Below are 57,671 nucleotides of genomic sequence, written 5' to 3'. Positions count from 1 at the left end.
TTTTTTTACCGTTAAACTGAAGTGCGTCAAAGTCGTATACTGTTTTCATCTGGTTTTGGTTTGATTGGTCACATAACAGGTTGAGGTCTCGACTTCTCGAATTCCCTAATGATATTTTCAATGGCAAAGTCTTCTTTTGGGTCATAAGTTGACTTTAGGTTGTGACCGAATATTTTCGCGACTCCCTGATAGAAAAAAGCGGAAATCCCACCCTTCATTTCCTTTACCATTTCATAACCGGTATGTCCCGTATAACGATCGATCAATTTAATGAGTATTTTGCCTTGTGAAATAGTCATATTTTTGATTTCTCGGTCAAACATCTGTTTTACGTCACTTTCACATTTTTCAACCAATGCTTTATGTTCCTTTTTGTCCGAAGTTAGCGCGAGATCTCTGTCTAGCTGATCATATCTTTTTTGCGCATATATAGCATAAGGAAGAACCTTTAGGACATTTCTTCTAAAGCGGAGATATTCTCTTCGTGCTTCTTCACTTGACCAGGTTCTTTTGGCTACAACAGTGACCTCTGGAATCGGAAACCAAGGTAGCACCTCTCCGCTTGTCAAGGTTGTTGTCATATAGCTGTTTACGATCTCCTGCGCCCCCTCTCCATACAAAGGAAGAGTGAGTGATTGAGACTGTGCCCATACGGACAAAGTCCTTGTGAGGAAAAGCAAACAAAATAATATTGTCTTCATTTGGGCAATTATATAACGCTTTTTAATTTGTCAATGCTATAATATTTTGGTAGATTTATTACAAAATAAGTTAGCTTGAAAATAGTATTCAAGAATACATTAACTAAATTACACAAATTTACTCAAAAAACATCATTTACCTGCAACGTTTATGAAAGATTATGTGATTGATATTGAAGCAGAAAACAAAGAGATAAGGAAACGTTACCGTGCATTGTTGCGCGCTTGTAAGCCAACTTTACAGCGTGGAGACAAGCAGGAGATCCGAAAGGCATTTGATTTAGCATTGGATAGTCATAAAGAGATGCGACGCAAATCAGGAGAGCCTTATATTTATCACCCAATAGCTGTTGCCCAGATTGCTGCTGAAGAGATTGGCTTAGGAACAACATCTATAGTATGCGCCTTGCTCCATGATGTAGTTGAAGATACCAATGTTACATTGGATGAAATTGAAGAAATGTTTGGTAAGAAAGTTCGCCGAATTATCGATGGGCTTACCAAAATTTCAGGGATTTTTGATCCAAACAGTTCCATGCAAGCGGAGAATTTCAGAAAAATGTTGCTCACACTGGCTGACGATGTTCGTGTAATTCTCATTAAATTGGCAGATAGGCTGCACAATATGCGTACTATGGAATTTATGGCCAGGGATAAGCAGCTGAAGATTGCTTCGGAGACAAGTTACCTTTATGCACCATTAGCACATCGTCTTGGGCTGTATGCGATAAAATCCGAATTGGAAGATCTCTCGATGAAATTTACCGATCCGGACACCTATAAATTTATAGCTCGAAAACTGAATGAGAAGAAAGCCGAGCGCGAAAAATTTATAGGCGATTTTATTGGTCCCATCAAAGAGATATTGGAGGAACAGGGTATTAAGGCGTCCGTATTTGGGCGACCTAAATCAATCCATTCTATTTGGAATAAGATGCGAAAAAAATCGATTCCTTTTGAGGAGGTTTATGATTTGTTTGCTATACGTATTGTAATAGATGCTGTGGATGAAAAAGAAAAAACCGAATGTTGGAAAGTCTATTCTATTGTCACAGATTTGTATCGCCCTAACCCCGACCGTCTTCGGGATTGGATTTCCTCTCCGAAAGGAAATGGTTATGAGTCTTTACATACTACGGTAATGGGACCTAAAGGGCAGTGGGTAGAAGTTCAGATTCGAACCAAACGGATGAATGAAATTGCCGAAAAAGGGTTTGCAGCGCATTGGAAGTATAAAGAATCAAATTCAGATTCTGGCTTGGATCAATGGATCAAAAAGGTACGCGATGTCTTAAGTAGTCCGGATCAAAATGCGATGGATTTTGTGGATGATTTTAAGATGAATCTTTTCTCCGATGAGATTTTTATATTCACCCCCAAAGGAACACTGATTCAACTACCCAACAATGCCACTGCTTTAGATTTTGCCTTTGAGATCCACTCTGATATTGGGGCAAGTTGTATTGGCGCCAAAGTAAATCACAAACTTGTTCCTTTGAGTCATATTTTGCAAAATGGGGATCAGGTAGAGATTATTACATCGAGCAAGCAGTCGCCTAAGGAGGATTGGTTGAATTTTGTTGTGACTGCAAAAGCCAAATCCAAAATCAGATCTTCTTTAAAAGAGGAAAAGAGAAGAGTTGCGGAGGATGGGAAAGAGATTTTGGAACGTAAGTTGAAATCGCTAAAAGTTACCTATAATACGGATAATATTAATAAAATTGCCAACTTTTTAAAATATCCTAGTTCGCAGGATCTTTTCTACAATGTTGCTAAGGGCATTGTTGATATTCGGCAACTGAGAGAATATGTCGCGCATGAAAAAGCAGTTGAAATTAATGTAAGTTCTTCATCAGGAAATCAATTTAATACCCATATAGGTGGACTAGTTGAAAAGATAAATAAGAAGGAATTCGACACGATCTTAATTGGTGACGACATGCAGAAAGTCGATTACACGTTAGCACCCTGTTGTAACCCTATCCCTGGTGACGATGTCTTTGGCTTTTTGACAGTTAATGATGGTATAAAAATTCACCGTACGAGCTGTCCAAATGCCTCCAAGCTGATGGCAAATTATGGCTATAGAATTTTAAAAGCACGCTGGGCTTCTACAAAAGATTCTGCATTTTTGACAGGTTTACATATAGTTGGCATAGATGATGTTGGATTAGTAAATAAGCTTACAACTGTTATTTCGCAAGAATTTGCTGTTAATATTCGGTCCTTGTCAATTTCAAGTAACGAAGGTATTTTTGATGGTAATATTATGGTCTATGTGAATGATACTGCTCAGCTTGAAAGTTTGATGAGAAATTTAAAGCAAGTCAGAGGGATAACAGGTGTCAATCGATATGAATCGGAAAATTAATAGCCAAGAGTTGGATTGAAAATTACGCTAAGGCGACTACTATTAAGCACTATTTTTAATAGAGGAAATATCAATCTTAATTGGTAAATTTGTACAAGAATATTTTTACTATGAATCAAGCTGAAAATTTTGCAACTGTAAAAAAAATCTTTGAAGCCTACTTAGAAAATAAAAATCTAAGAAAAACACCAGAGCGCTATGCGATTTTGGAAGAGATTTATTCACGTACTGATCACTTTGATGTAGAGTCTTTGTATATCCATATGAAGAACAAGAAATATCGTGTCAGTCGTGCTACAGTTTATAATACCCTAGAACTTTTGGTCTCTTGTGACTTGGTTACAAAACACCAGTTTGGAAGGAACATGGCGCAATTTGAGAAGTCTTATGGGTTCAAACAACACGATCACGTGATCTGTATTGAATGTAATAAGGTCGTTGAATTCTGTGATCCACGTATCAATCAAATTCAGAGTCTCATGGGGGATCTTTTAAAATTTGACATTAAGCACCACTCTCTCAATTTGTATGGTGTATGTCAAGACTGTCAACTTAAGAACAAAAAAGAAGAGACCGTCGCTCACGAAGCTATTTCAAATTAATCTTATATTTTCTTAAATATAATAGTACATTTGTTCAGGAATGTTCAGGGGGAAAATTCCTGAACATTTTATTTTTGAATAGAGTCTATTTTTATTAATAACATTTTAATTACTATACTTTAAAAGCTATGCAAGTTGATGTGCTTTTGGGCTTACAATGGGGTGACGAGGGTAAAGGTAAAATCGTAGACGTATTTTGTCCAAAATACGATTTAATCGCTCGTTTCCAAGGCGGCCCTAACGCCGGACACACGTTGGAATTCGATAACAAGAAATTCGTACTCAACACAATTCCATCTGGTATCTTCAATGAAGGTACACTAAATCTTATTGGTAATGGCGTCGTTATCGATCCGATTATCTTAAAAAGAGAGTTAGACAACCTGAAGACAGCTGGTTTTGATCCGGTGGGTAAAGGCAATTTGGTTTTAGCGCGTAAAGCACACCTTATTCTGCCGACGCACCAATTATTGGATGCTGCCTCAGAATCAAAAATGGGTGCAGGAAAAATCGGATCCACGCTGAAAGGTATCGGTCCAACTTACATGGATAAAACCGGTAGAAATGGTTTACGTGTCGGTGATACAACGCTTCCAGATTTTCAAGAGCGTTACCAAAAGTTGAAAGAAAAACATCTAAGTATTCTTTCGCATTACGGTGAAATACCTGATTTCAGTGAAAAAGAGAAAGCATTTTTAGATGCAATCGAATTCATTAAATCTATCCCACATGTGGATTCAGAGCATTTGGTGAATCAATATTTGAAAGAAGGCAAACGTGTGTTAGCTGAGGGTGCTCAAGGTACGCTTTTGGATGTTGATTTTGGTTCTTATCCATTTGTTACTTCATCTAATACCACAACGGCCGGAGCTTGTACAGGCTTAGGTATCGCACCAAATAAAATCGGCAAGGTATATGGTATCTTTAAAGCATATGCGACTCGCGTAGGTGGCGGTCCCTTCCCTACTGAACTTCACGATGAAACTGGCGAAAAATTACGTCAATTAGGTCATGAATTTGGAGCGACTACAGGCCGTGCTCGTCGTACGGGATGGATCGATATTCCAGCTTTGAAATATGCCATTATGTTGAATGGCGTGACAGACTTGATTATGATGAAGGCTGACGTTTTGGATACCTTCGACAAAATCTACGCATGTACACATTATAAGTATAATGGTGAAGTGATTGATTATATGCCTTATGAAATCATCACGCATCAAGCAGAACCTATCTTAGAAGAAATTGATGGGTGGAAACAAGATTTGACCGGTATAACGTCTGAACAAGAAATACCTGAAGCATTAAAAAATTATATTTCTTATTTAGAGAAAGCTCTTGAAGTACCTATCACGATCCTATCGGTAGGTCCTGATCGTAAACAAACATTAGCTTTATCAAAATAAACTATGCGGATCGAAAGTTTTGATCTTCTCGATTCTAAAGATAAATTTCATCAAAAAGCCCTGCACTGGTCGGGGCAATTTGATGAAATTTCTTTCTTTAATAGTAATGGGATGTCCGATCAATGGGGCAAATTTGAACAGATCTTGGCTGTCAAGGCATTATTCTCTTTCCGTGCAAATGAAAATGTATTTGACCAGCTCGACGCTTTTTTGAGATTACATCAATCTCAGTTTATCCCCGGATTTCTATCCTACGACCTTAAGAATGAGATAGAAGAATTACAGACAACAGGAAAGGATCAGCTCGAATTTCCAGAAGCTTATTTCTTTGTGCCGGCAATTACACTTCGATGGATGGCGGGTCAAGTGCATATAGAAGCCGAGGATCCTGTTAAAATCTATCAGGCTATTTCCGATACTCAGATTCCTGCGATAACCCCAATTTCTGTGCAGGTGCAGTCGCGTTGGACAAAGGGTGAATATGTCAAAGCTTTTGAAAATGTACAGGCACATATTCAGCGTGGAGACATCTATGAAGTGAACCTTTGCCAGGAATTTTTTGCTGATGATGCTGATATCTCTCCTATGGAAGTTTATCATCGGTTGAATACCATATCACCTACGCCCTTTAGTTCATTTTTCAAGGTAGGTTATCATTTTATCATGAGTGCTTCTCCGGAGCGATTTTTAGCGAAAAGACAAGGAAAGTTGATTTCTCAGCCGATTAAAGGAACGGCCAAAAGGGGGGCAAATCCAACAGAGGACCAACAGATTATAGCTGATATGTTGAGGTCAAAAAAAGAGATCGCCGAAAATGTGATGATCGTTGATTTGGTTCGTAATGATTTGACACGAAGTGCTCTTCCCGGAACGGTTGAGGCCACCCGCCTTTTTGAGATTCAATCCTTCGAACAAGTGCATCAAATGATTTCGACTATTACCTGCATGCAAGATCCAGAAGTCGCCAATGTGGATGTATTTAGAAATACCTTTCCGGCAGGTTCGATGACAGGTGCTCCCAAAATTGCAGCTATGCAAATTTGCGATCAGCTTGAAGCTCGAAAGCGAGGTATCTATGCTGGATCTATCGGTTACTTTGACACTGTGCATGATGAATTTGATTTTAACGTCGTTATCCGTTCATTGCTTTACAATAAACAAAAAAGGTACCTTTCCTTTCATACTGGTGGAGCAGTTACCAATCAGGCAGCTGCCGATCAGGAGTATCAAGAATGTCTTTTGAAGGCTTCTGGTATTCTTGAAGCTTTAGATGCTAGCTTGGGAGAATAAAACTATACTAATTTTGTAGAGAATATTTTTTGCTTCAAGTATTTTTTCGACCTTTGTCTCGTTGGCTACACAGATTCCCTATATCGATCTACATACGCATCGGAATTATCCGGTCAAAGAACGTGTTACTCTTTCTATTAAGAATATCACGTTGAACCATTCGGAGACAATTTCTGAAGCGGATTGTTCAGTAGGTTTACACCCATGGTATATCAATGAGAATACTGAACACGATTTGGAACTCCTGGTAGACGCATTAGCTCGGAGTCAAGTTTTAGCCATAGGTGAATGTGGTATAGACAAAAATATCGCCACTTCCCTCTCCGACCAACAGCCTGTGTTTGATCAACAGGTTCGCTTGGCTAAAACGTATAGGAAGCCCTTGATAATTCATTGTGTTCGAGCTTTTCAGGAGATTGTTGATTGTCTAAAAAAAGTGAATTTTAACGAAGCTGTTGTTTTTCATGGATATCGTAAGAACTGGACCTTGGCTCAACAGTTAATCGATCAAGGGTATTATCTTTCCATAGGAAAACATTGTTTAAACGGAAGTCAAGACGAACTTTTACAAAATATTTCACTCTGCCATTTGTTTTTAGAAACAGATACAGATACGACTGTAGAAATTGCTACACTTTATCGCTACGTAGCTCGGCTCAGATCGATCGAACTGGAAGAGTTAAAACGGGCTTTATTCCAAAATTATAAGAAAGTATTTAATAAATGAACCCATCATAATTTGATTATTCACGTTGAATGATAGATTTTGGGAATTCATCATAATATAAAAACAAATTTAAATAGATGAAAGATTTAAGCTGGCTGTCACGTACCGAAGCATTGATCGGTAGAACGGCGGTTGAAAAATTAGCTAATTCGCATGTGATGGTTTTGGGATTAGGTGGTGTTGGTTCATTTGCTGCAGAATTTATATGCCGGGCAGGTGTTGGGAAAATGACCATTATCGATGGAGACACAGTGGACCCGTCCAACCGTAATAGACAATTGCCTGCCTTGGCAACCAATCATGGTGAAGCAAAAGCTGAAATTATGCGGGAAAGATTGTTAGCTATTAATCCTGAGTTGGATTTAACCGTAATACAAGACTTTATCATTCCAGAAAAAATACCAGCTTTATTAGATTTAGCTCCGGATTATTGTGTTGAAGCCATTGATAGTATTACACCGAAACTATTTTTCATTCGGAGGGCATTGGAAGCCAATATACCATTTGTGAGTTCAATGGGTGCTGGTGGGAAAGTGGACCCCACGAAAATAAAAATTGACGATATCGGTAAATCTTATAATTGTAAATTAGCGCATCATATCCGTAAAAAATTGCGCAAACATGGTATTCGAGATGGGGTAAAAGTGGCATTTTCAACTGAACTTCCAAACAAGGATTCATTATTATATACTGATGGGAGTAACTTTAAAAAGTCTGCCTACGGTACCATGTCATATCTACCAGCAGCCTTTGGTGGGGCAATAGCTTCTGTTGCTATACGAGATTTAATAGAAAATGCTTAACTTAGGCATTAAATAAACATATGAACAAATGAAAGAAGCTACCCGTCAATCGATGGATAGCTTCTTTTCTTTGTTTAACGACTGGTGACACCTTTCATATCAATGCCTTTGGGCTTGATATGCTCTAATCTTTTCTTTAGTGTATCGATTTTTGATTTTTCAAGATTACCTGTCGCAATTATAATTCCTTCCTTCACCTGGGCCGTAATGGTTGGAAAATCTTCCAGGACAAGATTGACATCTCTCGTTAAGGTAGAATCTATCGCGCCGCCCATAATTTCATGATATTTTTCACGGGCATCTTCTGGTTCAGGAAGATTTACAATGATATTGTTGTGAATGGATTTGATATCCTCTCCCCCTGCTAATTTTGTTTTGTTTTCTATATCCTGCTTGAGCGAATCCGAACCTATCTGTCCATCCAACGTTACATTCCCTTCCTCGACATCTACTTCGATGCCTGCAGTAGTTTCCAATGCTGCCTCGATTTTTGATCTTAGTTTTTCGTCGGATTCGGGCGATCTACAAGAGTGAATAAACAGTAAAGCACCAAGTAAGAAGATTAAAAGTAAATTATTCAATTTCATGTCATTCTTCGTTTCTGTACTAAATAAGAACAGATGCATCGGCATATTGTTTAATTTTTCGGTATTTTCATCACTTAGTAGATTGCAATAACTTTTTGATTAACGTTGTTAAAAACAAAACTATCACCTATTTTTTTTCCGATAAGTAGTTGTCCAATTGGAGATGCAGGCGAAATGACGAAGATATTATTAGCCCCTATTTTTACGGCTCCAATACTTGTGGCGATCAAATATAGTCCAACATTGGTTTGAACAAGCGTTCCTAGTCTGGCGACATCCATTACATCATTTTGTAATGATTCTATACTGATCAGTTGCTGTAGATCTTTATTGGCTTCCAGGAGTTGCTTTTGGTAGCGATTGATGTCCTGTTGAATCATTTCACGTGAAGTTTCATATTTGTCCCCAGCACTACTTTTGGTATCGTCATTACTTGAATCTCTGGCTGTTTCTAAAGCAGATTCTATCATTGTGATACGTTCCTGAGTACGTTTTAGTGCTATGTCGAGGATCTCCCCTTTTATGTCGAAATAATTATTTGTCATTCCGAAAAATAAGAAATAAGTTTTATTCATTAAAAAATAAAAACAATACACTTAGTCTCAATAGAATATAACAAATCTGATGGCAAATAACACGAATAAGGTTGCAATAAATTAAAAAATTGCTACATTTGTGCACTGAAACACGGAAAGGTGTCAGAGTGGTCGAATGAGCAGTCCTGGAAAGACTGTATACGGGATGACTGTATCGAGGGTTCGAATCCCTCCCTTTCCGCAAAACAAACCGTTTTTAACACTGTTAAGAACGGTTTTTCTGTTTTAGGTGATGTACCAGCACCAAAACCAAACCAAAGGAGGAAACGTTTTACGAGAACTTCGTCTTTCAAAATTCCACGCATTATTGGAGCCAAATCCGGTGACTGGAGAGTTGTTTATTAATACGAGAGCCCAGGCCAAATTGGTAAGTTCAAAAAGTTCTATGTTCGAGATGGAATAAACTATATTCATTATCTTCAGGAAAGGAAATAGTTGCCCGAGTGAAAAGTAACTCTCTAAACTTTGTTAGTTGTCTAAATTTTACCTTCAGCCCCTGAGATATTCAAATCGGTATATAACTTTAACAATCAACTGTATAATTCTTTTGTATACTTTCTTGATAAAAAGAATATACAGCGCCTGTTAATTTTATAATGGATTTTGTTGCCAATTTAAAGTCGGTCTATCAAATTTCTCACGCATTTTGTGTTAATATTTTTTTATATTATATTAATATATGTTTATATTTAATTGATCGTACAAGCTAATGTTAATTAATTTTTAAATGAAAAGGATAATTCAAGAAGAACAACTTGTCAAAACTGGAAAGATGAAAAAAGATCCATTCACTATGTCTGCGGATGAAAAGATACAATGGAGGCAAGAATTGCAAAAGAGCATTCGCTCCTATTTGTTTTCTCGTGAACAGCCATTGGTTTATAGCAAGGATGGGCAAATGGTTGAAGAGCATAGCGATGGGACAATTCAAAATATCTGATCATGGCGACAATATATGTGATAACTGGCCCTCCTCATATTGGGAAAAGTACTTGTGGACAGTATTTCATTCCCGAGGGGATCAAGATACTTGACCCTAATCTCTTTGTTCAAAGCTATGCTGCACTAGGTTTAAAAGATGGATATAGGAGATTTGAGGAACAGCTATTGATGCTGCTAAGTAATGACGAAGATTTTGCTGTGGAGGTCAATATGGTTAATAAGACGCATCTTCAAATGCTACACGATATTAAAGCGTTGTACCCTGAAAATAAGATTGAAATGATCTTTTTTTACACCGATAATATGTATATATGCCATGCGAGGTCTAAAGCTAAGAAAAATAGTGATTGCGACTCTAGCACTGACAAAATAACCCATTTATATATTCATACCATGCCGCTTGTGAAAAGGCATCTAAATCTCTTTTCTTCTGTTAAGGGGGTCGATATAAGCGAAAACCACATGGTACCTGAAACTGTGTTTAAATATCAGGATAATGTTTCAGGAATCGAGGTATCTACCTATCTCCCCATATGGGCTCAATGAAGCAACATCACATCGGCTTAAATTCTACCTTTGTTTGAGCACTGTTCGGCTTTTCCTCAAGTTGTCGTCGGGTTGACTTCGATGAAGACTAAAGGAAAAGTATTTATTACTATATTTGGGAATAAACCGAACATAAAAAAGCATGGATGACCTCAACTTTCAATTTACTCTTAGACCGACAGTATACGCGGATTTAGAAACACATTATCAGTTTCAGCTTGATGAAGAAGCAAATTATCTCGCAGCTTTTACCTCAAGTACTTCTTCAGATCAGACAGCTTACCTTGAGAAATATGCTAAATTTCACAATGAGCCAAGCATAAACAATCAAACGATTCTGATTGATGGGATAATTGTAGGAAGTATTGCGAAGTTTATTATTGAAGGTGATGCTGAGATCACTTATTGGATTGACCGGAAATTCTGGGGACGTGGAATTGCAACAAAAGCACTTAAAGCGTTTCTTTCAATTGAAACAAACCGTCCTATTTATGGGCGCGTCGCTTTCGATAATCTCGGTTCCCAAAAAGTATTGGAAAATTGTGACTTTGTTAAGGTTGGTACTGATCGAGGTTTTGCTAATGCACGCCAAATCGAAATTGAGGAATTTATATATAGATTAGATTAATGAGCGATTTTTTGATCAGTCTTTCCCCCTCAATCGGTTTCACACTTAGGTTTCGCGGCCCTAACAAGAATATCCCAGTATTAATATAGCTTATCGGATATACTAATACGCGGGCTATTTACGATCACGTTTATCTGAAAAGATTGCCTGTAATTTTTCTACTAAATCTTTTCCTCTGAGGTTGCGGTGTATAATTTTTCCTGCGGGATCCAACAAGAAGCTTGCCGGTATGGAATTGATGCCATAACGTTTTGCTGCTTGGCTATCCCAACCTTTTAAATCAGATACTTGTGGCCAGCTCAGCTTATCATCTGCAATTGCTTTGACCCATTGTTCGCGTTGAGCTACTTTATCCAGCGATATTCCTAAGATTTCGAATCCCGAATCTTTGTATTTATTGTAAAGCGCTACTAGATTTGGATTTTCTTCGCGGCACGGCCCACACCAACTAGCCCAAAAGTCTACCAATAGATACTTTCCCCGGAATTCAGATAGTTTTAGACGCTTACCCATTTGAGTTTGAAGTTCGAGATCGGGGGCAACCTGTCCAACTTTTGTCCTGATTGACGATTCTAACTGCATGGGTACCTCTTTGGCCAAAGGATAGCCTTTGAGCTTCTCAGTTAAATCGGCATATATCCTTTTAACCTCTTCCATAAATTTCTCCTGTCCAGCAACAAAGGATAAACTGATTAAGCTAAGGTAGGACGATGGATGCTGACGAGCAAATGCTAAATGAACACGATATAGGTCATCCATTAATCCTTTTTCCCGATCAATAAAAGCTTCCCGCACTTTAGGATCGCTTTGTTGATTAGCTGAAAGTGCATAAAATTCTTTATTAAGTGCTGTAAATTTATCATCTACGGAGCTACGCATCTTTTTAAAAGCATCTTGGTCGAGATTAATTTGAGATCCACTGATCGTTATATTTTTCAAGGAGTCGCTTGCTTGCATTTGCATAGTGACAGGCTCAAGATAAAAACGAAAAAAATCCATTTGCTCATTGCGAGAGGGTCTATTTACATAAGGATTTTTATTGAGATATAGCGACGATGAAACAGGATAGTCTACCGTCCCCGAAAATGAAAAATTTCCACCTCTTGAAAAAGTGGAATCAACAACAGACTTACCTTCTATTTCGTAGATCAAAAATACTTTGGAACCCTCCTTCAATTGAGGTATTGCCCCATTAATCTGATAGCGATTTTGCCCACAAACGAGGAAAGGAAGTATAAAAACCGCTATTAATAGCAATCCTGCCCATATTTTCATAATATAGTCTATTTTCTGGTAATTTACTATCATAAATATACGCAATTTCTCTGTTCTGAGCCTGTTACTATCTTCTTTAAACCATGGCATATCCCCTAATAAAACAACTTGATACCTGTTTTCTGCCTCAAAAAAGTAGTGGACAAGTTATTAATTTGTGTGTTTTACCAAACTTTTGCATCTTTGTGTATTAACACCAATATTTAACAAAATCACCTTTATATTAACTTAAAGCTGTAAAATGCAAGACGAGATCATTAAGCACACGAAGAAAATTTATAAAACCGCAAAAGAGCCAAAGCATAGCCTCTCTGAAAAACTGAAAGAAATATCCATTGAGATCTTCATTATCGTTTTTGCAGTATCACTTTCTATATGGCTTCACGGCTGGAGCGAGCATCGGCATGAACAACAAGAAGTAAAAGAATTTTTGGAAGATCTAAAAGTCGACCTCCAAAAAGATGTCCACGACTTAGAAAAGCAAAATTCCTACTTGACAAATACAGCTGAAGGTTGTAAATTTTACGGAGAACTGAACCAGCAAAAAATTGATAGCTTGGTGAAAGTCAACCCGAATGACCGTATTAAGATGAACCTTAATCCGATCTTTAAGATTAGAAATACCGGAAATTATGAAGGATTCCGATCTAGTGGGAAAATTGGTCTCATCAAGGATCGAAAATTAAAAACAGGAATTTTGGAATATTATCAAACCGTAGTGCCATCAAAAGACGATTGGCAAACCTACTACAACGCATTGGTTTTTAAGCTCGCCGATGAACTAGTATCCATTCCTAATGCAAATATAAATCCCGATATGATGTATAAAGCAGTTAATGCATCGCCAAAAGTAAAAGGAATCCTTATCAATGCAGCATCTCAAGCAAATATGATTATTCAGCTGAATAATCAGGTCATCAAATCTGCCAAAGAAATCATTGCCGAAATTGAGCATAATAATGAATAAATCGGTTTCGAATGAGTGCATAACGTCAAAAAAAAGACAGCTTTTAAATTTTTAAAAGCTGTCTTTTTTTTAATTTGTTATAGAAATTATCCCAATGAATTTTCATTATTATCAGTCATCGATTTCCATACGCATTTCCAGAAGATTTGGTCTAAATCCTGCCTTTGCATAGGCTTTTTTTGCACTCGTATTTTCTTCATAAACCTGAAGTCTTATTTCTGAAATATTTCTTTCTTTTGCCCAGTTGATCAATCGATGTAAAATCATTTTGTTGATACCCTGCCCTCGATATTCGGGTTTAACAAACATAAATCCGAGGTAAGCATACTTTTCATATTTTTGATAAGGTTTTGCATCCAATAATCTCGCATATCCCGATCCGACAACTTGATCGTCAACAATTGCAACAAGAACTTCAGCCTCCCTGGACCTGATCAGTTCTAGGAGATCATAATAATGAATTTCGCCTAACTTCAATGTATTATCAAAAGGTCGTTCAGCTTCAACAATTCCTTGTTCAAACTCGATTAATACATTGATTTCGCTTTCTTTTGCTTGTCTGATGATTATTTCCATAATTAAGAATCTACGTCTATTATTTTGCCTTTTGTTGGCTATATCCAATATTTGCAAATTACAAAACGAATAGCAACTATAGTATTATTTTCATATTTTAAGTTCTTGTAGAAAGGAACTTAAGAACCTTTTTGCCTTTTCAAATACAAGTTACATATTTTATCAGTTATAACAGACTACCTACTTATCAAGAACATGAAACTCTCGTTTTTCCAATAATCCATTTTTGTATAGTTCAGTATAAATCAATGGTCCCATTTTTCTTGTGCTGATTATTGGTTCACCTGTTTCTTCATTATATTCTTGCAATAATTTATAACAGTTCCATTTGCCATCAGGAAGACCTCCTTTATACCTTGCTTCCAAGTACGTATACGAATCTGTAAATGATGGGTATTCTTGTAAATCCACATACCGATTTGCTTTAAATTCTATCCAATTTCCTTCTTTGTGGTGATTTTTTATTGAGCCCTCTTCTTCATCAGTTTTATATAAACCATTCTGATCATAGTATCTGACAAATGTTCCGTTACGTAAAAGCTGAAATTGATAAACAGGTTTTTGTCTAAAGGGATTTTCATTAAATTCATAATCCCGCAATGAGATTATAAAGTTTTTATCTATATAAAATAATGTATAGTCCGTGAATCCCATTTCTCCCTCATGATGAAGATATATTCTTTTTATATCAACTGGCTTCCCATTCTTTACTGAAATTAGATATATTTTTTCTACGAATGGCTCGCTATAGCGGGCGGCATTATATACAGCCAGAAAATGCAGCGAATAACCTCTATAACTGAGAAAATTAGAGGCAATTTTAATATGACTATATTCTTTGCCGATACCTTGCTCAAATGGAAAAGAAACGTCATATGCTTCGGGTAGCATCACAAGATCGTTTTTGAGTAATTGCTCAAATTTGAGCGCATAAAGATTTTCTAAGCCACGATGATCTTGTATAGCAGACACTATGGAGTCGACAGGCAGTTGTTTTGAGATATTTGAATAGCCAAATGGAAGCGCTATGCAGTTTTTTTTATCCGCGTTAAAAAAGGTAGATCCTTTAACAGATACAGGTATATTTAAGCTCTTATTTTCCGTTTGTGCTTTGCAGTAGTTGGAAAGAAGCATAAACAAAAGAAGGATAAAAGTATCGTTAACTTTATTAAGCATAAACTTTTTATTGTTCACATTGATCATAACATTGCTCCACAAGTTTTAGGACAAACTGAGTCGTAATCTCCTACTTAATCTACAAAGCTACCTCCTTAGCTTTTTCTAATGTTTCTTCGATATTTTCACATAAAATCTTGGGAATAAAATCCTCTCTTGGTATTCCGTTGATATGATACAATCTCTCAGTCGGGAATTGGAATCCAATTTTTGTTTCTGTGAGACGAAAATTTGAAATTGCGCCTAATAGTCCCGCCATAGGTGTGCCAATAACTGTCGCTCTGTTTAGTGCATCAAACCCTATAGCTATCCCTTCTCCCATACTTCCTGTCCAGTGTCCCACGAGGACATACACATTACCCTTGTAGATTTTCTTACGTGGACTTACATACTCCACCCAATGTCGTTTTGTGTCATAATCCTTCTCATCAAATTCGTGAATCTGATAAGGTAGAAGTTTATTAACAAACCGCCCCATAATGGCTCTCCCAACAGTTGAATTTCCGCCGCTAGGAGTTTCAGTCAAATCCAAAATAAGGTTTTTATGGAAAATCAAACTGTCAAGAGCTTTATCAAATTCACCAATCAAGTTGTTATTTCCCAATGAATTATTGATTTTGACATACCCCGTGTTTTCATTTATAACTTTATAATACAACAATTCATTCCTATTGCCATAGCTCACTGGTTCAAATGTTTTGCGTTCTCCGTTTTCAACTACGGTAATCACCCGCTTTTTATCGTGAGTTCCTGCAAAAAGCATATCTAAAGCATACTGATACATCTTTGGACTGTGATAATCTGTAAATCGAGGTAAGAAACTTTTTAACTGTTCATCTATTGATACTCCGTTGAAAAGAGTTACTTGCATACCAATTTTTAACCCCGCTAATTCTGCACCAAAACCTTTTCTTAAGTCTTTTATTAAATATTTGTTCTGATCTTTTTCGATACGTATGTCGGACCACGATGGAATTAGCCTGTTTGATGTATTAAGATTCATGCTTAATGAGGAATGTCCATTGTACAACTCATTCAACGTATTTTCAAGTAACTGAATAAACTCGTTGTCGTTTGTAACTTCTTCTGCTTGTGCTGAATAAATCTCTTTGACTTTATTCCAGTCGATATTTTGCCTTTCTAAATAGGCATAATGTTTATTGATATCAGACCAAAACTCATAAAAATCCTTTTGGTATTTGGTTTGAGCGAAAATGTTATTCTCTGTCAAAAATAAGAGTACTATAGTAAAAATAGCTTTAGTCAATAGGCTTAATTTCATCGTTGTGTTCTTGAATTGGTATTTTATTGGTTCAGTCCGTAACAAAAATAATAAAACCATCGTTAAAATAATGCTGACACTTCGGAAGGTACATTACTTTTTCATAATTTCTTTGCATAGATTTATAACTTGGAAAACACTAGTTTTGTGATTCAGCAACTAAACTACTAACATCCCATAGGAGTTTTGATAATTATAAATTTGGTAACTTCTTTACCGTTGTCTTTACGACGACATGTGATCCGTAAGAAATAGCGGCTTATACTGACTGATGATGGGTATTCAGTTGGCGATTTTACTTTAGCCAAAAGTTTAAACCATTCTTCACCACAGTGCTCTTTTACTTTTTGCCTCAACTCGTCCATAGACACGCTGGGAAAGGATCGATAGTCCTGATCGGTATATTCTTCACTAAAAAATAGTCCATTCCTATTTTGTTTTAAAGACTTCCAGTCTGAGTTAAAATGTTTCCAATCAGTAAGATCACAATGAGGCCCTTCGTTCATAATAGTTACGCTGGTTTCATAGCGTTGTTCCACCTTCAAATCACTAATCTGATCATTTAAAATAGAAATATAACTTCCCTCGATACTTTCTCCGACTTCTGCATCGATCTCTACAGTGTCCCTTTGTAGCTGATCCATCTTTTCTGGATCAAAAATGGCCATGCCTTGAATCGAAACGACAAATTCATTGAACCTTATTGCTGTTGTAGTCTTCACGTTATTCGCAGTATGTGAGTTAGGTGCAGTATCTATCTGCTGCTGGGAGATTGCTACTTCTCCGTCAATAGGATGTTCTGATTGCTTCACAACCTGTTTTTGTTGGGGGATGCTAGGGTTGTTACAAGAGCAAATTGCAGCAGTTAAAATGATGATATTATGTCGTGTTTTCATAAAGTTTTTAAGAGGTAAAGTAGATACTACTTTACCTTATTAAATAAATTGATCCGTTATTACTCAAGTGATCAGCAAGTCACTATACCTTACTTGTTGTTTTCTTGTCTTAATCGGGCAATGTAGTAGGCAAACTGCTTGCTGTTTTCATTGTCAATTTTCTTAAGCGTATAAGCTTTTATGATAATTGTCGTATTATTGACCCATCTGATATCTTCCACTGCCCAATTATCCGTTTCAAAACTGTTGTATTCGGAAAGTTTGATCCGGAAAGGAGCTTTTCCTTTGCGGACAGCAAGGATCCCAATAAAGCAACTATTTGAAGTATATACCTGATTGTAATAGTAAGTGAGAAAATATCCGTTTGGAGAAGGAATTGGTATTTCAACTGCACCATCGCCAATTGAAGCAATTGTATGTTGACTACCATTGGTGCTATCGAGTAAAACCAGATCGCTAAAACCTAATGATTCGGAAACATGATTGCTTACGAGAATATGCATTTTCAGTTGGGGAAGATAGCCTTTATACTCCCAGCCCCTAAATCCATCGCCCTGATCTGCTGAAAAACTATATTTCTTGAACTCTAGCTTGCCTTTGCCTGTTGGGATCACAAGATTTTTCCTTTCAACAGCAGGAGTTTTATTGACAATGTGATTGGAGCTAAATGCTTTACGATAGTCTTCTAATGTAGCCGTATTGAATACTAATTTAGGTAAGCTATCATACCTGTCTCCATAACCTACTGTTAAATTTGGTATAGATTGACCGTAAACAAGGCTTATCGAAAAAAGAAATATCAACATCAATTTCATATTTATTTCTTGATTTTAGTAAGAGAAGGATCCTATCTGAGATGAACTTCCTTGCATCGCATGATAAAATAGATCAATTCATTTAAAAATGAAATTTTGAACTGATTATCTTATAAAGATAGGCCACAAGCCACAAGAGTTAAAGACCATTTTATATTTGCATGCGGCGATTTATTATTCGCTATATTTTTTTAAAAGAAGAAGATTTGATGCTGCTGTATCGTCATGCAACTTTCCTGTTTTATTTCAACATTTGATCCGCTTGAAAACAAGGACTTCTACTTAGCGTCATCCTCCCAATAGAATGGGAAAAACATACAATAATAGCGGGTTTTCCCAAACAATTGCGAATTAAAATATGGTTTACAATGATGTCTTTATTTATTGGATTTGCAGATTGATCAATTTCGCTTAAAGACTGTCTTCCCTTCTTTGATGGTTTCAACTACTTTGATATCCCGTAATTTTTTGGGGTCAATTGTTAACGGATTCTGATCCAAAATAACCAAATCAGCTAGTTTTCCTTTTTTAAGAGAGCCTTTATCTTTTTCTTCCTGATACTGATAGGCAGCATTGATCGTAATTGCTTTGAGCGCGTCCCTTACATCAATTCGTTCATCTGGACCCAATAACATACCCGAACGTGTCGTCCGGTTGACCGCAGCATACACCCCAGTCATTAGATCGGGAGGTGTTACAGGACTATCATGATGGATGGTAAACAATATTCCTGCTTTTTTTGCTGATTGAGCTGGACTAATAAACGCCGCACGTTTGGGGCCAAAAACACTTTGATAGTGCCAATCCCCCCATAAATAAACATGGGACGAAAAATATGAAGGAATAACACCGATCTCTTTTATCTTGGCGATGTGATCAGGTCGGCTGTTCTGCACATGTATCAAGGTTGCCCTAAGCTCAGGCTTATAAATTCCTTCGGTTTTCAATTTGCCGATCACACGAAGCGCTTGATCAATAGCCGCATCGCCGTTAACATGTAATTGCGCTGTAATATCATTTGAAAACACTGTTTTTAAATCATTGTAGAGGGTCTCGTCTGAAAAAATTGGAAAGCCTTTGTAGTCGGCCGATTGGCCTTCTGGTGGAACGAGGTATGGTTCTGTCAACCAGGCTGTCTTTCCTTGAGGTGAACCATCGTCCGAAAATTTAAATCCACCAAATTTCAAGTGCTTTTCGTATTTCATGTAATTGGGTTTAAAGGACTTCCATTCGGCTTTGTTTGCTTCAAAATCCGGAAAATAAACCACGTCAGCCTTTAAAAGATTTTTCGAAGCAGCTTCCTTTAACAAGCCAACACTCACTCCCATCGAACGTCCATCACAGATTGTTGTCTGACCATAACTAAGCCATTCGTCCTGCGCTTTGACAAAATCTTTTAGGGATTGGGATAGTTCATCTTTTGCCTGTTTGGGCTTGGGAATCATATCCGTTAACTTCACCAACGCGGCGAAAGAGGCATTTTCTTCCAGCTTACCGTTTAGTTGATTATCAGGGCTTCGGCCATAATGCCCTCCCTCGGGGTCTTTCACATTTTCGGCAATACCTAACAACTTCAACATCGCACTATTGACAACGCTTGCATGACCAGAAGCATGAATGACAATAATTGGATTTGTCGTACTGACTGCATCCAATTCCTGACGAGACGGATGACGATGCTCACGCATGATGGCGTCATCATAGCCATTTCCTAATACAGGAACAGCTCCCCCTAGTTTTGTTTGCTTAATAACTGTTAATAAAGCCTTTTGAAGATCGGGTATTGAATTAACGGTACCGTATGGACTTGGAGATAAATCTATTGCCTGTTCCATTCCTGCTCTTGAAGTGATATGGCCATGGGCGTCAATAAAGCCAGGCAATAAAGTTTTTCCTTTTAAATCGATCTGTTTAGTATTTTCTCCTATATAGGGATCTGCTTCTTTCCGGTTACCAACGAAAAGAATCTTCCCGTCTTTTAATACTAAAGCATCTACTTGAGGTAAATCATCTTCCATCGTTACAATATTTCCACCAAAATAGAAAGCATCCCCTTTTTGCTGATTGCTCTTACAGCTTAAAATAAAAAGAGGTAAAAAGAAAAATAGATATTTCGTAATTATTGCCATGTGAGAGGTTAACTGTACTAATGAATAACAAAGGAAAACAGTTAATTGTTTAGCAGCTCCTTGCAGGGGAATAGTCAGTTAATGCTTTGTGTTCGGTGATAAACAGATCGTCGACCTAACCGCGAGGATCATTTTGATGAATGCACTGAACCGACTGCAGATCGGTATGGAGGATAAAGATTAAAAATAGTGGGCATTGAAATGTTACTAAAAATGCGCATCTAGATGCGCATTTTCGATTAAAGCAGAATCGGTAGCAGTTGATCCAGACTTTCTACCTGAAGAAAATTGATTGGTTTAACCTCATCACTAGCTTGCTCATGTGTCCACGTCACATGGTAAGGGACATGTATTGCCTGCCCTCCCAATTCCAATACTGGCAGAACATCGGAGTTGATTGAATTTCCGATCATGATAAAATTTTCGGCGGGGCATTCAATTTTGTTCAATAATTTTATGTAATCCTCATTTTTCTCGTTGCTCATAATCTCCACATGATGGAAATACTTTTGGAGCCCCGAATTTTTTAGCTTTTTTTCTTGATCCAAAAGATCCCCTTTTGTGGCTACAATTAATTTATAATGTGCACTAAGCCTTACCAGCGTATCTTCGACACCTTCCAATAATTCAATCGGCATCCTTAGTAAATCCTGTCCAATCGCTATGATTTTGTTTATTGTCTTCAGCGATAGCTGTCCAGCAGAAATACGACTGGCTGTCTCTATCATACAAAGAATAAAGCCTTTCACACCATACCCATAGAGGGACAGGTTATTCATTTCTGTTTCAAATAACTCTTTTGATACTGCATGTTGTGGAAGATAATTTTCCAATAGTGCGCAAAAATCATGTTCTGCTTTTTGAAAATATGGCTCGTTTATCCATAATGTATCATCTGCATCGAATGCAATGACTTTAATGGCATTTTTATTGATAATCATTCTAATTTTAATTCAATTTACGAAGTTTACTTGATCTTGGTACCATCATATTGTTCCCATAGCCCCGTCAAGTTTAGGTCTGAATCATATACGGCATTAAAAGCAAACAGTTTTCCCTTAGCCACATAATCATAGATATAAAGATCAGTTAAAGGGGTCGGAATAGATTCCAGTTCGTCTGCAGAGATCCATTCGAGGTCACCCTCATTACAATAGGGGGCCTCTACATATTCGATATCGGATACATATACATAGCTGATCCAATTGTAATTGACCGGTGATGTTTCGGTTAACATGCCACAAAATTGTTTTGAAGTGATATGGATTCCTGTTTCTTCCATGACTTCACGAACCACTGCATCATCCGGGTTTTCAAATGGGTCTAATTTTCCACCAACGGGAACATACATATCTTTATTGGGTTCTTTAAGGCGTTTTAGCAATAGAAACTTATCTTTATTTCTTAATATACATAGTGTGGCTACGCGCTTCAAACCTGTCACTTCATTGCTCATCTCTTTTCTGTTTGTAACAAAAATAGAAAATGTTGTGAGAGTCTTCAAGCATTTTTAGCGAATTCATTCAGTTTATATCTCCTAAGTGACGACTTGCGTATCTATCTCATCGGCATAAATCGCGTTGGTGACAGCTTTACCACGAGGCGAGCTAATAATCTCTACGCACTCATCTTTCATTTTGAATAGCTCTTTAAGAGGATAATATGGTTTCAATATTTTCATGGATCTAGGCTTATAACATCGTATAAATGGAAAGCCCATTATCCGATGAACTATCGGCATAATGGGCTATATCAGTAAAATAGATATGAATTATACGGGTCTTAAATGATAGGCTTTAGGCTGAACAAATGCCCGAATACCTTGAGCCGACAAGGTTGAACCTAAACCAGAATTTCTCCGTCCGGACCAAGGTACATTAGGGCTTACCCTATCGCAGCAGTTCCAATATACTGTTCCTGTATCCATTTTGCCAAGGATATCCATTGCTCTGTCCTGATCGGAAGAAAACACTGCTGCAGTAAGGCCATACGTCGTATCTTGCATCAGCGTTATTGCCTCCTCGTCTGAAAATACCTTTTGTATACCTATCAGCGGACCAAAAGTCTCTTCACGCATAAGTGCCATATTGTGATTACAATGTTCGAATACAGTTGGGGCATAATAATATCCCTCACCTTCTAATGCGTGTCCGCCCAACCGCAGTATTGCTCCCTTTTTAAGGGCATCTTTCACATGCTCTTCAAGAACGTCCAGTTGAGCAGCTCTGGTTAAAGGGCCAATAAATGTATCTTCAGCGAATGGATCGCCCACCCGATAGGACGCTACCTCCTCAATAAATGCCTCGATAAACTGATCGTATATCTGTTCTGAAACATAGATGCGTTCAACAGCACAACAGCTCTGCCCATTGTTGTAGAAAGCGCCCTCAGCTGCCGACACTGCCGCCTGTTTTATATCTTTGACATCTTCAGTGACATATAGCGGATCCTTCCCGCCTAACTCAAGCTGGACTGGAACTAATTTATGTGCTACGGTCTTGGCAATATGCACTCCTGTCTTATAGGATCCAGTAAAAAAATAGCCGTCCAATGGCAATGATAAGATATGCTGGCCAATCCGCCCATCTCCTACAACACAATGAAATACATTATCAGGTACGCCTGCCTGATAAAGATATTTTGCAAACTGCAAGCCTGTCAACGTGGCAAATTCAGAAGGTTTATAGAGAACAGCATTGCCCGCAACCAAGGCATAGAGAAAAACATTGAAGCCGACATTATAAGGGAAATTCCATGCAGAAATATTGGCAATTACACCAAGTGGTTCATATCGAATATGTTCTAGCGTTGCGCCATCACGCACAATAACTTCTTCTGAAAGCCATCTTTCAGCATTTTTTCGGAGATGTTCAATGCGGTTCTGTGCTCCGTTAATTTCATTAAGCGATTGTGTTATGGGTTTGCCCGTTTCTTTGGTAAGGATCTCTGCAAGCTCCTGTTTATTTGCCAAGATCAGCTGCCCAAATTGTATGATGCACGCTAAACGATCCTTTAAAGGAACTTTTGCCCATGTGTGCTGTCCTTGCTTTAGTAAGGATAGTGTATTTTCCAACTCAACTGTTGTGGTTGAAGGCAACGTTGCCGCTACAGCGCCAGTTGCAGGATTTCTAATTTCTATGTTGTCTTGCATGTTCAATAAAAACATTAAAAATCAAATTTTCATCTAAAAGTATTCCCTTCTGTGTTTGGGAAAATTCGGGATGCCATTGGACACCCATAACTTTCCCGGTCGCTTCTTTGGTATAACCAAATGCCTCGATAAATCCATCTTCCGAGCGCGCATAGACTTCGAGATCACGGCCAAGATCTTTAACAGCCTGATGATGTACCGTGTTGACCAATGGATTGGCAACATGGCCATATAGTCTGTCGAAAAGTGTTCCTGGTTCTATATGCACCGGATGATTGATTGTATCATATAAACTTGCTGAACGATGTACAGCCGAATGAGGAAGCTGACTAACGATATCCTGATACATTGTACCTCCAAAATACACGTTCATCAACTGAAATCCCCGACAGATACCTAAGACAGGCTTATGATTTCTGATGGCATAATCCAATATCTTTAGCTCATATTGATCCCGATAAGGGTCTCCTTTCCAGGGGCCGATAGGTTCTTCTCCATAGTGTTGAGGAGCTATATCGCTTCCACCTTGAAGAACTATGCCATCCATCTGTTGTAAGATGTCCGCTAATAATGATTCTTCAAGATCCGGCAATAATATAGGAAGCACACCTTTTTTACTAATCCATCGAGCCATATCATTTTCCATATAACTCAGTGATTTGTGACCAAAGACCGTCCTGTCGGGGTCAGGATAAAAAAAACAGGCACTAATACCGATTTTTAACATATCATTTTCCTTCGTATGCGGTTTCATAAATTGCAAGAAAATCGGCTTTACTAACGGGCTTGGGGTTCGATGGGTGACAGAAATCTGCAAGCGCAAGTTCTGATAAAGGTTGCAAATGTTCCTTTTGTACGCCAATTGCGGATAACTGTGTAGGTAGTCCCAAACGTACATTGAGGTCAAACAGATAGTCAACAACCTTGTCTCCAGCATTGTTGCCAAGCCCCAAAGCCATGGCCATCTTATCGAAACGATCTTCAAAACCGACATAATTAAACTGCATGCCATAAGGAAGATTCACCGCGTTGGCCAGTCCATGATGAGTATCGAGGAGCGAAGAAAGCGGATGCGCTAAACTATGAACGACTCCTAATCCCTTCTGAAATGCAACAGCTCCCATCAATGATGCCAAAAGCATTTTAGAGCGCGATGGCAAGTCAGATTCTTTTGTAGCGCACTCAATCGAAGTAGCCACCATGGCCATTCCTTCAAGCGCAATACCATCACACATTGGATGGTACCCTTTGGCCAGATAGGCTTCCATATTGTGCGTAAGTGCGTCCATTCCCGTTGCCGCCGTAATAAACGGTGGCAGGTCCATTGTAAGTAAAGGATCGGCAAATACAATTTTTGCCATCAATCTCGGACTAAACAGAATTCGTTTTTTCTTGGTTTCATCTTCTGAAATAATAGCACTACGGCCTACCTCACTCCCGGTGCCGGCGGTCGTAGGTACAGTAATCAATGGTGGTATCTCGTTGGTCACATAGATATCGCCGCCGATCAGATCGTCGTAATCAAATAAATCAAGATGGTGATTTGCGCGCAAGGCAATCGCCCGAGCTACGTCGAGTGCTGCTCCACCGCCAACGCCAATAATTGAATCTCTATTTTGCCCTCTAAAGACATCTCCTCCCAAGAGAACATCAGATTTTACAGGATTTTTGTGCAACTCATGAAAGACAATAACGTCGATCCCTTTGTTCGTCAGCCTTTGTTGAACTTCCTTAAAAAATGGCAGTTCGGCAATAGTCGGATCCGTTACCAATAAAGGGCGGCTAAGTCCATTGGCCAATAAATAGCCTGGGAGCTCGTCGATCACTCCAGCACCAAAACGGATCGGTGTAGGAAAATTAAAACCATAAATTTTTGCTGTATCCATCGTTCAGTTATATAATTTCAAAATATCTTTTTGTTTCCCAATCTGTTACTTGCTCTGAAAATTGTCGCCATTCCCATAACCTTGATTTACAAAAATGATCGACAAACTTTTGGCCAAACAACTCGGATGCTATTTGCGATTGCGCCATTCGAGTGGTCGCATCGTAGAGATTTCTTGGTAATACGCCGTGTTGCAGATCTTCATAACCATTACCAATAGTATGACGATTGTCCAATGGCAATTTATGTTTGATGCCATACAACCCGCTAGCCAAACATGCTGCTATGGCCAAGTAAGGGTTCACATCTGAACCGACAACACGGTGTTCAATGCGCGTGGCTTTAGGGCCACCTTCAATGACGCGGAGTGCTGTGGTACGATTATCTATGCCCCAGGTCAGGGTTGTAGGTGCCCATGCTCCTTCAGTCAGCCTTTTATAACTATTAACAGTAGGTGCCAATAACGGTAGAATATCAGGTAAACAATACAATTGCCCAGCAAGAAAATGCTTCATCAACTGGCTCATTCCGAGTTCATCTTCTTTATCATAAAAGAGGTTGCTCTGTTTGTTGAGATCCCAAAGACTTTGATGCACATGGCCGCTGCAGCCTGGTAAGTCCTTTGTTTGTTTAGCCATAAAACTCGCGGTAATATTATGTTTTTTCCCAATTTCTTTGACGGCAGATTTAAAGAGAGTAGCCCTATCTGCAGCTTCAAGAGCATCACTACATTGGATAGCAGCTTCCAGTACACCCGGCCCAGTCTCCGTATGCAGCCCCTCAAGAGGTACGCCGAATCTTTCGAGCATAGCTAAAAGATCCTGAAAAAAACCATAATTGTCGGACATCCGTAAGATGGAATAGCCAAACATACCAGATGTGATTGGTGTCATGTCTCTAAAACTATTTTGGGAAGAGGTATCATTGGTTTTCACGAAATTAAACCATTCAAATTCCTGTGAAAAAACTGGTTTAAATCCAGCAGTCTCCGACTGTGAAATTATGTTTTTAAGGAGAGCTCTTGGACACACATTTTGGTCCTGAGAAAGTGGAGATTCAAAATCAGCTAGAAAAAAGGGAATATCCTCCTGCCAGGGAATCTGTCGAAATGTATTTCCATCAATACGTGCCGGGAAATCGCCGTATCCTGTATGCCAGCCTGTAATTTCCACATTGTCATAAACCTGATCATTAACATCCCATCCAAACACCACCGAACAAAATCCAAATTCATTGTCCAGTGCAGAGATAAACTTATCGCGATGCATGAATTTTCCACGTAAGACCCCGTCTATATCTGCAACGGCAACTTTAACGTGAGTACTTGTGCAAGCTTTTAGTTTGGAAATTATTTCATTTTTAGTTATCATAATTTGATGGTTTTGTCCTTGTCAAGGAAGATTAGGAAATAGAGGTATGATAAGATGACAAGCCCAAAGAATAATAGAGCTGTCAATGGGTTATAATATATCATTGCAATGAGACACACGACAGCGATAATCAACGCAATCGCTGGAAACAGCGGATACAACGGAACTTTGAATGGGCGTTCCAGATCAGGTTCCTTTGTTCGCAAGGCAAAAAATGACCACATGGATATAATGTAAAGACAGATTGCCCCAAAACATGCGATGGTAATAATGCCTGCGGTCTTCCCGGTCAATAATGCTATGATGCCAATAGCCATATTGATTAAGAGTGCATTGGCCGGAGTCTTAAATCGTTGATGTACTTTTCCAAGAATCGACGGTGCATAACCCACTCTCCCAAACTCGAAGGTAGCTCTGCCACCAGCGAGAATGATACCATGAAATGAGGCTATAAGACCCAATAGGCCAACACCTATAAGTAATTTATAAAGAATATGGCGATTATCAATGACATGTGCAATAGCAAGTGGCAACGGCGAATCTGACGGATCAGTACTTCCGACAGGATACACAACAGCCTCCCAACCGCCGACACCCACCGCCGATAAAAATGTAATGATACAAAGCACAACTAAAGTCACTATGGCCGATCCAAAGCCGATTAATACATTTTTCTGTGGATTGATAGTTTCCTCAGCGACATTGGCCACACCTTCAATAGCGAGAAAAAACCAGATGGCAAACGGAATAGCAGCAAAAATACCCGAGAACCCATTGGGCAATGCGTTGTGCTCAAGGTTGGAAAATTCGAAAGCTGGAAATGTAACCCCTGCAAATATAAGTAATTCAATAACCGCAAGAACAGTTACAACCAATTCAAATGATGCGGCGAGCTTAACCCCCAATATATTCATTGAAGTGAAAATCACATAGGCCCCAATCGCAAAAATAAGATAGTCAACCGAAGGATGTAGTAAATGTAGATAAGCACCTATAGCAGCGGCAATGGCAGGCGGTGCAAAAACAAACTCGATATTTTGTGCAATACCGGCGACAAATCCCAAATGCTTGCCCAGCCCTCGATTGGCATATTCAAAGGCTCCGCCAGCCCTAGGGATCGCACAAGCCAGCTCTGTATAGCTGAAGGTGAATGTAAGGTACATGATAATAACGAATACTGTAGCAATGGCCAATCCCAATGTGCCGCCTTCCGCCAAACCGAGATTCCATCCAAAATACATTCCCGAGATAACATAGCCTACACCTAATCCCCATAACATAACTGGACCAAGGACTTTTTTTAATTGAGGCTCACTCATAATTTTATTTAGGTTGGTAAATTGATAGTAATTAACTAATCTAAATTTACTACATATAGTTTAAATGATAGTGTTATATATCTGTAATTATAGCTATTTTAGTAAAACAATATGGTTAGATGTCATTTGCTAGTGTATACGATCTAACTATAATCTTAGATATACTTTTTTTAGATTTAATTTACTACGATCATGAAATTGGATGAGAAAGACCTCATGCTTCTGGACCTGTTGCAACAGGATGCTAATATAAGTAACAAGGAAATATCTGACCGTGTTAATTTATCGATGACTCCCGTATACGAACGTATTAAGAAATTAATAGCAACCTCTGTTCTTAAGCAGAAAGTCTTTCTGCTGGACAGAAGAAAACTTGATCTTAATCTAATGGTGCTTGTATCCATCAGTATGGAAAAACATTCCAATGAAAGTGCCTTGTTATTTATGGAAGAGATAAAAAAAATTCCAGAAGTAGTCGAGTGTTTTCACGTAACGGGCGCATTTGACTATCAAATAAAGGTCATGGTTAGGGATGTTGATCACTATCATGAATTCAATTTTAATAAACTGGCAACAATCAAGGGAATCAGACATATGGAAAGTTATTTTGTGATGAAAGAAATCGTGAATACAACTCGTCTCCCAATCTTTCTCTGATAATTTAGTCTAGCGTATTTTGGCTTTCAAATGATTCAGCTTTCCGATTCTGTACCAATGACTATCTTAATTTAGCCTCCCGAAATTATGGATTTCATTGGTATAGCAATTATACTTAGACAATGGTTCATACCTGCAGAACCATGCCGTCTGTATGTGCAGTGTTGTTTATAGGAGAACAATATCCTCAAGCGATACGCCCACTCCCTTAAGAGCTGCGTAGGTTAATTTGTCCATTGATGCTCCGTCAAAATCAATAGTTTTAATACTCTTATAGTATTTATTGGTAAGCGCAAACGTTGGCCGAAAGGAAACATTTCTAAGAATCACCCCGCTAAATGAACTGTTTGCAAGGTCTGCATTATCGAATTTTACATCGACAAAAACTTGCCCATCGAAGTTTATACCTCTCATATCACAAGACTTAAAGCTAACACCATTAAATTCACAGTATTCAAAAATGGTTTTTCTGAGATCCGACGCTGTAAATTTTACATCAGCCAACTTTATACCAATACCTCCAATTGTAATTAGGCTACTTATCGTTGTATTCTAACAATTTCGCGTTGTTACTCTTAAAATATAGCCCTATGCAGCTTTTTAAAGAAGATTTTAAGTAAAAACTCTTAAAAGACGAAGCTTTGTTTATAGTGACGCCATCCAATATTTTAAATCTTGGGGTAAAGTCAAAGATAAATTTCGCCTAATTTAGGAACATTTACCATAGGAATCTAAGTTAAAACATGTTCTCTTCAATTGTCCAGTTGGTAGATGACTTTCTTGTAGCAATTCGTAGGCAACCATGAATACCGCCAAGCTAGTTTAAATATTTCTAGAAATTTGATCTATATTTATGTACCTAAAATTTACATATGTTGGAGAATTTTGAGTTTTACCTTTTTTTAGTCCTACTAATCACTATGTTGATAATGCTGGCGAAGAAAATTCAGGTTGCATACCCTGTTTTACTTGTATTAGCGGGACTTGTAATAAGTTTTATCCCGGAAGTTCCTCCTATAAAGATAGAACCCGAATTGATATTCATTATTTTTTTACCGCCACTCCTCTACGAGGCAGCTTGGTCAACTTCCTGGAAAGAACTCTGGCGATGGCGTCGGATTATCTTCAGCTTTGCCTTTGTTGTCGTCTTTTTTACAGCATTATCCGTTGCCGTTTTTGCCAACTATTTTATTCCAGGATTCTCCTTAGCTCTCGGTTTTCTATTGGGTGGAATAGTTTCCCCTCCTGATGCGGTTAGTGCCGGTGCAATTTTAAAATTCGTGAAGGTACCCAAAAGGCTGGCGTCCATACTGGAAGGCGAAAGTTTGTTGAATGATGCTTCCTCATTAATAATTTTTCGCTTTGCAATGATTGCTGCTGCTACTGGCCAATATGTATGGTACCAAGCCGCCGGAAGCTTTATTTGGATGTGTGTTGGTGGAGTGGGAATCGGACTTACAATTGCCTATGTTTTTCTGAAAATGCACAAACTTTTACCAACCGATTCCAATACAGATATATTGCTAACTTTTATTGCACCTTTCTCGATGTATTTGGTAGCGGAACAGCTCCACGCTTCTGGGGTTCTTGCGGTTGTCAGTGGCGGCTTATTTCTTTCTTATCGTAGTCACGATTTTTTGAGCAGTGCATCCCGGATCCGGACAGTAACCGTATGGGAAAGCTTCTGCTTTCTGTTGAATGGCATCGTCTTTATGCTTATCGGCTTAGATTTACCGGAAATTGTTTCTGGATTGGGTGATACTAATATCTCTACTGCTATTGGCTATGGCGTAGCCGTTACAATAGTCCTTATTCTTGTACGAGTTTTTGCAGGGTATGCTGCGGTAATAACCACCTTGATCATGAGAAATTTTATAACGGTTGCAGATGCTCAATCGCCCGGTTGGCAAACGCCAATGATTATCGGCTGGACGGGAATGCGTGGCGTCGTTTCTTTGGCAGCAGCACTATCCATCCCATTAACTTTAGCCGATGGATCTCCTTTCCCTCAACGAAACCTCATTCTTTTCATCACATTTGTCGTGATTCTGTTAACCTTACTTGTTCAAGGCTTGACGCTCCCCTTTATATTAAGAAAAATCAAATTAATAGATAGAGATTTTGTAAGAAGTGAAAAGGAGATCGATTATGAAATTCAGAACAGACTGGCTCAAGTCGCCGTTGACAAGATTCGTAATGATTACGCGGACAAAGTTGAAAGTTTTCCTACCTTGAAGGATCAACTACAGAAGTACGAAAATCAATTGCGGAGCTCCGAGATCATCATTAATTACACCGAATACCGTAAAATCTATATCGATATCCTCGAAACCCAACGCATTTGGCTGATCAATAAAAACCGCGAGGAACTTTTATTGGACGAAGAGATCATCCGAAAACACCTTCGTTTATTAGATCTTCAGGAAGAAAGATTGAATATGAGAAGTTAGTTTACCCCTAGATCAGCCTACTGCTGTATATTTATGATCGACAATACCGTTTGAATTGTCGATCATAAATAGCTAATTTACTTAATCTTCATCCAAATAAATGTCGTGGACAACAAAACGAATATTTTTGCTAAACACCAACATATCCTCTACATCTTCAGAATCTATGGCATAGAGTGTTTCTACCCCGCCTTCATCCAACAGTTCGGAATCTGGTATAAGTTCAAAAAAAGTGATTCCTTCAACAATGGATAATTCTTCTACTTTAATATATGATACATCCTGGCTTTTCCAAAGTGAGAGAATTTCCTTGGAAAACAATCGATAATTATTAGCTTGATTTGACATGGTCGCAAATTAGCAAAAAAAAAGCTCATTATATTTGTGTCATAACGTTTCTAAAATCTTACTGACTTTTTCATTTTTAGGATTAATTTCTAAAACTTTTCGATAATTCTCCTTAGCGCTATCTATTTGTCCTGATTTCAGGTAGGCTTCCGCTAAACTATCATAAACATTTTCACTTTTAGTATGTAGCATCGTATTCACCTTAAATATATCAATAGCTTGATTTATTTTATGCTGATTGAGCAGTTCATAACCTGCGCCATTCAGGAAACCTTCTGAAAGCAAATCATCTGCACTATCCTGTTCTTTTGCTTTTTGATAAGCTTTTAATCCATCCTCGAAATTTCCTTCTAAAATAAGCTCTAGCGGAGTCCAGTCATTTGCATTGACTTTCGGATTTTTGGAATAAATCTTTTTATCGCGCAAAATCTGTACAAGCTCATATTGACCGCTTTCGGTATCCTTTGAAAATATTACGTTTACGTTTCGATCTCGCATAGCAAATGTATTTGCAGAAACTTTAACCAATTCTACAGGCTTGTCTAGATTTTGCGCTGACATTAGCTTGCCATTTTGATTATAGACCCTTATAACACCATATTTTCCAGATCTATAACGTCCACTATTGTCATGCAGTTCTTGAGGACTTAGTGGCAAAATTTTATTTATTGGGGCTAGATAATTGGGCCATTGATAAGTTAATGCGACCGCTCGGACAAGTTCGTTGATAAATTCAGGTTTGTTTGTGTTCGTAAGAATAACTACTCCATCACCGCTTGTTTTATTTCCAATAAAATAGGAGCTAAAGCCTTCGTTCCATCCACCATGGCAAAAATAAGATGAGCCGTTATAATCTTCTAGGAATACACCTAATCCTATAATGGGTTCAATATAGGAACTTGTGAATTCTTCTGCCATCTTCTTAGAGATAACAAGACTACTTTTGCCATTTAAAGTCCGTTGAATATCGATTACGAATCTAGCGTAATCTTCTGCAGTTGACCATAGGCCCGCAGCCGCCTGTTCTGGGTAGACATGATATCTTCCTTCGACCTTCTTGCCATCCATCGTATAAGCCGTCGCCGCAAATTGTCTTTTCGATTCAGGAAGAGGCTGGGCAAAAGTGCTATTTTTCATACCTAAAGGTGAAAGTACCTTTTCTTCCATAATACTGCCATAATCTTTTCCTTCAATGTCAACGAGCATCTGTTGAAGTACCGTATACCCACCGCCTGAATATCGAAAATTTGAGCCAGGAAGTTTATCAACATAAACCATAGGTGTATTAGCGGGCTTTAGACCACTCAGTACTTCAACCGCTGTAGGAATTGGGTCTGTTATCCGATACCCCGGGAATCCACTTACAGTAAGTCCCGCAGTATGGCTAATGATATTTTTGAGTGTAACCTTTTTCACTTTGGTCCAATTATTTTCTGGTATTTTCCAAGATTTCAGGTACAAATTCACATCGGCATTGGATTCCAACTTGCCAAGCTCCACTTCCTTCAGTGCGGCATATGCACTTACAGGCTTGCTCATGGAGGCTACCTGAAATAAGGTATTTGACCTGACAGGCGTTTTCGAATCGAGATCCGCAAAACCATAAGTTTTGCTCCATAATACTTCAGAGTTTTTTATCACAGCGATGCTTACCCCTGGAACCTGATAGAATTCCATACGCGATATAATATTCCATGTCGGCTCACCCTCAAAACGAACAGGGGGTATTAGACTGGATTCGACATGAGAAATCTCATTTATTTTTTGATGGGCCGTTTGAGCAAATGCGGTTGACACTAGTATCGCAAAAATTCCAGTAATTGGTAAAGCTTTCATTTTATTTATGATCATTTAAATGTTAATACAAAGCGTCTCTCCTATCAATCTTTAGCTTTGTAATTCTTCATTGAAATCTAATGTCAATTTTATTGCCAAAAAGATAAGTAGCTATAAGACAATTTAATATAGCAATACTTTAATATAAATTGATCGTATTCGGACTTTTAATGTCCGAATACGATCAATTTAATTAGCTAAGTGGTACCTCGATTTTCTAACATCATCACCTGTCTGCCTTATCGCATGTTCGCATGCAGCAGCCATCTTCATTGTCGTAGTAGGATCGTAAATAAAAGTTTCCTTTTGGTTGTATTACAGAAAAATATGAGCGGGGCATACTAGCTCCCGCCACATCGTTTGATTAATTGATCCCTAATGATTGGGGTTACCATAATAGTTTTGATAATTCTGAATAGTAGCGCTAAACCATGCTCCACAGCTGCTATAATACATATCATTGGTACCATAGCTGTTGTATGTGAGAACCTGAGTTTCGATCAACTGACCGCTTGTATTATAGATACTCATCGTCAATCTACATAGCGTGCGAGACTTTCCGACCTTGATCTCTTTGACTTCGCTCACGATATTTAAATGAGTTTTTTCAGTTTGTGATTTGTAAATCTTTGATTTTTCAACAACACTGTTGTCGACCACTTTTGGACCTGTTTTTGCAAAAGTAGCAGATGACAATAAAGCCAAGGCTACGACGCTCATCATTAATTTTTTCATGTTTCTAAGTTTTAGATAAATACATTGGAGGACCGTCCTCTCTGTTAATTAACCTAAAACTGCCAATAAATTTAATACAGTAAACTCTGTAATAAATATCTGATGTGGTCGTAACAATATTCGGTTAATTTGATAAAATTTTTGAAAATAAATAAGAATTCAAAAAATTCTACTACCTTTGCAATCATCAGATGATATGACTATATGAAGACTGAAGCTATCGTACGAAGATCCTTGGCGGAGGAAGTTGCCGCAGCAATAGAAGAAAAAATCAAATTGGGCGAATTTCCTGTAGAGTCTAAACTTCCTACGGAACCAGAATTGATGAAACAATTTGCTGTGGGCAGATCCAGCATTCGTGAAGCTGTCAAATATTTAAGTCAATCAGGCTATCTAAATGTGCAACAGGGGCTTGGTACTTTTGTCAAAAGTAGTACGGGGCATCATGCCCTTGATTCAAAAATTGAGAAAGCAAATTTTAACGATATTTTTGAAGTTAGACACGTATTAGAGTTGCGAATTATTGAAAAAGCAGCCTTAAATCGTACTTCGAAAGGCCTCAAAGATATGGCGCAAGCACTTAAAAATAGAGCTAAATATGCCGAAATGGGAAATTTGACAGCATGCGTGAATGCTGATATATCCTTTCACAGTGCAATTGCTGAATCATGTGGAAACAGTATTTTGACCGCGTTATATACAACCTTATCTGAGCATGTCAATAAGTTCTTCATGACTATTTATAAGGATACAGTCCCCTTCTTAGCTTCACAACAGCAACACGAGGAACTGATGTTGGCAATCAAAGATAAAGAAGTGAAAAAAGCTGTTGATATTGCCAACCGAATTATCCAACAACTGTAATTTTCCTGTAGCATATGCAAATTATCAATATCAATATATTCTATTTTTATCAATTAAAACATCAGATGACCTGATGAATATTTCCTTTATGAAAACACAATCACTAAACCCGAGTGGATCTTGGAAAAGTTCCGAAACCGTCTATCCGATTTTATTTGCGATTAGTCTTTCACACTTGCTCAATGACCTGATTCAATCTATCATCCCAGCAGTGTATCCCATGTTAAAGTCAAATTATGCCCTTAGTTTTACCCAAATTGGTATTATAACGTTGGTTTTTCAGCTTACCGCTTCTATTTTGCAGCCCTTCGTTGGTTTGTATACAGATAAAAACCCTACACCTCGGTCACTTGCCGTGGGGATGTTTTTCTCTTTAGCCGGTTTGATATGCATTTCATTTGCGTCAAACTTTATCTACATTCTCCTTTCTGTAAGCCTTATTGGGATGGGTTCGTCTATATTTCATCCAGAAGCATCTCGAGTTGCCCATTTAGCTTCCGGAGGCAAAAAGGGGCTCGCACAGTCTATCTTTCAAGTCGGCGGTAATGCTGGTGGTGCAATAGGTCCCCTTCTTGTAGCGCTTATTGTGATCCCTTTGGGGCAACAATACATCGGTGTGTTTGGCGTATTGGCCATTGTAGCCGTTATGATTCTTACTTATGTCGGTAATTGGTATCAAATACACCTCAAGCCTAAGACACAAACAACTTCTGTTAGTGCTTTAAAAGCTGACCTGCCAAAATCAAAAGTGATATTTGCACTTGTGATTTTATTGGTACTCATTTTTTCCAAGTATTTTTACATGGCTTCGATGACCAGCTACTTCACCTTCTATTTGATCAATAAATTCCATGTTTCGGTCCAGGAATCTCAGATTTACTTATTTATATTTCTTGCTTCTGTTGCCGCCGGAACCATATTGGGTGGTCCCTTGGGAGACCGATATGGTCGTAAGCTAATTATTTGGGTGTCTATTCTTGGAGCAGCACCTTTCACTTTGTTATTACCTCATGTAGGTCTTGGACTAACCATTGTCCTTGCTATTATAATCGGTTTGATCATCTCCTCGGCATTTTCAGCTATCTTGGTTTATGCAACGGAGCTTATCCCCGGAAAGGTTGGGATGATTGCAGGCTTATTTTTTGGTTTTGCTTTTGGCATGGGGGGCATTGGATCAGCTGTGTTGGGCTGGCTCGCAGATCGTACTTCAATTGAATATGTATTCAACATCTGTGCTTATCTTCCACTAATTGGAATAGTTACAGGCTTATTGCCTAATATTACTCAAAGGAAAAATTAATCCTTTAAAAAGCCCTTCTTACTATTAAAGAAGGGCTTTTCAGTATTAATAACCTGGATTTTGAATTAGTTTAGTATTTCGGTTTATCTCATCTCTGTTTATAGAGGTAAAATACATCTTGTCGTCCCAACTTCTATTTTCAATTCCTGGATCTATATTTGAAACAGCATAGGTATAAGTGTAATTCTCTGGATTATATTGGTAAAGAGTCACATTTTTACCAGCCTTAAGGGTTCCCGTGATATTTATAATATTTGCCTTACGACCTATAGTTTCTGCAGCTATCATCCAACGTCTAGCGTCAAAGAAGCGGTGCTCTTCGTAGGCCAATTCGATACGGCGCTCGTTTCTATAGCGTGCTTTTAATGCTGTACCCGTTTCGCTTGTGGATATTGCAGGCATTCCTGCTCTGAATCGGATTTTATTTAACCATATTTTCGCTTCATTCTCTTCCCCTAATTCAATACATGCTTCTACATAGTTCAATATCGCTTCCGTATAGCGAAACATTGGCCAAGGAATACGTTGTCGTGTATTTTGATCTTCCATTGTAGGATCTGGATCTGTAAATTTACGAATATAATACCCCGTCCTCGAACCATTCCAGTCTTCAATTGGACTCTTTCTTGTATCGAGACCAAATTGAATAACCTTCTGTCCTTTCGCATTAATTACTTCGTATTGTCCAGTTTGAATTTGATTTGCCTTATCTCTTTCAGCAACATCTGCTGTCCTAGGCTTCCAATCTGCACCATCATATAAAATCGTTGCCTTTAAACGTGGGTCGCGGTTTTGATAAGGGCTTGCGGCCATAGAAGGATTGGACCAATCAAACTTTTGGCCATTACTAGTCTCATAGTCGTCTACCAATAGCTGAATCGGTGTATTTCCTGCCCAGTTGTGATAACCATTTGGCCCATTGTCACGTCCTACCCAACCACCTCGCTCATCTTTTTCATCAATAAAGAATCGACCTAAAATTATATCTTTTCCAGCTGTAAAATCAACGGTCTTACTACCCCCTCCTAATGATACAGCCATATAGTTGGCCGTTCCCTCACTAGGTGACGCTGGTTGAGTCAAGTCTAACTTATAGGCGAATTCTGTATGATCCAATACGGCTTTTGCTGCAGTTTTTGCTTTAGTCCAGCGTTCCATTTGACTACCATTGGTATACATTAAATACTCTGGATTTTTATATCCTGCTAATAAGGTAGATTTTGCTTTTGCTTTACTTCCATCATGGAGGTCACTGGCAGCATATAATAGCACTCTTGACTTTAAGGCCAATACAGCGGTTTCATTTGCACGTCCCTTTGCCGATGAAATACCCTTTAGCAAAAGAGCTGCACTATCGAGATCCTTCACGATCGCATTGACACACTCCTCATAGCTGTTTCTTGGCACCATATAGTCTTTATCATTCAATGTATAGATCTTATTATCAATTGGTATACCTCCATAAAAACGTAACAGCTGTTGATAATAATACCCACGTAGGAAATAAGCCTCGCCTAAAAGCTTGTCAGCCTTTGCTTTGTCAAACTTGGGTGAGCTTAAATTAGCAATGGCGATATTTGTTGCCCGTATACGCGTATACATACGTCCATATTCATAAGTATCCATTATATAGCCTTGATCAGCTGGATTTGATCGAGATTCGGTGACAGTATTTATTCCGCGGTTAGGGTGTGTAAATAAAGCCTCGTCTGTCATGGATGCCATTTCCTGTTCATAAAAGCCTCCTACTCCAAAACCGTTATAGATTTCTGTCACGAAAGCCTCAGACAACCCAGCATCCGACCAAACGATCTCCTGTGGCACTTCACTGAGTGGCTTTGTGCTTACAAAATCGTCATTACAAGCTTGTAATGAAGCAGAAAGTACAAGTAGTATAAGGGATATATTCTTAATTTTTTTCATTTTTTTTCTTAGTTAAGTTCTTGCGATAACAGCTGGTTAGAACGATAATAATGCACCGACATTAATCAATCTCGCCTGCGGATAATATTGGCCCAACGCATTCACAGCTTCTGGATCGTACATTTTTATCTTACTCCAAGTAATGAGGTTCATCCCATTTGCATAGAGACGTAATGAACCAATACCAATTTTGCTACAAATACTTGAGGCTAAATTATACCCCAATTCTACGTTTTTCAACCTTAGATAATCTGTACTGCGCATCCAATAGGTGTTGTTATAGGAATAATATTGATTACCACGATCTGTCAAACGGGGGTATACACTGCTCGGGTTACTAATGCTCCAACGTTTATCGTAGAACTCTTCTACAAAATTTCCGATAGAACCCGATTCATCCGTGCCTACACGTATCTCTCCACCTGTAGCTCCCTGAAATAGTACCGATAGATCAAAGTCTTTATAGGTTAAGCTAAAATTGAACCCGCCCTGGAACGTAGGATCACTATTTTTGTCGCGTCTAACTTTATCATCTGGTGTTATTTTTCCATCACCATTGAAATCTTGATACTTCATATCTCCTGGACGTAGAGTTTTTGTAATGGCACTGTAATCCAACTTATTGTTGGCAATGTCTTCCATGTCGCGAAATACGCCATCATAAACATAATAAATATCCGTTTTGATAGGTTTACCTGTGCTTTGTTGCCATGCTGGCGCGCCAGGAGCTTCATCCCAGAAGATAATTTTGTTTTTCGCATAACCACCATTGACACCTACAGTATAGCCCAAATCTCCCACTTTACCACGGTAACCTAAATTAAACTCCCAGCCCTTATTATCCACTTTACCAATATTTTCTGCTGGCAATGTCATCCCTGTACTTTGCGGTATGGAAGCATTTTTCCGCCATAGAATAGAATTACGACGATTTTTAAAGATGTCAAACTCGAAATTTAACTTTCCTTGCAAAAACTGAAAGTCAAATCCAAGATTATAATTATTGGCGACCTCCCAAGTAATCATTTCGTTAGGAACGCGACTTTCATAAAGAGTCTTGGCTAGTTTATCGTTGACGATATAGGTTCCAAAAGAATAGGTTGAAAAATATTGATATTCTTGTAACTTGTCATCATAATAGATGTTGTCATTCCCCATCTGGCCATAGGAGGCACGTATCTTGAAATAATTAATTACAGGTACATTTTCCTTCCAGAAATTTTCTTCCGATACGACCCAGCCCGCCATAGCACCTGGGAAAAATCCAAATCTTTCACTTTCAGGGAACATATACGAGCCGTCATAACGCCACAGAAATTCCGCGATGTATTTACTTTTGTAATTATAGCCGAATCGACCAAAGTAATTTAACCTTGCTCTTTTCCATGCAGATCCGTCATTATTTTTTTCCTGTTCTCCACCCGCGAAAAGATAATCGATGGCATTTGAAAGAAAATAGCGACGATATGCACTAAATTTATCATTATCGATTGTTTCTCTGTTAATACCAGCAATAGCATTCACTTGATGGTCACCAAATTTTCGGTCAAAGCTCAAGATCCCTCCGAGTAAGATATTTAACTGATCTTCATTACTTTGATTCAAATTTGGATCGGCAGGCCCGCGTCTTCCCGGAACCAGTTGTGGTGTACTACCATCCGCTTCATAAGCCCCTTGCCAAGAATATAATGTCCAGGGTGTAACCCATGTTTTTTGATTTTTTACATATTTGTCAACAGAGGCATTCAATGTTAATTTAAGGCCATCTATCCATGGATTTGTAATCTCAACCTGCCCATTTGTTTGAAAATAGTAGCGTTTATCGTGATCGTAGCCTGTCGCATTAGTGGTGATTACCATCGGATTTTCGCCATTTTCGATATCTGGTCCTGGCATTCCATTAGGCCATATTGCTGGTTGTGTCGGATTTCCCCGCATCAACATCCTAAAGACAGTACCAGCACTCTTAGTAGGGAAATTCCGATTTTCCTGTCTTCCTAAAACACCAAATTGTGTTTTGATATACTGGCTGATATTAGCATCTAGATTAATCCTTAAATCATATTGTTTATATCCTGTAGCCGAATTTTTATAGTAGGCATCTTGATTTTGATACCCCAAAGACATGAGATACTTTACATCCTCGGTACCCCCATTAATTTGCAAGTTATGCCGTTGTTGAGGGGACCAGTCTTTTAAAGTTGCCTTATACCAGTCCGTATTCGGATGTCCCCAAGGATCTGATCCATCCTTGAACTTTTGGATATCTTCCGGTTTAAATGGCGCATCTAATACTCCGCCACCTTGCTTATTGTAACTACCTTTATCACTGATAGCGGTGTAAGCCGCAGACCATTCTTCAACAGGAAGATTATAGATCTCAAGTTCATTACGGATCTCAGCAAATTGAGCTGCATTGGTCAATTTAGGTATTACAGTCGGCTGAGAATACCCTTGATTAAAAGTATAAGAAAACTGAGGCTTTCCTGTCTTCCCTCTTCTTGTCGTCACAAGAATAACCCCATTTGCTGCCCGGGCACCATAAATGGCAGCAGAAGCATCCTTTAAAACCGAGATATTTTCTATATCGCGGGGATTGATCCGGTCGATTCCGCCTTCCCGTGCAGGAACCCCATCAATAACGACTAAAGGACTGCTATTTCCTAATGTATTCGTACCCCGTATTTTGATATTGGAACCATCGTATCCAGGCTCAGCACTCCCATTGGTCGCTGTAACTCCCGGTACCCGTCCTGTTAATGCATTGGAAACGTTCAACGCGGGAGATTGAGCAAGGTCACTTCCCTTGACAGTAGCTACAGCACCTGTAACAGTCTCTTTACGTTGCTTCCCGTAACCAACAACAACGACTTCTTCGAGATTGGATTCCGAATTCAAAAGCGTGACATCTATCGCATGCCGTCCTTTTACAGATTCATCCATCGACTGTTTACCCACCATACGAAAATTAATGATCGCATTCATAGGGACCTTATCCAATTTGTACTTACCTTGATTGTCGGTTTTTGTTACTAGGCTCGTTCCATTTACAGATACTGTTACTCCAGGAATTGGCATTCCTGTTTCATCATGTACCGTTCCAGAAACACTTAGCTCCTGTTGAAAGAGAATTCCATGGCTTGCGAGGGTTGCAGCATCAACGATTTGAGGACTCAGGGCCACTAAAGAGCACAATGATCCAGTCCAAAACGCTCTCTTCCATTGATTTGAGAAATAATGGCAGTTAATCATAAAAACTGTTTAATTGTTTAAATTTTGTGTTTAATTAGTTATTTTTTTACCTCTTAAAGACATGTCGGTTTAGGCGTCTTATCAGAAGTGGTTTATAATTGTTTATCTAACATGAAAATACGAAAATAAATATACAAAGCAAGTGTTAATTTTACACTATTTAACATTTTAACATTAATCAATTGAAAGTAAGCGGTTTGATAAAGCAAACTGGTTAGCCTTATTTTTCGAACAGATATAATCCAGCCTTATGAGGATGATACATGGTACAAAAATCGCTAACAGCTCGTCTTTAAACGAAATTTTTGCAAGAAAAGTAAACTCTAGTATATCGAAAGTATATTATCAATTTTTAAAATAATAATATGCATCTTTATCCTTTATAATTAGATCTATAATTGATTTTTTAAAAACAATTATGTATGTACAAACAATGGAGCCAAATACGGCTTTATTAATAGCAACGAAATACTTATATCTACAAACAAAACTATGAACATTAAAATTAGGCAAGAAAAATCAAGTGACCCAACTATTGTATTCGAACTGATCCGACTCGCTTTTGAAAACGAACAGTTTAGTGATCATCAAGAGCACATTTTAGTAGAAAAACTGAGAAAGACAGCAGAATTTATACCACAACTCTCTATGGTGGCAGAAGTTGAAGGAGAAATAGCAGGCTACATCCTCCTGACAAAGATTCAGATTATTGATAAAGAGAATCAAAAAGCATTCGATTCTCTTGCCTTGGCTCCCGTCGCTGTGCTACCTCAGTTTCAAGGAAAGGGAATTGGCGGTAAATTAATTCTTGGCGCCCATCAGATAGCAATAGAATTAGGTTTTGGATCGGTAGTTGTGCTCGGACATGCAGACTATTATCCTAAATTTGGATATGTACCTGCATCAGTCTATGGTATAAAATTTCCATTTGATGTTCCTGATGAAAATTGTATGATAAAAGAACTAACAGACAATTCCTTAAAAGGTATACAGGGCACTGTCCATTATCCAGAAGAGTTTGGTGTTATTTCATAAACCAAACTCTTCATTATGATTTGATGCTAATTAACAATCCTATTTAATATTTAATCGGATAGTCTTGCATAAATTCAAACTGATAACCATCTTTTTTCAATGCATCTATTAAAGAAGACAACTCCTGCTGTCCCTTTTGCGTTTGAAACATATCATCATGCATCAAGAAAACAACATTATTAGGCACCATTGAGCTTTTATTGTTCATGTAATTCCGAATGTGTGACAAAGTAGACTCCTGGCTTTGTATAGGTGCACCAGTGATGCTATTAAGCCGCCACTCGACATCCCAACCATAAATTGTATATCCGTTTTTATGTAATAGATCGGCGGTGCTAGATCCATTTTTAAGGTCGATCTTACGAACATTATCATATATCCAAATATTCCTGCCCGGAAGTCGAACGATCTTATGTTTTAGATTGAGATCTTTTTCATTCTTTTCAAAATCAGCAAAAGCATTTTGGGGATTATTATAAAATCGAGAATACTGATTGTTTGCGTGCGTATAGCTATGATTATAGCAGGCTATAAGCGGATTGGATTCATAACGGGCAAGATCACGTTTCCTCCCTTTGCTCATATTAGCGTGCTTACCAATCAAGAATACACTCACTTTAATGTTTTTTTCTTTCGCAATAGAATCAATAAAGGCACTACCAATCAATGGTCCGTCATCGAAAGTCAGGTAGATATGTTTTGGATACGTGTTAAATGCTTTCCGCAGCGAATCCTTAAGTTCACGTTTTTGTTGTTTGATCGGAACAGGATGCAAACTATCTACTGTAAATTGAATCTGATTTTTCTGAAGCGAATCCCACCTATTCAACAAATGTGGTATTTTTTCCTTGACAACCAATTTCTCCGTAAGTGTGTCCTTCAGCTCGCCTTTCCCCAAGACTTTGTTTGAAAAATCCTTACATGCGGTTACACTAAACATTGTACTACAAATGAAAAGTACCACAAACAACCTACTACACTTCATATCAATCGCTATAACTTTAATGAATTTCTTTTTTCAAAATTACTACAAAAACCTATTTATTAACCATAAAATCTTACAAATCCCTATTTTCAGGGATAAGGTTAGTAACCTTCAACAATCCCGTACACCTCTTTTTATGGCTTCAGTTTTTATTATAAATCCGATATAAGAAACAATCGTGCCACTTTTTTCGACAGTTGGTCTCTATTTCTTTTTAAAAAATAGTGCTTTGTTATATTCAAAATTCATGCGCGCTATATTCAAAACTGATATACCTTGTGGGCACTCCACCTCGCAGGCTTCTGTATTCGTACAGTGACCAAATGACTCCAAATCCATTTGCTTCACCATATTTAAAACGCGTTCACTGCGCTCTTCTTTTCCCTGTGGAAGCAAAGCCATATGGGTAATCTTTGCAGAGGTAAATAGTGCAGCACTACCATTTTTACACGTTGCAACACAAGCACCACAGCCAATACAGGCCGCTGAGTCAAATGCTGACTCAGCTAATTCATGAGAAATAGGGATCACTGTAGCGTCTGGGGCTTGACCAGTATTGATGGATACAAATCCCCCAGAAGAAATAATTCGGTCAAATGCCGAACGGTCCACTTTCAAATCCTTTTTAACCTGAAATGCTGCTGATCGAAAAGGTTCAATAAGAATCGTATCGTTATCTTTGAATGAACGTAAATGTAGCTGACAGGTGGTTGTATGCTTAAGAGGTCCATGTGCGATGCCATTGATCATCATACCGCATTGTCCACAGATCCCTTCACGACAATCATGATCAAACTCTACAGGGTCGTCTCCATGCGTAATAAGCTGTTCATTCAGGGTATCCAACATCTCCAAAAACGACATATGTGGATTGAGATCTGTTAAGGTGTAAGTAACTAATTTTCCTGTAGCGTTGCGATCTTTTTGCCGCCATATTTTAAGGTGTAAATCCATAATCGTTCTATTTATTTATAGCTCCTTACAGTTGGTTGTATCTCTTCAAAAATTAATGGTTCCCGAATTAGCTCAGGTTCTTGTCCCTCTCCTTTCCAGGCCCAAGCGGAAATAAACTGGTATTCAGCGTCATTCCGTAATGCCTCGCCATCTGCAGTCTGATATTCCTCCCGGAAATGTGCACCACAGGATTCGTTCCGCGTCAACGCATCATAACACATCAATTCTCCAATTTCAAAGTAATCGGCTACACGTCCAGCTTTTTCCAATTCCGTATTTAAAGTATTGGCTTCACCACTAACAATAACATTTTTATAAAACTCTTGCTTCAGTCTATTAATCTCTACAATAGCATGACGGAGCCCTTTTTCATTGCGTGCGAGCCCACAATAGTCATAGAGTATTTTACCCAGTGTTTTATGAAAATAATCCACGGTTTTACTGCCTTTAATCTTTAAAAATCGATCAATTTGCGCTCTGACACCTACCTCTGCACGTTCAAACTCAATATGGTCTGTAGAAATTTTTCCCGTGTGAATATCGTTTGCCAAATAATTTGCAATCGTATAGGGCGCAATAAAATAACCATCCACAGAGGCTTGGAGTAAGGAATTGGCGCCCAATCTATTTGCACCGTGGTCTGCAAAATTAGCCTCACCTAAGGCAAATAAGCCCGGTAGGCTTGTCATCAGCTCATAATCTATCCATAATCCCCCCATTGAAAAATGCGCGGAAGGTGAAATCATCATTGGTTCTTTATAAGCATCATATCCCGTAATCTTTTCATACATATCGAACAGATTACCATATTTCTCTTGTATTTTCTGTTTCCCCTGTTCTCTAATAGCTTTCGCAAAATCAAGGTAAACAGCATTTTTAAGTGGACCAATCCCAAAGCCAGCATCAATCCGTTCTTTGGCCGCTCGAGATGAAATGTCCCTTGGAGCAAGATTACCAAATGCCGGATAACGACGTTCTAAATAGTAATCTCTCTCTTCCTCAGGAATAGCGTTTGGTTCCCGCTTCTCATCTTCTTTCAACGGAACCCAAATCCTTCCGTCATTGCGTAACGACTCTGACATCAGTGTTAATTTAGACTGATAATCGCCAGACTGCGGCAACGAAGTCGGATGAATCTGAATCCAGCTCGGGGAGGCCATTAATGCCCCCTTCTTGTGTGCCCGCCAAATGGCAGAGCCACTACAGCCCATTGCTAATGTCGATAAATAATAAATTTTACCATACCCTCCGGTTGCTAGTATAACGGTATGTGCAGCGTGTCGTTCAAGCTCCCCTGTATCGAGATTTCGAACAATAACGCCACGGGCCTTTCCATCAATTACAACGATGTCGAGCATTTCATGTCTGGAGAAAAGCTGTACAGCACCTTTGCCAACCTGGCGCATAAGTGCCTGATAAGCTCCCAAAAGAAGCTGCTGTCCAGTTTGACCTCTCGCATAGAATGTACGACTTACCTGTACACCTCCGAAAGATCGATTGTTCAGATAGCCTCCATATTCACGACCGAAAGGAACACCCTGTGCAACTGCCTGGTCGATTAAATTGAGCGAACATTCGGCCATACGATATACATTGGCCTCACGGGCACGAAAATCACCACCCTTTAGGGTATCAACAAACATACGATAAACACTGTCCCCGTCATTTTTATAATTTTTTGCGGCATTTACACCACCTTGAGCAGCCACAGAATGCGCTCTTCTCGGGCTATCCTGAAAGCAGAAGGATTTTACCTGATACCCCATCTCCCCAAGAGAAGCTGCAATGGAGCTACCCGCCAATCCGGTTCCGATAACGATAACATCTAGTTTTTTACGATTTGCAGGATTAACAAGCTTGGCAGTCTTTTTATAACGAGTCCATTTTTGATCCAATGGTCCATTCGGTATTTTTGAATTTAATGTCATGACTTCTCCCCCTTATTTAGCTGTAAAAAATATATAAATGGGCATCAAAGCAAAACCAATGCTGATGATGACCGAATAGCTGATACCAATAATCTTAAACCATTTAACAAACTTGGGATGGAATAAGCCTAAAGTTCGAATCGCACTATGAATCCCATGAATAAGATGATAACACAGGGCAACCATCGATAAAACGTAAATAAGAACATACCACCATTGCTGAAAAACCTCGATTACAAGCACATATAAATCCTTGTTACCACGTTCATCAAGTGGAGGAGCGCCAAATTTGTACACGTACCAAAAATTCTGGAAATGGATAACTAAAAAAATGAGGATCAGGGTCCCTAAAATCCCCATATTGCGCGAATACCACTTACTTGCTCTTCCCCGATGATCTGAAACATAGTGGGCACCGGTCTTTTTATTCTTTACGGTAATGATCAATCCGTCCAAAGCATGCAAAATAATGCTGGCATAAAGTACGTAAGAAATAATTTTGATCAAGATATTGCCTGCCAAAAAATGTGAGTAGGCATTAAATTGTAGATGTGCTTGTTCCTGCGGTAAGAATAGCTGTAAGTTCCCTAGAAAGTGAATCAGTAAAAAGAACGCTAAAAATAAACCCGTCAGACACATAAGCATCTTCTTTGATAATGTAGATAACATAATAAGATCTTAATTTTAATAATAGCCTATAACCTTCATCCACAATCCACCGACACCCATATAAATCACCAATAATACGATACCAATTTCCAGTCCACGCAGCCACCATGATTTTAAATCGACATATCCGCTTCCAAAAAATACCGGTGCAGGGCCATGGCCATAATGTGTCAAAACACCATAGATAGAGCCCAAGAATCCAAGCATCATTGCAAGCAGCATTGGCGGAATACCCAAAGAAACACCAACCCCCAACAAGGCCGCATACATAGCCGCAACATGGGCGGTAGCACTCGCAAAAATGTAGTGACTAAAGAAATAAACAAGAATGATTACCGGAAAGGCTATTTGCCAACTTAAATCACCAATCTGTACTTTGATCAGGTCGCTAAACCAACCGATAAAGCCAAGCTCATTTAAAGAACTGGCCATCATAACCAAAACAGCAAACCAAACAATCGTATCCCATGCTCCTTTTTCGGCTTTAACATCCTCCCAGGTCAATACAGAGGTCAGTAAAAGTAGCGTCAAACCGATGAAGGCTGTAGTTGTCGCATCAATTGAAAAAGAACCACCAAAAATCCATAATGCCAACAAGATAAAGAACGCCAAAAGCATTAACCATTCATTCCTGGAAATTGGTCCCATCTCTTTTAATTTCTGCGCCGCCATCTTAGGTGCATCACCTGTTTTTTTCAATTCAGGTGGATATAACTTATAAAGAACAAGCGGTACTACAAAAAATGCGACAATACCAGGTATAAATCCAGCAATAGCCCAGGAAATCCAGGTAATATCAATTCCTAGGTTCGCAGCAAATTTTTGACACATTGGATTACTGGCCGTTCCTGTCAAAAACATCGAAGACGCAATTAGATTCATATAATAACTATTTAAAGTTAGATAGGATCCCAATTTTCGATGTGTCTCTGGCTTATCTGGAACAGAATCAAAACTAATTGCCATCGATTTCATGATGGGATAAATAATCCCTCCCCCTCGGGCTGTATTACTGGGAATCGCCGGAGCTAAACAAACATCTGCCAACCCCAATCCATAAGCTAACCCTAATGAACTCTTTCCAAAAACTCGAATAAAAAGAAAGGCAATTCGATTTCCCAGTCCAGTTTTAATAAACCCCCGGGCAATAAAAAATGAGATACCAATCAACCAAATTACCTTATCTCCGAAACCCGTCAAAGCTTTAGTAATCGACTTACCCGCATCTCCAGGGGCCAATACTTGTGTCAGGGCCGTAAACGCAATGGCCATCATACACATGGTACCCATAGGAGCCGCTTTTAAAATAATCCCAAGAATGGTTGCGGCGAAAATTGCAAATAAATGCCAGGCTTCCGGACTGACGCCTTTCGGTATTGGGATAAACCATAAAATGAGTGCTACTAAGAAAGTAATGGCAACATTTTTAATACTTATTTCTTTCATGATAAACGTAGTTTAATAGATTAGAATCGACTTTGTACCTGAACAATAAATAAATTTTTGTTGAATTCGCTGGTATTCTCTGTCTGCTTTTTATATCGGTCCAATTGAAGTCCCAATTGTATCCTTGCACCATAATTTTTTAAAAATTCCAAGCCAAACATCGGCGTATATGTTTGACGCGCATTTGCATTGAGTTTGTAATTTGGGTCAATATACTCATACCGACATGATAGCTCAAAAGCACTTAGATTGAAATAATTTACTTCATATCTTAAGTTGGGTAGAAAATAGATACCGCGGACCAAATAGTCGCTCAACTTGGATGTTCGCGCACTTTCTTCCAAAGAATAATACAGGTTATGATTGATCGCCTGTTTTGCTTCCAGTTGCATATCAAGATTCCATCGTTTACCAAAACTAACATTACCAGTTAGATCTACCCCCAATGCATGTACTTGTTTTTTCATCACATCACCTACGCCACCATTAAGCCCTAAATTAACACCATACTTCTTTGAAAGCCCAAAGACCAGACGGGTGGCATATTGCTTACCATTATCGTTATCAACAACTTGATTCTTCCCGTTCCCGTTTACCACAGATAAGGAATAACTAAAGGGCATATCACCTAGTGTAGTCTCGCCTGTCGCAGCAACCCCGATTTGAAAACTTGCCCAACCTAATTTACCGAATTCAAGATACTGGTTCGACCAGTCCAAAGATTTGATGATGTCAATAGGGTAAGTTTCCTCGATGCCAAACCAAGGACGAAATTGGCCCACTGTGATTGCCAATTTGGGACTAAATGTATATTTCAAGTAGGCATTTTCGAGCACTTTTGTTTTGGGATCGCTTTTGAAATCTGCGAGGTTAGCTAATACGGCAACTTCAGTACGCTTGCTAATTTGAGCGCGCATCTGTACCCGCATATATTTCACCATAAAATTGTTATCCGTACCTGAACCATCACTGTGATGTAGCCCATTGACATCAACATCTTTTGTAGCACTAACAAGGTAACGGGCCTGAAACAAACCTTTCACCTGAAGCTTGGGATACGTCGTGTCGTCTTTTTTTTGTTGCACAGAATCAACTTTATTCTCTTGTACAGTACCTGGTTCTTGCCCTTTGACCAAGGTATGGCTCAATAAACATGCAATAGAAATTGGAATATAGCGTTTCTTCATACTTAAACAATTTTTTTCTTAGCCAGTAGCCCAGCTTACTTCTCATTGTTAATAATCTTGTCGTTCTAAATCTAATGTTGTAGGTACAACACATAGCTTTAAAAAATGTTTTGTTATTCTAATAAAATTTAATAACTGTAAGAAAATCAAACTGATTAAAAAAAGATCAGGTATAAATTCCACCTTTTTATGTAATTTCACAGGCGAATTTCAATACAATCTAAATTTAAAACCTATAGATTGATCTTTTCATGAATTTTGCACTTCATGAAAAAACTTCGTCATTTAAATATGTAATACATTTTAGAATCGATAAATATATTATGAAAGAAAAACTAATCAGAACATGCTTTATTGGCCTTGCGCTTCTTTTGATCCAAAGCTTTTCAGTATCAAGCGCTCACGCCTCAGACAAGGAAAAACCTGCCATGTTTTGGACTTGGCTAGATTACAACGCCAAAACAAACTTTGATTCTATTTGCCGTGAGATGAACTACCTAGGAATCGATGGCGTGATGTTAAATGCTGCTAGTCCAGATGAGTATCGTGTAGCAATTCCTATTGCAAAAAAATATGGCATCCAAGTTATCGCGTGGCTTTGGACGATGAATCTGGAACATGATAGAGATAAAATACTTAAAGAGCATCCAGATTGGTTCAGTGTCAATCGCAACGGAAAAAGTCTCGCAGATACCACTGCATACGTTGGTTATTATAAATTTTTATCGCCTGTAGTACCAGGAGTAAAAGAATATATCAAAAAGAAAATTGAATCCTATTGTGAAGTTGAGGGATTGGCGGGTATCTCTATTGACTACAATCGTTATGTGGATGTTGTCCTCCCCACAACCCTTTGGCCTAAATATAATATTGTCCAAGATCGCGAGTATCCCGCTTGGGATTACGGATACCATCCCATTGCTATAGAAAAATTTAAAAAACAATATGGCTATGACCCTCGTGCACAAAAAGATCCATCGAAAGATCTCAAATGGCGCCAATTTCGTTGCGATCAGATAACAGATATCGCCAATATGATTGCAGAAATTGTTCATTCTCATGGCAAAACAATGGCAGCATCCCCATTTCCGACCCCCAAAATGGCTTCGCGTATGGTACGTCAAGATTGGGGTAAGTGGAATTTAGATGTTGTTTTTCCGATGGTATACAGCAATTTTTATACAGAAGATCCAAGCTTTATTAGCGATTGTACCTTAGAAAATGTGCGCGACAAAGGTGCAAATACTACCCTATATTGTGGATTGATGGCTAAAAATAATGAGGAAATATTTGCCGATATGGATGAGGCACTAAATAATGGTGCGCAGGGAATTTCTATTTTTACCATCCATAGCTTAAAAGATCCTCAGATCAGGGAAAAATTCAGAGCCTATACAACTGCTGCGAAAGCGAGAAAAGCTCAAAATAATGGAACTTTAACACGTTTGGCGCACGTGAAAATCGAAAATAATCCCTTCAAAAAAGAAGGTATTATGAAATTAATCAACCAAAAGATACAAGATTTGGTCCGCTCAGAAAACCCTGCTGCCAGCCCGATAGCATTATCTAAATATAAAAAAATAGATGCATATGATGTCACTCAAAAGTACCTCGTTACTGATAAGGTGAGCAAAAAGAATTTTTACGTCACCTTCTTTTTCTATGGCGGAATACTTTCCGGTTGGAATGTTGATCCAGCTCCAAATGCAGCCTAAAGGATGACCTACTAAGAAGAGGTGCTAAAACGTTATCTATTTAGCACCTCTTTTCTTTTTAATACACTGTTTCCTATCTTTGGAACGAACAAATAATTAAAAAATGAGAAAAAATCTTAGGTTGGCAGCCTGTATTATTGGCTTGATATGTTGCGGATCAATTCCTGTAGCCTTTGCTCAAAATAGCATTCAAAACCAGCAGGGTCCTAAAACCGCGATTATTGATAAGGCATTATTGGATAGAATATTGGATAAAAATAGACAGTCATTCAAAGAAGGTAAAGTGGCCGATTATATTCCGGAATTGGGTAAAGCCAACGCATCATCCATTGCTCTTTCGGTTGTAAATAGTGATGGAACAATCGTTAGTATCGGAGATGTACAACAAAGATTTACCATTCAGAGTATTTCAAAAATTGTTTCATTAATGGTTGCTGTATTGGAAAACGGAGAACAAAATATTTTTGATAAAATGGGGTACTTTGGTACAGACAAACCTTTCAATCATTTTGCGAATTTGGAAACATCGGGCAAACCGCTCAATCCGATGATGAACGCCGGCGCCATTTTAACAACATCGCTCATTAAAGGAACAGGTGAGGAACCTTTTCTTAAAATACTCCATATGATTCGTTTTATAACAAATAATGAAAATATTGATTATAGTAAATCCGTATATAATTCGGAGCGGGAGACTGGAAATCGAAACAGAGGTATGTTCTACCTGATGCGCAACAATGGACTCATTGATGGTGAAGGTGAAGATAAACTAAATAATTATTTTAAACAGTGCTCAATTGAGATAACCGCAGAGGATCTGGCTAAAATAGGTTTCTTTTTTGCCAATCATTGTGTGCGCTATGATGGAAATAAGCAATACAATAATCCAAGTCTATCCCAGTTAGTTCAATCGCAAATGCTCATTGCAGGGATGTACGAATTTAGTGGCGAATATGCCAGAACTGTGGGACTTCCGAGTAAATCGGGCGTTGGTGGCGGAATCGCAGTAAGTGTACCGAATAAAATGGGTATAGGGGCCTATAGTCCAGCCTTGGATCAACACGGTAACTCTGTGGCTGCATATCGCATGATATTAGATTTGGTGGAAGAGAAATCACTAAGTCTCTTTTATTAACCTTAGTAAATTAAAATCAACTATAACATGATACGGACAGAACCAATCATCGCAGTGGATAACGTTCCCAAAAGCTCACAATTCTATCAAAAGCTTTTAGGCTGTACCGGTCAACATGGAGGAGAAACATTTGAAATTCTCACGGATAACGGAACCGTTATTCTCTGTTTACACAAATGGGGTGAACATGATCACCCTACTATGCGGGATCAAATACATGCAGGGAATGGATTCATATTATTCTTTAGAGTAGACAATTTACAGCAAATTTTCGAAAACGCTACTTTGCTAAATGCAGTCATTGAGAAAGATATACATTACAATGAGAATTCTCTGAAGGATCAATTTATCCTACGTGACCCCGATAACTATTACCTGATTGTATCAGCCTAGTCAGATCTATTTGTTTGTCAATCGCATGTTGGATTGTATTCATCAGTAAAAAATATCCGTTCTTAAACCAGTTTAACTTTTGTGTTGAATGTTTGATGCAACTTTGTCTTATCAAAATTTAAAACAATGACCACACGATTTAATATTGCAAAAGTAGATGCAACCGCCTATAAGGCGATGATGGGATTGGAAACATATCTCAACGATATTTTTTTAAATCCTATTCAAAAGGAACTCATAAAAATACGTGCTTCACAGATCAATGGCTGTGCTTTTTGCTTAGATATGCACACAAAGGATGCGTTGAAGTATGGTGAAACTCCGCAACGGATATTTTTATTAAATGCCTGGCGAGAAACGGATCTATTCACTACGGAAGAACAGATATTGTTGGAGATGACAGAAGAGATCACATTGATACATCAAAAGGGATTGACAGAAAGCACTTTTCAAAAAGCAAAAGAAATATTTGAAGAAAAGGAGATTGCACAGATTATTATGGCAATTATTACCATAAATGCGTGGAATAGAATTGGCATCAGCACGCATTTGGAACTATTAAAGTAGTTTTAGGCGCTTTCGCAAAAAAGCCTTTTCCAATATTGGAAAAGGCTTTTTCATTTACAAATAATTTCCTTTTATTTTCCTGTTAAAATCACAATTATCATTTATCTTTATTAGGAAAACCTATATAAATACATGATTATGAAAATTATAAAAAAAATCCTAATTGTTTTAGCGATCATCATCGCTATACCCTTAATTACAGCGATCTTCGTCAGTAAAGACTTCTCGGCCCAAAGTGAGATCACGATCGATAAGCCAAAGCAGGAAGTGTTCAACTATGTAAAAATGCTTAAGAACCAAGATAACTTTGGTGTATGGCAACTCTCAGATCCCCAAATGAAAAAAACTGAACAGGGTGTAGATGGTCAAGTTGGCTATAAATCCAGCTGGGATGGTAAGAAAGTTGGTAAAGGTTCACAGACTATTACAAAAATCGTCGATGGCGAAACGATCGAAACGTCCCTCGATTTCGGCATGGGCGAACCAGCCAAAGGTTATTTTATCCTAAAAGAGATCTCGCCTAATCAAACCTCAGTGACTTGGGGTATTTCAGGAAAATCGCCCTATCCATGGAACTTTATGAATTTATTTATGAATATGAACAAAGATTTCGATCAAGGGTTGAAGAATCTAAAAAATAGACTAAAATAGAGACTATACAAAGTAAAAAACGGTGATTAAAATAAACTTTACTTTAACCACCGTTTCTTATTTTTAAAATGAACAAAATTTATCTTCTGCGCATTAAAATTCGTAGAATGTACCAAAATAGCAACATTATTGATGAAAATAGCTGTAGGGCCGCCCCAACGTATTGTTCGTTGCCGTAACTATACTTCAGATTTTGAGTTTGATAGAGTATGCTTCCGGAAGCAAGTGCAATCATTGCAACCGAGAACCATAATCCAAGTTCAAAACCAAAAATAGCTCCAGCGACAATTGCCCCCAAGGATAAGAAGCCCCCAATTACCAGGATATTCCTGAGAAATGAAAAATCTTTATTGGATACAAATGCAACGACAGTAAGCCCAGTAAACAATGCCAAAGTCATTATACTTGCTTGATAAATGACACTAATTCCTTCGGTCATAAACACCGCCATAAAAATCATCGGCAGGAAGATGATTGCTTCCAGTACAATATAGAAAGCTAGTCCTAGATACTGGGTTTGACGGCTTTGCGAAAGTGTCCATCTTGATGAAAGTGTGGACCCTAACCACAAACATCCCAATAAAAACAACCAAATAAATTTTCCGCTAACCATCCAAACGATAAAATCATAAGGGATCAATTTGATCAGCAAAGTTTCCAAAACGATAAATGCTAAAATCGAAAGCGCAACATGAAGATAAGTTTTTTTATAAAACACTCCCCTTTCAGCGTCATCATTGATAAGAACGTACTCTTGTGATTCCATAAAACAAATACGATTGATTAAATAACGATTAAAAATAAGCATTAATTCTATTTCCACAAGAAAGAAGTTTGCATAGGCTTATAAAAAAAGAACCCCGCCTAGCGGGGTCCATTCAAACAAACAACTTATTTCCAGCCTCCTCCCAAATCTTTATAGATATTGACAACAGCATTGAGCTGCTGCTTCTTCGTTTCTATCAATTCAAGTTTCGAATCCAGCACATCGCGTTGTGTCATTAAAACCTCCATATAGTCTGCCCTCGCTGATTTAAAGAGATCATTGGACACAGACACGGAATTATTCAGAACCTCAACTTCTTTTGTTTTGAAATCGTAGCTGCGCCCTAGGTTTTCAATATTAGAAAGTTGTGTAGAGACTTCTAAGTAAGCATTCAGAATTGTCTTCTCGTAATTATATACCGCCTGTATTTGTTTCGCGTTGGCCGTATTAAATTCCGCTTTAAGCCCATTTTTATTTATCAATGGCGCTGCAAGCTCCCCTATTAGATTATATAAAACTGATTCAGGCATCTTAAATAGATAGGAAGGCTTGAATGCCTGTAAACCCAAAGCCGCCGAAATCTCCAAAGAAGGATAAAACTCTTTCCGCGCGATCTGTACGTCCAACTTCGCGGCAGCGAGCTCATACTCTGCCTCACGAATATCAGGTCTATTGCTCAGTAATTGGCTCGGTATACCTGTTTGAACCTTCGCCGGGATCAAATCGACAAAATTGCTTTTGTCGCGTTTGATCTCTTGTGGAAAACGCCCCAACAGAAAATTAATACGGTTTTCAGTTTCTTTGATCTGCTGCCTCGTCTCAAATTCCATACCTTTGGTTTTCAACACTTCAGCCTCAAACTTTTGAACCGCCAGTTCTGTTACACGAGCAGCCTGTTTCTGCAACCGGATTACCGCAAGCGCATTGTCCTGTAGCTCGATATTCTGTTTGATAATGGTCAACTGATTGTCCAATGCCAATAATTCATAATACGAACGGGCAACCTCGGCAATGAGGCTACTCAAGACAAAATTTTTCCCCTCTACAGTAGCAAGATAGCGGTTGAGTGCGGCTTGCTCGGAGTCCTTAAGTTTTTTCCAAACGTCGATTTCCCAACTTGCATACGCACCAATTGTCAAATCTCCCAGTGGATCCGGCATTTCCTTTCCAGGAGCAATTTCTGTACTGGCATCACCCGCCCCCTGACTGGTATATCGTCCAACTTTTTCAACACCTCCTCCGGCACGTAAACCAACGGTAGGTTTCAACGCCCCTTTTCGTAAAAGAATATCGTTTTTTGCAATTGCCAACTCCTGCAAAGTAACATTCAGTTCCTGATTGTTTTTCAAAGCTGTATCTATTAATACAACTAGATTTGGATCAGTAAAAAATTCACGCCACTTAACCGATGCTGAATTCGTTGTGTCAGATTTATCTACGTCTGTAAATTGCTGCGGAACAAATTTATTCTCCTGTATTTGTGTCGCTTTCGGAACCTTACATCCCGTCACTGCTGCTGAAAGCGAAAATGCAATGACCCATTGTATTTTTCTGCGATTAGTCATTATTATCAAGTTCTTCAGTTAATGGATTTTCATCCTCGTGTTTAATAAGCTTACGTCTAGAGGCAATAGTTCCAAAGATATAGTACAAGCCTGGTATCACTAAAATACCGAACACTGTTCCAAACAACATACCTCCCGCTGCTGCTGTACCGATCGTACGGTTACCTATCGCCCCAGGACCAGATGCCATAACTAAAGGAATCAACCCGGCGATAAAGGCGAAAGATGTCATCAAGATAGGTCTAAACCTTACTTTTGCACCGTCCAAGGCAGCTTCGATGATACTCAATCCTTGCGAATGCCGCTGAGCGGCAAACTCAACAATCAACACGGCATTTTTGCCAAGTAGACCTATGAGCATGACCAAAGCGACCTGTGCATAAATGTTGTTTTCCAATCCCAATAACTTCAATAGTAGAAAGGCACCGAAGATCCCGATTGGTAAAGAAAGCAACACCGCAAAAGGCATAATAAAGCTTTCATATTGTGCGGAAAGTATCAAATAAACGAAACCAAGACAAATTAAGAAGATATAAATCGCCTGATTTCCGCGCCCTACCTGATCCTTGGAGATACCAGCCCAATCAATACCATAGCCCCGAGGCAAAGTTTTAGCGGCGACTTCATTAATCACCTGAATTGCTTCACCACTACTGTAACCCGGTGCGGCAGAGCCTGAGATTTCGGACGCCATATACATATTGTGTCGGGTGATCTCAGAAAGACCGTAAACCTTTTCCATATGCATAAATGCTGAAAATGGAACCATCTCATCTTTTTCATTCTTCACGTATAGCTTTAAGATATCTTCCGGCAAAGCCCTGTATTGCGGCAAAGCCTGAACCATAACTTTATATTGGCGGTCATACTTAATGAAGTTCGTTTCGTAATTACTACCAACCAAAGTCGAAAGCGTATTCAGTGCATTATCAATAGTAACCCCCTTCTGTTGCGCCAGATCATTGTCTATATGCAACATATACTGTGGGAAACTCGCACTGTAGAAGGTAAATACGGATGATAATTCAGGTCTCTTATTCAACTCACGCACAAAATCCCTACTTACCGTTTCCATTTTCTTGTAGTCACCAGAACCGGCTTTGTCCAGAAGACGAAGCTCAAATCCACCCGCGGCACCATAGCCCGGTACGGCCGGTGGTTGGAAAAATTCGATAGACGCCCCTGGGATATTTTTGGCAGCAGCCTCTAGTTGCTCAATAATCTCTTGCGAGGATTCTTTACGTTCTTCCCAGCTTTTCAAGTTGATCAA

The 57,671-nt window shown here is 38.6% G+C and carries 53 protein-coding genes and 1 tRNA gene (2 of these 54 running past the window's edge); 21 read left to right on the top strand and 33 right to left on the bottom strand.

Translation table 11 applies throughout. The annotated features are described in order from the left end of the window. Both GVK91_RS02350 and GVK91_RS02345 read right to left on the bottom strand, forming a co-directional pair. Positions 1–49: the 5' portion of a glutathione peroxidase gene (locus tag GVK91_RS02350; protein WP_153848813.1), read on the bottom strand. It extends 443 nt beyond the left edge of the window; 49 of the gene's 492 nt are visible here — the first part of the coding sequence; its start codon is at positions 47–49; its stop codon lies off the left edge, out of view. A 19-nt stretch (positions 50–68) separates the two neighbouring features. Beyond that, positions 69–701, bottom strand: coding sequence for a DUF4294 domain-containing protein (locus tag GVK91_RS02345; RefSeq protein WP_153848812.1), 633 nt, complete (start codon positions 699–701; stop codon positions 69–71). Positions 702–852: 151 nt separating this feature from the next. Between GVK91_RS02345 and GVK91_RS02340 the strand changes: the two genes are divergently transcribed. The 6 genes from GVK91_RS02340 to GVK91_RS02315 all read left to right on the top strand — a co-directional run bounded on the left by GVK91_RS02340 (position 853) and on the right by GVK91_RS02315 (position 7,900). After that, complete coding sequence (locus GVK91_RS02340; protein ID WP_070564136.1) at positions 853–3,072, top strand: bifunctional (p)ppGpp synthetase/guanosine-3',5'-bis(diphosphate) 3'-pyrophosphohydrolase; 2,220 nt, start codon at positions 853–855, stop codon at positions 3,070–3,072. Positions 3,073–3,182: 110 nt separating this feature from the next. Further along, positions 3,183–3,674, top strand: a complete 492-nt coding sequence (locus GVK91_RS02335) for a Fur family transcriptional regulator (RefSeq protein WP_046673375.1) — start codon at positions 3,183–3,185, stop codon at positions 3,672–3,674. Positions 3,675–3,802: 128 nt separating this feature from the next. Continuing rightward, positions 3,803–5,080, top strand: coding sequence for an adenylosuccinate synthase (locus tag GVK91_RS02330; RefSeq protein WP_070564133.1), 1,278 nt, complete (start codon positions 3,803–3,805; stop codon positions 5,078–5,080). A 3-nt stretch (positions 5,081–5,083) separates the two neighbouring features. Beyond that, complete coding sequence (locus GVK91_RS02325; RefSeq protein WP_153848830.1) at positions 5,084–6,370, top strand: anthranilate synthase component I family protein; 1,287 nt, start codon at positions 5,084–5,086, stop codon at positions 6,368–6,370. Between the two features lie 61 nt (positions 6,371–6,431). Then, positions 6,432–7,097, top strand: a complete 666-nt coding sequence (locus GVK91_RS02320; protein ID WP_159726718.1) for a TatD family hydrolase — start codon at positions 6,432–6,434, stop codon at positions 7,095–7,097. Positions 7,098–7,174: 77 nt separating this feature from the next. Beyond that, entirely contained in the window at positions 7,175–7,900 is a 726-nt protein-coding gene (locus GVK91_RS02315; protein WP_153848832.1) for a ThiF family adenylyltransferase, read from the top strand. Positions 7,901–7,974: 74 nt separating this feature from the next. On the opposite strand, the gene GVK91_RS02310 is transcribed toward GVK91_RS02315, so the two are convergent. Both GVK91_RS02310 and GVK91_RS02305 read right to left on the bottom strand, forming a co-directional pair. Continuing rightward, the gene (locus GVK91_RS02310; protein WP_159726716.1) at positions 7,975–8,526 is read right to left on the bottom strand and encodes a BON domain-containing protein; all 552 of its coding nucleotides are present in this window, start codon (positions 8,524–8,526) and stop codon (positions 7,975–7,977) included. Positions 8,527–8,561: 35 nt separating this feature from the next. Beyond that, positions 8,562–9,062 carry a GreA/GreB family elongation factor gene (locus GVK91_RS02305; RefSeq protein WP_235032739.1) on the bottom strand — a complete coding sequence of 167 codons (501 nt, stop codon included), beginning with the start codon at positions 9,060–9,062 and terminating at the stop codon, positions 8,562–8,564. Between the two features lie 114 nt (positions 9,063–9,176). Here GVK91_RS02305 and GVK91_RS02300 point away from each other — a divergent pair. From GVK91_RS02300 to GVK91_RS02285, 4 genes are all read left to right on the top strand, one after another. Beyond that, positions 9,177–9,264, top strand: a tRNA-Ser gene (locus GVK91_RS02300). A gap of 546 nt (positions 9,265–9,810) precedes the next feature. Further along, positions 9,811–10,023 (top strand): hypothetical protein, encoded by a 213-nt coding sequence (locus GVK91_RS02295; RefSeq protein WP_159726714.1) that lies wholly within the window; start codon positions 9,811–9,813, stop codon positions 10,021–10,023. Positions 10,024–10,025: 2 nt separating this feature from the next. Next, complete coding sequence (locus GVK91_RS02290; RefSeq protein ID WP_159726712.1) at positions 10,026–10,571, top strand: hypothetical protein; 546 nt, start codon at positions 10,026–10,028, stop codon at positions 10,569–10,571. 142 nt (positions 10,572–10,713) lie between these two features. After that, entirely contained in the window at positions 10,714–11,199 is a 486-nt protein-coding gene (locus tag GVK91_RS02285) for a GNAT family N-acetyltransferase (protein WP_159726710.1), read from the top strand. Positions 11,200–11,313: 114 nt separating this feature from the next. On the opposite strand, the gene GVK91_RS02280 is transcribed toward GVK91_RS02285, so the two are convergent. After that, positions 11,314–12,474, bottom strand: a complete 1,161-nt coding sequence (locus GVK91_RS02280; protein ID WP_159726708.1) for a TlpA disulfide reductase family protein — start codon at positions 12,472–12,474, stop codon at positions 11,314–11,316. 241 nt (positions 12,475–12,715) lie between these two features. Between GVK91_RS02280 and GVK91_RS02275 the strand changes: the two genes are divergently transcribed. Next, entirely contained in the window at positions 12,716–13,441 is a 726-nt protein-coding gene (locus GVK91_RS02275) for a DUF6090 family protein (protein ID WP_088161567.1), read from the top strand. A gap of 111 nt (positions 13,442–13,552) precedes the next feature. On the opposite strand, the gene GVK91_RS02270 is transcribed toward GVK91_RS02275, so the two are convergent. The 13 genes from GVK91_RS02270 to eat all read right to left on the bottom strand — a co-directional run bounded on the left by GVK91_RS02270 (position 13,553) and on the right by eat (position 28,040). Then, positions 13,553–14,017 carry a GNAT family N-acetyltransferase gene (locus GVK91_RS02270; protein WP_153847300.1) on the bottom strand — a complete coding sequence of 155 codons (465 nt, stop codon included), beginning with the start codon at positions 14,015–14,017 and terminating at the stop codon, positions 13,553–13,555. 180 nt (positions 14,018–14,197) lie between these two features. Then, positions 14,198–15,193: a hypothetical protein gene (locus tag GVK91_RS02265; RefSeq protein ID WP_159726706.1), complete on the bottom strand. Its 996-nt coding sequence runs from the start codon at positions 15,191–15,193 to the stop codon at positions 14,198–14,200. Between the two features lie 79 nt (positions 15,194–15,272). Then, positions 15,273–16,475: a S41 family peptidase gene (locus tag GVK91_RS02260; protein WP_159726704.1), complete on the bottom strand. Its 1,203-nt coding sequence runs from the start codon at positions 16,473–16,475 to the stop codon at positions 15,273–15,275. A gap of 167 nt (positions 16,476–16,642) precedes the next feature. Then, positions 16,643–17,371, bottom strand: a complete 729-nt coding sequence (locus GVK91_RS02255; RefSeq protein WP_228280244.1) for a hypothetical protein — start codon at positions 17,369–17,371, stop codon at positions 16,643–16,645. 89 nt (positions 17,372–17,460) lie between these two features. Next, a complete protein-coding gene (locus tag GVK91_RS02250; protein WP_159726702.1) occupies positions 17,461–18,177 on the bottom strand; it encodes a hypothetical protein in 717 nt (238 codons plus the stop codon). Positions 18,178–18,587: 410 nt separating this feature from the next. Next, positions 18,588–20,315: an amidohydrolase gene (locus GVK91_RS02245; protein WP_159726700.1), complete on the bottom strand. Its 1,728-nt coding sequence runs from the start codon at positions 20,313–20,315 to the stop codon at positions 18,588–18,590. A gap of 239 nt (positions 20,316–20,554) precedes the next feature. After that, positions 20,555–21,256 carry an HAD family hydrolase gene (locus GVK91_RS02240; protein ID WP_159726698.1) on the bottom strand — a complete coding sequence of 234 codons (702 nt, stop codon included), beginning with the start codon at positions 21,254–21,256 and terminating at the stop codon, positions 20,555–20,557. Between the two features lie 26 nt (positions 21,257–21,282). After that, positions 21,283–21,771 (bottom strand): NUDIX domain-containing protein, encoded by a 489-nt coding sequence (locus GVK91_RS02235; RefSeq protein WP_159726696.1) that lies wholly within the window; start codon positions 21,769–21,771, stop codon positions 21,283–21,285. Positions 21,772–22,086: 315 nt separating this feature from the next. After that, positions 22,087–23,466: an aldehyde dehydrogenase family protein gene (locus GVK91_RS02230; RefSeq protein WP_159726694.1), complete on the bottom strand. Its 1,380-nt coding sequence runs from the start codon at positions 23,464–23,466 to the stop codon at positions 22,087–22,089. Continuing rightward, complete coding sequence (locus GVK91_RS02225; RefSeq protein WP_200845520.1) at positions 23,444–24,220, bottom strand: gamma-glutamyl-gamma-aminobutyrate hydrolase family protein; 777 nt, start codon at positions 24,218–24,220, stop codon at positions 23,444–23,446. The genes GVK91_RS02230 and GVK91_RS02225 overlap by 23 nt, the downstream gene beginning before the upstream one ends. Further along, the gene (locus GVK91_RS02220) at positions 24,195–25,352 is read right to left on the bottom strand and encodes an iron-containing alcohol dehydrogenase (protein ID WP_159726692.1); all 1,158 of its coding nucleotides are present in this window, start codon (positions 25,350–25,352) and stop codon (positions 24,195–24,197) included. Before GVK91_RS02220 ends, GVK91_RS02225 begins: the two co-directional genes overlap by 26 nt. 7 nt (positions 25,353–25,359) lie before the next feature. Beyond that, positions 25,360–26,721, bottom strand: a complete 1,362-nt coding sequence (locus GVK91_RS02215; protein WP_159726690.1) for a glutamine synthetase family protein — start codon at positions 26,719–26,721, stop codon at positions 25,360–25,362. Continuing rightward, a complete protein-coding gene (gene eat, locus GVK91_RS02210; protein WP_159726688.1) occupies positions 26,718–28,040 on the bottom strand; it encodes an ethanolamine permease in 1,323 nt (440 codons plus the stop codon). The genes GVK91_RS02215 and eat overlap by 4 nt, the downstream gene beginning before the upstream one ends. 192 nt (positions 28,041–28,232) lie before the next feature. On the opposite strand from eat, the gene GVK91_RS02205 reads away from it, so the two are divergent. Next, positions 28,233–28,697 carry an Lrp/AsnC family transcriptional regulator gene (locus GVK91_RS02205; protein ID WP_153847311.1) on the top strand — a complete coding sequence of 155 codons (465 nt, stop codon included), beginning with the start codon at positions 28,233–28,235 and terminating at the stop codon, positions 28,695–28,697. Between the two features lie 168 nt (positions 28,698–28,865). Here GVK91_RS02205 and GVK91_RS02200 read toward each other — a convergent pair whose 3' ends face one another. Beyond that, positions 28,866–29,201: a pentapeptide repeat-containing protein gene (locus GVK91_RS02200; protein ID WP_200845519.1), complete on the bottom strand. Its 336-nt coding sequence runs from the start codon at positions 29,199–29,201 to the stop codon at positions 28,866–28,868. Positions 29,202–29,569: 368 nt separating this feature from the next. On the opposite strand from GVK91_RS02200, the gene GVK91_RS02195 reads away from it, so the two are divergent. Further along, complete coding sequence (locus GVK91_RS02195) at positions 29,570–31,147, top strand: Na+/H+ antiporter (RefSeq protein ID WP_159726686.1); 1,578 nt, start codon at positions 29,570–29,572, stop codon at positions 31,145–31,147. 81 nt (positions 31,148–31,228) lie between these two features. Here GVK91_RS02195 and GVK91_RS02190 read toward each other — a convergent pair whose 3' ends face one another. The 3 genes from GVK91_RS02190 to GVK91_RS02180 form a co-directional block, all read right to left on the bottom strand. Continuing rightward, positions 31,229–31,495, bottom strand: a complete 267-nt coding sequence (locus tag GVK91_RS02190) for a hypothetical protein (RefSeq protein WP_088161582.1) — start codon at positions 31,493–31,495, stop codon at positions 31,229–31,231. 39 nt (positions 31,496–31,534) lie between these two features. Next, positions 31,535–33,331: a serine hydrolase gene (locus tag GVK91_RS02185; protein ID WP_159726684.1), complete on the bottom strand. Its 1,797-nt coding sequence runs from the start codon at positions 33,329–33,331 to the stop codon at positions 31,535–31,537. A gap of 375 nt (positions 33,332–33,706) precedes the next feature. After that, positions 33,707–34,066 (bottom strand): hypothetical protein, encoded by a 360-nt coding sequence (locus GVK91_RS02180; RefSeq protein ID WP_159726682.1) that lies wholly within the window; start codon positions 34,064–34,066, stop codon positions 33,707–33,709. A 204-nt stretch (positions 34,067–34,270) separates the two neighbouring features. On the opposite strand from GVK91_RS02180, the gene GVK91_RS02175 reads away from it, so the two are divergent. Together GVK91_RS02175 and GVK91_RS02170 are read left to right on the top strand one after the other, a co-directional pair. Continuing rightward, positions 34,271–34,930 carry a FadR/GntR family transcriptional regulator gene (locus GVK91_RS02175; protein ID WP_153847316.1) on the top strand — a complete coding sequence of 220 codons (660 nt, stop codon included), beginning with the start codon at positions 34,271–34,273 and terminating at the stop codon, positions 34,928–34,930. 88 nt (positions 34,931–35,018) lie between these two features. After that, a complete protein-coding gene (locus GVK91_RS02170) occupies positions 35,019–36,230 on the top strand; it encodes an MFS transporter (RefSeq protein WP_159726680.1) in 1,212 nt (403 codons plus the stop codon). A gap of 45 nt (positions 36,231–36,275) precedes the next feature. Here GVK91_RS02170 and GVK91_RS02165 read toward each other — a convergent pair whose 3' ends face one another. Both GVK91_RS02165 and GVK91_RS02160 read right to left on the bottom strand, forming a co-directional pair. Then, positions 36,276–38,153 (bottom strand): RagB/SusD family nutrient uptake outer membrane protein, encoded by a 1,878-nt coding sequence (locus tag GVK91_RS02165; protein WP_153847318.1) that lies wholly within the window; start codon positions 38,151–38,153, stop codon positions 36,276–36,278. 36 nt (positions 38,154–38,189) lie between these two features. Continuing rightward, complete coding sequence (locus GVK91_RS02160; RefSeq protein WP_159726677.1) at positions 38,190–41,405, bottom strand: TonB-dependent receptor; 3,216 nt, start codon at positions 41,403–41,405, stop codon at positions 38,190–38,192. A gap of 492 nt (positions 41,406–41,897) precedes the next feature. On the opposite strand from GVK91_RS02160, the gene GVK91_RS02155 reads away from it, so the two are divergent. Next, complete coding sequence (locus GVK91_RS02155) at positions 41,898–42,440, top strand: GNAT family N-acetyltransferase (RefSeq protein ID WP_194932908.1); 543 nt, start codon at positions 41,898–41,900, stop codon at positions 42,438–42,440. Positions 42,441–42,483: 43 nt separating this feature from the next. Here GVK91_RS02155 and GVK91_RS02150 read toward each other — a convergent pair whose 3' ends face one another. The 6 genes from GVK91_RS02150 to GVK91_RS02125 form a co-directional block, all read right to left on the bottom strand. Beyond that, positions 42,484–43,380: a polysaccharide deacetylase family protein gene (locus GVK91_RS02150; protein ID WP_153847320.1), complete on the bottom strand. Its 897-nt coding sequence runs from the start codon at positions 43,378–43,380 to the stop codon at positions 42,484–42,486. A gap of 249 nt (positions 43,381–43,629) precedes the next feature. Further along, a complete protein-coding gene (locus GVK91_RS02145) occupies positions 43,630–44,379 on the bottom strand; it encodes a succinate dehydrogenase/fumarate reductase iron-sulfur subunit (protein WP_075992650.1) in 750 nt (249 codons plus the stop codon). Between the two features lie 11 nt (positions 44,380–44,390). After that, positions 44,391–46,307, bottom strand: coding sequence for a fumarate reductase/succinate dehydrogenase flavoprotein subunit (locus GVK91_RS02140; RefSeq protein WP_159726675.1), 1,917 nt, complete (start codon positions 46,305–46,307; stop codon positions 44,391–44,393). A 12-nt stretch (positions 46,308–46,319) separates the two neighbouring features. Continuing rightward, positions 46,320–46,976 (bottom strand): succinate dehydrogenase cytochrome b subunit, encoded by a 657-nt coding sequence (locus tag GVK91_RS02135; RefSeq protein ID WP_153847322.1) that lies wholly within the window; start codon positions 46,974–46,976, stop codon positions 46,320–46,322. A 15-nt stretch (positions 46,977–46,991) separates the two neighbouring features. Further along, positions 46,992–48,422 (bottom strand): anion permease, encoded by a 1,431-nt coding sequence (locus GVK91_RS02130; protein WP_159726673.1) that lies wholly within the window; start codon positions 48,420–48,422, stop codon positions 46,992–46,994. 20 nt (positions 48,423–48,442) lie between these two features. Then, the gene (locus tag GVK91_RS02125) at positions 48,443–49,609 is read right to left on the bottom strand and encodes a porin (protein WP_153847323.1); all 1,167 of its coding nucleotides are present in this window, start codon (positions 49,607–49,609) and stop codon (positions 48,443–48,445) included. A gap of 323 nt (positions 49,610–49,932) precedes the next feature. Here GVK91_RS02125 and GVK91_RS02120 point away from each other — a divergent pair, with 323 nt between their 5' ends. From GVK91_RS02120 to GVK91_RS02100, 5 genes are all read left to right on the top strand, one after another. Beyond that, on the top strand, positions 49,933–51,324 hold the full coding sequence (locus tag GVK91_RS02120) for a hypothetical protein (protein WP_200845518.1): 1,392 nt from the start codon (positions 49,933–49,935) through the stop codon (positions 51,322–51,324). A 103-nt stretch (positions 51,325–51,427) separates the two neighbouring features. After that, positions 51,428–52,459 carry a glutaminase A gene (gene glsA, locus GVK91_RS02115; RefSeq protein WP_153847324.1) on the top strand — a complete coding sequence of 344 codons (1,032 nt, stop codon included), beginning with the start codon at positions 51,428–51,430 and terminating at the stop codon, positions 52,457–52,459. A 27-nt stretch (positions 52,460–52,486) separates the two neighbouring features. Further along, on the top strand, positions 52,487–52,852 hold the full coding sequence (locus GVK91_RS02110; RefSeq protein ID WP_159726671.1) for a VOC family protein: 366 nt from the start codon (positions 52,487–52,489) through the stop codon (positions 52,850–52,852). Positions 52,853–52,978: 126 nt separating this feature from the next. Beyond that, on the top strand, positions 52,979–53,419 hold the full coding sequence (locus tag GVK91_RS02105; RefSeq protein WP_153847326.1) for a carboxymuconolactone decarboxylase family protein: 441 nt from the start codon (positions 52,979–52,981) through the stop codon (positions 53,417–53,419). A gap of 138 nt (positions 53,420–53,557) precedes the next feature. After that, entirely contained in the window at positions 53,558–54,070 is a 513-nt protein-coding gene (locus tag GVK91_RS02100) for an SRPBCC family protein (RefSeq protein WP_153847327.1), read from the top strand. 79 nt (positions 54,071–54,149) lie between these two features. Here the strand turns inward: GVK91_RS02100 and GVK91_RS02095 are convergent, their stop codons facing one another. The 3 genes from GVK91_RS02095 to GVK91_RS02085 form a co-directional block, all read right to left on the bottom strand. After that, positions 54,150–54,836 (bottom strand): Bax inhibitor-1 family protein, encoded by a 687-nt coding sequence (locus GVK91_RS02095; protein WP_159726669.1) that lies wholly within the window; start codon positions 54,834–54,836, stop codon positions 54,150–54,152. A 125-nt stretch (positions 54,837–54,961) separates the two neighbouring features. Further along, entirely contained in the window at positions 54,962–56,401 is a 1,440-nt protein-coding gene (locus tag GVK91_RS02090) for a TolC family protein (RefSeq protein ID WP_153847329.1), read from the bottom strand. After that, a protein-coding gene (locus GVK91_RS02085; protein WP_153847330.1) for an efflux RND transporter permease subunit crosses the window boundary here: on the bottom strand, positions 56,394–57,671 show its 3' portion. It continues 1,887 nt past the right edge of the window; 1,278 of the gene's 3,165 nt are visible here — the last part of the coding sequence; its start codon lies off the right edge, out of view — the gene reads right to left on this strand; the stop codon is at positions 56,394–56,396. Before GVK91_RS02085 ends, GVK91_RS02090 begins: the two co-directional genes overlap by 8 nt.

This window comes from Sphingobacterium sp. 18053 (genome assembly GCF_902706145.1).
GTDB classification, from domain to species: Bacteria; Bacteroidota; Bacteroidia; order Sphingobacteriales; family Sphingobacteriaceae; genus Sphingobacterium; species Sphingobacterium paramultivorum.
Note: the sequence above shows the minus strand (reverse complement) of the source record. Positions and strands in the feature narration are given on the sequence as shown.

Bases quoted from the DNA above. Each gene is read 5' to 3' on its own strand.
- GVK91_RS02345 (WP_153848812.1), bottom strand. From the start codon at position 701: ATGAAGACAATATTATTTTGTTTGCTTTTCCTCACAAGGACTTTGTCC.
- GVK91_RS02340 (WP_070564136.1), top strand. From the start codon at position 853: ATGAAAGATTATGTGATTGATATTGAAGCAGAAAACAAAGAGATAAGG.
- GVK91_RS02335 (WP_046673375.1), top strand. From the start codon at position 3,183: ATGAATCAAGCTGAAAATTTTGCAACTGTAAAAAAAATCTTTGAAGCC.
- GVK91_RS02330 (WP_070564133.1), top strand. From the start codon at position 3,803: ATGCAAGTTGATGTGCTTTTGGGCTTACAATGGGGTGACGAGGGTAAA.
- GVK91_RS02325 (WP_153848830.1), top strand. From the start codon at position 5,084: ATGCGGATCGAAAGTTTTGATCTTCTCGATTCTAAAGATAAATTTCAT.
- GVK91_RS02315 (WP_153848832.1), top strand. From the start codon at position 7,175: ATGAAAGATTTAAGCTGGCTGTCACGTACCGAAGCATTGATCGGTAGA.
- GVK91_RS02310 (WP_159726716.1), bottom strand. From the start codon at position 8,526: ATGCATCTGTTCTTATTTAGTACAGAAACGAAGAATGACATGAAATTG.
- GVK91_RS02305 (WP_235032739.1), bottom strand. From the start codon at position 9,062: ATGAATAAAACTTATTTCTTATTTTTCGGAATGACAAATAATTATTTC.
- GVK91_RS02295 (WP_159726714.1), top strand. From the start codon at position 9,811: ATGAAAAGGATAATTCAAGAAGAACAACTTGTCAAAACTGGAAAGATG.
- GVK91_RS02290 (WP_159726712.1), top strand. From the start codon at position 10,026: ATGGCGACAATATATGTGATAACTGGCCCTCCTCATATTGGGAAAAGT.
- GVK91_RS02285 (WP_159726710.1), top strand. From the start codon at position 10,714: ATGGATGACCTCAACTTTCAATTTACTCTTAGACCGACAGTATACGCG.
- GVK91_RS02280 (WP_159726708.1), bottom strand. From the start codon at position 12,474: ATGAAAATATGGGCAGGATTGCTATTAATAGCGGTTTTTATACTTCCT.
- GVK91_RS02275 (WP_088161567.1), top strand. From the start codon at position 12,716: ATGCAAGACGAGATCATTAAGCACACGAAGAAAATTTATAAAACCGCA.
- GVK91_RS02270 (WP_153847300.1), bottom strand. From the start codon at position 14,017: ATGGAAATAATCATCAGACAAGCAAAAGAAAGCGAAATCAATGTATTA.
- GVK91_RS02265 (WP_159726706.1), bottom strand. From the start codon at position 15,193: ATGCTTAATAAAGTTAACGATACTTTTATCCTTCTTTTGTTTATGCTT.
- GVK91_RS02260 (WP_159726704.1), bottom strand. From the start codon at position 16,475: ATGAAATTAAGCCTATTGACTAAAGCTATTTTTACTATAGTACTCTTA.
- GVK91_RS02255 (WP_228280244.1), bottom strand. From the start codon at position 17,371: ATGAAAACACGACATAATATCATCATTTTAACTGCTGCAATTTGCTCT.
- GVK91_RS02250 (WP_159726702.1), bottom strand. From the start codon at position 18,177: ATGTTGATATTTCTTTTTTCGATAAGCCTTGTTTACGGTCAATCTATA.
- GVK91_RS02245 (WP_159726700.1), bottom strand. From the start codon at position 20,315: ATGGCAATAATTACGAAATATCTATTTTTCTTTTTACCTCTTTTTATT.
- GVK91_RS02240 (WP_159726698.1), bottom strand. From the start codon at position 21,256: ATGATTATCAATAAAAATGCCATTAAAGTCATTGCATTCGATGCAGAT.
- GVK91_RS02235 (WP_159726696.1), bottom strand. From the start codon at position 21,771: ATGAGCAATGAAGTGACAGGTTTGAAGCGCGTAGCCACACTATGTATA.
- GVK91_RS02230 (WP_159726694.1), bottom strand. From the start codon at position 23,466: ATGCAAGACAACATAGAAATTAGAAATCCTGCAACTGGCGCTGTAGCG.
- GVK91_RS02225 (WP_200845520.1), bottom strand. From the start codon at position 24,220: ATGAAACCGCATACGAAGGAAAATGATATGTTAAAAATCGGTATTAGT.
- GVK91_RS02220 (WP_159726692.1), bottom strand. From the start codon at position 25,352: ATGGATACAGCAAAAATTTATGGTTTTAATTTTCCTACACCGATCCGT.
- GVK91_RS02215 (WP_159726690.1), bottom strand. From the start codon at position 26,721: ATGATAACTAAAAATGAAATAATTTCCAAACTAAAAGCTTGCACAAGT.
- eat (WP_159726688.1), bottom strand. From the start codon at position 28,040: ATGAGTGAGCCTCAATTAAAAAAAGTCCTTGGTCCAGTTATGTTATGG.
- GVK91_RS02205 (WP_153847311.1), top strand. From the start codon at position 28,233: ATGAAATTGGATGAGAAAGACCTCATGCTTCTGGACCTGTTGCAACAG.
- GVK91_RS02195 (WP_159726686.1), top strand. From the start codon at position 29,570: ATGTTGGAGAATTTTGAGTTTTACCTTTTTTTAGTCCTACTAATCACT.
- GVK91_RS02190 (WP_088161582.1), bottom strand. From the start codon at position 31,495: ATGTCAAATCAAGCTAATAATTATCGATTGTTTTCCAAGGAAATTCTC.
- GVK91_RS02185 (WP_159726684.1), bottom strand. From the start codon at position 33,331: ATGAAAGCTTTACCAATTACTGGAATTTTTGCGATACTAGTGTCAACC.
- GVK91_RS02180 (WP_159726682.1), bottom strand. From the start codon at position 34,066: ATGAAAAAATTAATGATGAGCGTCGTAGCCTTGGCTTTATTGTCATCT.
- GVK91_RS02175 (WP_153847316.1), top strand. From the start codon at position 34,271: ATGAAGACTGAAGCTATCGTACGAAGATCCTTGGCGGAGGAAGTTGCC.
- GVK91_RS02170 (WP_159726680.1), top strand. From the start codon at position 35,019: ATGAAAACACAATCACTAAACCCGAGTGGATCTTGGAAAAGTTCCGAA.
- GVK91_RS02165 (WP_153847318.1), bottom strand. From the start codon at position 38,153: ATGAAAAAAATTAAGAATATATCCCTTATACTACTTGTACTTTCTGCT.
- GVK91_RS02160 (WP_159726677.1), bottom strand. From the start codon at position 41,405: ATGATTAACTGCCATTATTTCTCAAATCAATGGAAGAGAGCGTTTTGG.
- GVK91_RS02155 (WP_194932908.1), top strand. From the start codon at position 41,898: ATGAACATTAAAATTAGGCAAGAAAAATCAAGTGACCCAACTATTGTA.
- GVK91_RS02150 (WP_153847320.1), bottom strand. From the start codon at position 43,380: ATGTTTAGTGTAACCGCATGTAAGGATTTTTCAAACAAAGTCTTGGGG.
- GVK91_RS02145 (WP_075992650.1), bottom strand. From the start codon at position 44,379: ATGGATTTACACCTTAAAATATGGCGGCAAAAAGATCGCAACGCTACA.
- GVK91_RS02140 (WP_159726675.1), bottom strand. From the start codon at position 46,307: ATGACATTAAATTCAAAAATACCGAATGGACCATTGGATCAAAAATGG.
- GVK91_RS02135 (WP_153847322.1), bottom strand. From the start codon at position 46,976: ATGTTATCTACATTATCAAAGAAGATGCTTATGTGTCTGACGGGTTTA.
- GVK91_RS02130 (WP_159726673.1), bottom strand. From the start codon at position 48,422: ATGAAAGAAATAAGTATTAAAAATGTTGCCATTACTTTCTTAGTAGCA.
- GVK91_RS02125 (WP_153847323.1), bottom strand. From the start codon at position 49,609: ATGAAGAAACGCTATATTCCAATTTCTATTGCATGTTTATTGAGCCAT.
- GVK91_RS02120 (WP_200845518.1), top strand. From the start codon at position 49,933: ATGAAAGAAAAACTAATCAGAACATGCTTTATTGGCCTTGCGCTTCTT.
- glsA (WP_153847324.1), top strand. From the start codon at position 51,428: ATGAGAAAAAATCTTAGGTTGGCAGCCTGTATTATTGGCTTGATATGT.
- GVK91_RS02110 (WP_159726671.1), top strand. From the start codon at position 52,487: ATGATACGGACAGAACCAATCATCGCAGTGGATAACGTTCCCAAAAGC.
- GVK91_RS02105 (WP_153847326.1), top strand. From the start codon at position 52,979: ATGACCACACGATTTAATATTGCAAAAGTAGATGCAACCGCCTATAAG.
- GVK91_RS02100 (WP_153847327.1), top strand. From the start codon at position 53,558: ATGAAAATTATAAAAAAAATCCTAATTGTTTTAGCGATCATCATCGCT.
- GVK91_RS02095 (WP_159726669.1), bottom strand. From the start codon at position 54,836: ATGGAATCACAAGAGTACGTTCTTATCAATGATGACGCTGAAAGGGGA.
- GVK91_RS02090 (WP_153847329.1), bottom strand. From the start codon at position 56,401: ATGACTAATCGCAGAAAAATACAATGGGTCATTGCATTTTCGCTTTCA.